Source organism: Actinokineospora sp. NPDC004072, assembly GCF_053604195.1.
The window spans coordinates 229,937-285,597 of the sequence record NZ_JBSGHB010000011.1 but is presented as its reverse complement, the minus strand read 5'-3'; the positions used below and the strand labels follow the sequence as shown (position 1 = coordinate 285,597).

61 protein-coding genes and 3 tRNA genes (2 of these 64 running past the window's edge) are annotated in these 55,661 nt (G+C 70.4%); 60 read left to right on the top strand and 4 right to left on the bottom strand.

Features of this window, described 5'->3' with window-relative positions:
* The 11 genes from ACWEPX_RS19470 to rplA form a co-directional block, all read left to right on the top strand.
* Positions 1–2,625 carry the 3' portion of a putative bifunctional diguanylate cyclase/phosphodiesterase gene (locus tag ACWEPX_RS19470; RefSeq protein ID WP_451898586.1) on the top strand. The gene continues 30 nt to the left of window position 1, outside the view, so 2,625 of the gene's 2,655 nt are visible here — the last part of the coding sequence; its start codon lies off the left edge, out of view; the stop codon is at positions 2,623–2,625.
* A 65-nt stretch (positions 2,626–2,690) separates the two neighbouring features.
* A tRNA-Thr gene (locus tag ACWEPX_RS19465) sits at positions 2,691–2,763 on the top strand.
* Positions 2,764–2,819: 56 nt separating this feature from the next.
* Positions 2,820–2,892 (top strand) — tRNA-Met (locus ACWEPX_RS19460).
* 144 nt (positions 2,893–3,036) lie between these two features.
* Positions 3,037–3,201 carry a 50S ribosomal protein L33 gene (gene rpmG, locus ACWEPX_RS19455; protein WP_189209457.1) on the top strand — a complete coding sequence of 55 codons (165 nt, stop codon included), beginning with the start codon at positions 3,037–3,039 and terminating at the stop codon, positions 3,199–3,201.
* A 70-nt stretch (positions 3,202–3,271) separates the two neighbouring features.
* Complete coding sequence (locus tag ACWEPX_RS19450; RefSeq protein WP_451898585.1) at positions 3,272–3,727, top strand: FAS1-like dehydratase domain-containing protein; 456 nt, start codon at positions 3,272–3,274, stop codon at positions 3,725–3,727.
* The gene (locus ACWEPX_RS19445) at positions 3,724–4,137 is read left to right on the top strand and encodes a MaoC/PaaZ C-terminal domain-containing protein (protein ID WP_451898584.1); all 414 of its coding nucleotides are present in this window, start codon (positions 3,724–3,726) and stop codon (positions 4,135–4,137) included. The genes ACWEPX_RS19450 and ACWEPX_RS19445 overlap by 4 nt, the downstream gene beginning before the upstream one ends.
* Positions 4,138–4,196: 59 nt before the next feature.
* Complete coding sequence (locus tag ACWEPX_RS19440) at positions 4,197–5,300, top strand: aminotransferase-like domain-containing protein (protein ID WP_451898583.1); 1,104 nt, start codon at positions 4,197–4,199, stop codon at positions 5,298–5,300.
* A 166-nt stretch (positions 5,301–5,466) separates the two neighbouring features.
* Positions 5,467–5,539: transfer RNA gene (locus ACWEPX_RS19435), tRNA-Trp, on the top strand.
* Between the two features lie 69 nt (positions 5,540–5,608).
* Positions 5,609–6,049 (top strand): preprotein translocase subunit SecE, encoded by a 441-nt coding sequence (gene secE / locus ACWEPX_RS19430; RefSeq protein WP_451898582.1) that lies wholly within the window; start codon positions 5,609–5,611, stop codon positions 6,047–6,049.
* Positions 6,050–6,083: 34 nt separating this feature from the next.
* Positions 6,084–6,848, top strand: a complete 765-nt coding sequence (gene nusG / locus ACWEPX_RS19425; RefSeq protein ID WP_451898581.1) for a transcription termination/antitermination protein NusG — start codon at positions 6,084–6,086, stop codon at positions 6,846–6,848.
* A 78-nt stretch (positions 6,849–6,926) separates the two neighbouring features.
* The gene (rplA, locus tag ACWEPX_RS19420) at positions 6,927–7,646 is read left to right on the top strand and encodes a 50S ribosomal protein L1 (RefSeq protein WP_451898580.1); all 720 of its coding nucleotides are present in this window, start codon (positions 6,927–6,929) and stop codon (positions 7,644–7,646) included.
* Between the two features lie 55 nt (positions 7,647–7,701).
* Here the strand turns inward: rplA and ACWEPX_RS19415 are convergent, their stop codons facing one another.
* Together ACWEPX_RS19415 and ACWEPX_RS19410 are read right to left on the bottom strand one after the other, a co-directional pair.
* Positions 7,702–7,911, bottom strand: a complete 210-nt coding sequence (locus ACWEPX_RS19415; protein WP_451898579.1) for a hypothetical protein — start codon at positions 7,909–7,911, stop codon at positions 7,702–7,704.
* Positions 7,912–7,970: 59 nt separating this feature from the next.
* Complete coding sequence (locus ACWEPX_RS19410) at positions 7,971–8,798, bottom strand: hypothetical protein (RefSeq protein WP_451898578.1); 828 nt, start codon at positions 8,796–8,798, stop codon at positions 7,971–7,973.
* A 229-nt stretch (positions 8,799–9,027) separates the two neighbouring features.
* Here ACWEPX_RS19410 and rplJ point away from each other — a divergent pair, with 229 nt between their 5' ends.
* From rplJ to ACWEPX_RS19315, 19 genes are all read left to right on the top strand, one after another.
* Entirely contained in the window at positions 9,028–9,573 is a 546-nt protein-coding gene (rplJ, locus tag ACWEPX_RS19405; protein WP_451898577.1) for a 50S ribosomal protein L10, read from the top strand.
* Between the two features lie 60 nt (positions 9,574–9,633).
* Positions 9,634–10,023: a 50S ribosomal protein L7/L12 gene (gene rplL / locus ACWEPX_RS19400; protein WP_451898576.1), complete on the top strand. Its 390-nt coding sequence runs from the start codon at positions 9,634–9,636 to the stop codon at positions 10,021–10,023.
* 584 nt (positions 10,024–10,607) lie between these two features.
* Positions 10,608–11,711: an ABC transporter ATP-binding protein gene (locus tag ACWEPX_RS19395; protein WP_451898575.1), complete on the top strand. Its 1,104-nt coding sequence runs from the start codon at positions 10,608–10,610 to the stop codon at positions 11,709–11,711.
* Positions 11,708–12,499, top strand: a complete 792-nt coding sequence (locus ACWEPX_RS19390) for an MlaE family ABC transporter permease (protein WP_451898574.1) — start codon at positions 11,708–11,710, stop codon at positions 12,497–12,499. Before ACWEPX_RS19395 ends, ACWEPX_RS19390 begins: the two co-directional genes overlap by 4 nt.
* A 1-nt stretch (position 12,500) precedes the next feature.
* Positions 12,501–13,337 (top strand): MlaE family ABC transporter permease, encoded by an 837-nt coding sequence (locus ACWEPX_RS19385; protein ID WP_451898573.1) that lies wholly within the window; start codon positions 12,501–12,503, stop codon positions 13,335–13,337.
* Entirely contained in the window at positions 13,334–14,677 is a 1,344-nt protein-coding gene (locus ACWEPX_RS19380) for an MCE family protein (RefSeq protein WP_451898572.1), read from the top strand. The genes ACWEPX_RS19385 and ACWEPX_RS19380 overlap by 4 nt, the downstream gene beginning before the upstream one ends.
* Entirely contained in the window at positions 14,674–15,708 is a 1,035-nt protein-coding gene (locus tag ACWEPX_RS19375) for an MCE family protein (protein ID WP_451898571.1), read from the top strand. The genes ACWEPX_RS19380 and ACWEPX_RS19375 overlap by 4 nt, the downstream gene beginning before the upstream one ends.
* Positions 15,705–16,697, top strand: a complete 993-nt coding sequence (locus ACWEPX_RS19370; protein ID WP_451898570.1) for an MCE family protein — start codon at positions 15,705–15,707, stop codon at positions 16,695–16,697. The genes ACWEPX_RS19375 and ACWEPX_RS19370 overlap by 4 nt, the downstream gene beginning before the upstream one ends.
* On the top strand, positions 16,694–17,887 hold the full coding sequence (locus ACWEPX_RS19365; RefSeq protein WP_451898569.1) for an MCE family protein: 1,194 nt from the start codon (positions 16,694–16,696) through the stop codon (positions 17,885–17,887). Before ACWEPX_RS19370 ends, ACWEPX_RS19365 begins: the two co-directional genes overlap by 4 nt.
* The gene (locus tag ACWEPX_RS19360; RefSeq protein WP_451898568.1) at positions 17,887–19,077 is read left to right on the top strand and encodes an MCE family protein; all 1,191 of its coding nucleotides are present in this window, start codon (positions 17,887–17,889) and stop codon (positions 19,075–19,077) included. Before ACWEPX_RS19365 ends, ACWEPX_RS19360 begins: the two co-directional genes overlap by 1 nt.
* Positions 19,077–20,342 carry an MCE family protein gene (locus ACWEPX_RS19355; RefSeq protein WP_451898567.1) on the top strand — a complete coding sequence of 422 codons (1,266 nt, stop codon included), beginning with the start codon at positions 19,077–19,079 and terminating at the stop codon, positions 20,340–20,342. Before ACWEPX_RS19360 ends, ACWEPX_RS19355 begins: the two co-directional genes overlap by 1 nt.
* A gap of 11 nt (positions 20,343–20,353) precedes the next feature.
* Entirely contained in the window at positions 20,354–20,911 is a 558-nt protein-coding gene (locus tag ACWEPX_RS19350) for a hypothetical protein (protein WP_451898566.1), read from the top strand.
* 11 nt (positions 20,912–20,922) lie between these two features.
* Positions 20,923–22,389 carry a hypothetical protein gene (locus ACWEPX_RS19345; protein WP_451898565.1) on the top strand — a complete coding sequence of 489 codons (1,467 nt, stop codon included), beginning with the start codon at positions 20,923–20,925 and terminating at the stop codon, positions 22,387–22,389.
* Positions 22,390–22,745: 356 nt separating this feature from the next.
* The gene (rpoB, locus tag ACWEPX_RS19340; protein ID WP_451898564.1) at positions 22,746–26,243 is read left to right on the top strand and encodes a DNA-directed RNA polymerase subunit beta; all 3,498 of its coding nucleotides are present in this window, start codon (positions 22,746–22,748) and stop codon (positions 26,241–26,243) included.
* An 83-nt stretch (positions 26,244–26,326) separates the two neighbouring features.
* A complete protein-coding gene (locus ACWEPX_RS19335; RefSeq protein WP_451898563.1) occupies positions 26,327–30,226 on the top strand; it encodes a DNA-directed RNA polymerase subunit beta' in 3,900 nt (1,299 codons plus the stop codon).
* Positions 30,227–30,436: 210 nt separating this feature from the next.
* The gene (locus ACWEPX_RS19330) at positions 30,437–31,174 is read left to right on the top strand and encodes a D-Ala-D-Ala carboxypeptidase family metallohydrolase (protein ID WP_451898562.1); all 738 of its coding nucleotides are present in this window, start codon (positions 30,437–30,439) and stop codon (positions 31,172–31,174) included.
* Between the two features lie 79 nt (positions 31,175–31,253).
* Positions 31,254–31,604: a hypothetical protein gene (locus ACWEPX_RS19325; protein WP_451898561.1), complete on the top strand. Its 351-nt coding sequence runs from the start codon at positions 31,254–31,256 to the stop codon at positions 31,602–31,604.
* A gap of 247 nt (positions 31,605–31,851) precedes the next feature.
* Positions 31,852–32,514 carry a WXG100 family type VII secretion target gene (locus tag ACWEPX_RS19320; protein ID WP_451898560.1) on the top strand — a complete coding sequence of 221 codons (663 nt, stop codon included), beginning with the start codon at positions 31,852–31,854 and terminating at the stop codon, positions 32,512–32,514.
* Positions 32,511–32,948 (top strand): hypothetical protein, encoded by a 438-nt coding sequence (locus ACWEPX_RS19315; RefSeq protein ID WP_451898559.1) that lies wholly within the window; start codon positions 32,511–32,513, stop codon positions 32,946–32,948. Before ACWEPX_RS19320 ends, ACWEPX_RS19315 begins: the two co-directional genes overlap by 4 nt.
* Before the next feature lie 115 nt (positions 32,949–33,063).
* On the opposite strand, the gene ACWEPX_RS19310 is transcribed toward ACWEPX_RS19315, so the two are convergent.
* Positions 33,064–33,600, bottom strand: coding sequence for a hypothetical protein (locus ACWEPX_RS19310; RefSeq protein ID WP_451898558.1), 537 nt, complete (start codon positions 33,598–33,600; stop codon positions 33,064–33,066).
* Between the two features lie 491 nt (positions 33,601–34,091).
* Between ACWEPX_RS19310 and rpsL the strand changes: the two genes are divergently transcribed.
* From rpsL to ACWEPX_RS19160, 30 genes are all read left to right on the top strand, one after another.
* Positions 34,092–34,466 carry a 30S ribosomal protein S12 gene (rpsL, locus tag ACWEPX_RS19305; RefSeq protein WP_030473471.1) on the top strand — a complete coding sequence of 125 codons (375 nt, stop codon included), beginning with the start codon at positions 34,092–34,094 and terminating at the stop codon, positions 34,464–34,466.
* Between the two features lies 1 nt (position 34,467).
* Positions 34,468–34,938, top strand: a complete 471-nt coding sequence (gene rpsG, locus ACWEPX_RS19300; protein WP_451898557.1) for a 30S ribosomal protein S7 — start codon at positions 34,468–34,470, stop codon at positions 34,936–34,938.
* A 39-nt stretch (positions 34,939–34,977) separates the two neighbouring features.
* Positions 34,978–37,077, top strand: coding sequence for an elongation factor G (fusA, locus tag ACWEPX_RS19295; RefSeq protein ID WP_451898556.1), 2,100 nt, complete (start codon positions 34,978–34,980; stop codon positions 37,075–37,077).
* Positions 37,078–37,223: 146 nt separating this feature from the next.
* A complete protein-coding gene (gene tuf, locus ACWEPX_RS19290; protein WP_451898555.1) occupies positions 37,224–38,417 on the top strand; it encodes an elongation factor Tu in 1,194 nt (397 codons plus the stop codon).
* Positions 38,418–38,767: 350 nt separating this feature from the next.
* Entirely contained in the window at positions 38,768–39,073 is a 306-nt protein-coding gene (gene rpsJ, locus ACWEPX_RS19285) for a 30S ribosomal protein S10 (protein ID WP_003938093.1), read from the top strand.
* A gap of 33 nt (positions 39,074–39,106) precedes the next feature.
* A complete protein-coding gene (rplC, locus tag ACWEPX_RS19280) occupies positions 39,107–39,757 on the top strand; it encodes a 50S ribosomal protein L3 (protein WP_451898554.1) in 651 nt (216 codons plus the stop codon).
* 1 nt (position 39,758) lies between these two features.
* Entirely contained in the window at positions 39,759–40,439 is a 681-nt protein-coding gene (gene rplD / locus ACWEPX_RS19275) for a 50S ribosomal protein L4 (RefSeq protein ID WP_451898553.1), read from the top strand.
* Positions 40,436–40,735 (top strand): 50S ribosomal protein L23, encoded by a 300-nt coding sequence (gene rplW, locus ACWEPX_RS19270; protein ID WP_189209496.1) that lies wholly within the window; start codon positions 40,436–40,438, stop codon positions 40,733–40,735. Before rplD ends, rplW begins: the two co-directional genes overlap by 4 nt.
* 14 nt (positions 40,736–40,749) lie before the next feature.
* Positions 40,750–41,583 carry a 50S ribosomal protein L2 gene (gene rplB, locus ACWEPX_RS19265; RefSeq protein ID WP_189209497.1) on the top strand — a complete coding sequence of 278 codons (834 nt, stop codon included), beginning with the start codon at positions 40,750–40,752 and terminating at the stop codon, positions 41,581–41,583.
* Positions 41,584–41,601: 18 nt separating this feature from the next.
* The gene (gene rpsS / locus ACWEPX_RS19260; RefSeq protein ID WP_189209498.1) at positions 41,602–41,883 is read left to right on the top strand and encodes a 30S ribosomal protein S19; all 282 of its coding nucleotides are present in this window, start codon (positions 41,602–41,604) and stop codon (positions 41,881–41,883) included.
* Positions 41,884–41,911: 28 nt separating this feature from the next.
* A complete protein-coding gene (gene rplV, locus ACWEPX_RS19255) occupies positions 41,912–42,328 on the top strand; it encodes a 50S ribosomal protein L22 (protein WP_451898552.1) in 417 nt (138 codons plus the stop codon).
* The gene (gene rpsC, locus ACWEPX_RS19250) at positions 42,328–43,143 is read left to right on the top strand and encodes a 30S ribosomal protein S3 (protein WP_451898551.1); all 816 of its coding nucleotides are present in this window, start codon (positions 42,328–42,330) and stop codon (positions 43,141–43,143) included. The genes rplV and rpsC overlap by 1 nt, the downstream gene beginning before the upstream one ends.
* A gap of 3 nt (positions 43,144–43,146) precedes the next feature.
* Entirely contained in the window at positions 43,147–43,566 is a 420-nt protein-coding gene (rplP, locus tag ACWEPX_RS19245; protein WP_451898550.1) for a 50S ribosomal protein L16, read from the top strand.
* Complete coding sequence (rpmC, locus tag ACWEPX_RS19240; protein ID WP_451898549.1) at positions 43,566–43,811, top strand: 50S ribosomal protein L29; 246 nt, start codon at positions 43,566–43,568, stop codon at positions 43,809–43,811. Before rplP ends, rpmC begins: the two co-directional genes overlap by 1 nt.
* Positions 43,808–44,104 (top strand): 30S ribosomal protein S17, encoded by a 297-nt coding sequence (gene rpsQ / locus ACWEPX_RS19235; protein ID WP_451898548.1) that lies wholly within the window; start codon positions 43,808–43,810, stop codon positions 44,102–44,104. The genes rpmC and rpsQ overlap by 4 nt, the downstream gene beginning before the upstream one ends.
* A 64-nt stretch (positions 44,105–44,168) precedes the next feature.
* Positions 44,169–44,537 carry a 50S ribosomal protein L14 gene (rplN, locus tag ACWEPX_RS19230; protein WP_451898547.1) on the top strand — a complete coding sequence of 123 codons (369 nt, stop codon included), beginning with the start codon at positions 44,169–44,171 and terminating at the stop codon, positions 44,535–44,537.
* 1 nt (position 44,538) lies between these two features.
* Entirely contained in the window at positions 44,539–44,856 is a 318-nt protein-coding gene (gene rplX / locus ACWEPX_RS19225) for a 50S ribosomal protein L24 (RefSeq protein WP_189209504.1), read from the top strand.
* A 2-nt stretch (positions 44,857–44,858) separates the two neighbouring features.
* Positions 44,859–45,422 carry a 50S ribosomal protein L5 gene (gene rplE / locus ACWEPX_RS19220; RefSeq protein ID WP_451898546.1) on the top strand — a complete coding sequence of 188 codons (564 nt, stop codon included), beginning with the start codon at positions 44,859–44,861 and terminating at the stop codon, positions 45,420–45,422.
* A 1-nt stretch (position 45,423) separates the two neighbouring features.
* A complete protein-coding gene (locus ACWEPX_RS19215; RefSeq protein WP_189209506.1) occupies positions 45,424–45,609 on the top strand; it encodes a type Z 30S ribosomal protein S14 in 186 nt (61 codons plus the stop codon).
* A gap of 77 nt (positions 45,610–45,686) precedes the next feature.
* Positions 45,687–46,085, top strand: a complete 399-nt coding sequence (rpsH, locus tag ACWEPX_RS19210) for a 30S ribosomal protein S8 (RefSeq protein ID WP_189209507.1) — start codon at positions 45,687–45,689, stop codon at positions 46,083–46,085.
* A 12-nt stretch (positions 46,086–46,097) separates the two neighbouring features.
* Positions 46,098–46,637 carry a 50S ribosomal protein L6 gene (gene rplF, locus ACWEPX_RS19205; RefSeq protein WP_451898545.1) on the top strand — a complete coding sequence of 180 codons (540 nt, stop codon included), beginning with the start codon at positions 46,098–46,100 and terminating at the stop codon, positions 46,635–46,637.
* A 1-nt stretch (position 46,638) separates the two neighbouring features.
* Positions 46,639–47,037: a 50S ribosomal protein L18 gene (gene rplR, locus ACWEPX_RS19200; RefSeq protein ID WP_451898544.1), complete on the top strand. Its 399-nt coding sequence runs from the start codon at positions 46,639–46,641 to the stop codon at positions 47,035–47,037.
* Positions 47,038–47,071: 34 nt separating this feature from the next.
* Positions 47,072–47,722: a 30S ribosomal protein S5 gene (rpsE, locus tag ACWEPX_RS19195; RefSeq protein ID WP_451898543.1), complete on the top strand. Its 651-nt coding sequence runs from the start codon at positions 47,072–47,074 to the stop codon at positions 47,720–47,722.
* A gap of 1 nt (position 47,723) precedes the next feature.
* Positions 47,724–47,906 (top strand): 50S ribosomal protein L30, encoded by a 183-nt coding sequence (gene rpmD, locus ACWEPX_RS19190; protein WP_451898542.1) that lies wholly within the window; start codon positions 47,724–47,726, stop codon positions 47,904–47,906.
* Complete coding sequence (rplO, locus tag ACWEPX_RS19185; RefSeq protein WP_451898541.1) at positions 47,906–48,349, top strand: 50S ribosomal protein L15; 444 nt, start codon at positions 47,906–47,908, stop codon at positions 48,347–48,349. The genes rpmD and rplO overlap by 1 nt, the downstream gene beginning before the upstream one ends.
* 474 nt (positions 48,350–48,823) lie before the next feature.
* Positions 48,824–50,137: a preprotein translocase subunit SecY gene (secY, locus tag ACWEPX_RS19180; RefSeq protein ID WP_451898540.1), complete on the top strand. Its 1,314-nt coding sequence runs from the start codon at positions 48,824–48,826 to the stop codon at positions 50,135–50,137.
* Positions 50,134–50,688: an adenylate kinase gene (locus ACWEPX_RS19175; RefSeq protein WP_451898539.1), complete on the top strand. Its 555-nt coding sequence runs from the start codon at positions 50,134–50,136 to the stop codon at positions 50,686–50,688. Before secY ends, ACWEPX_RS19175 begins: the two co-directional genes overlap by 4 nt.
* A 44-nt stretch (positions 50,689–50,732) precedes the next feature.
* Entirely contained in the window at positions 50,733–51,503 is a 771-nt protein-coding gene (gene map, locus ACWEPX_RS19170) for a type I methionyl aminopeptidase (RefSeq protein WP_451898596.1), read from the top strand.
* Between the two features lie 109 nt (positions 51,504–51,612).
* Positions 51,613–52,191, top strand: a complete 579-nt coding sequence (locus tag ACWEPX_RS19165) for an ABC transporter ATP-binding protein (RefSeq protein ID WP_451898538.1) — start codon at positions 51,613–51,615, stop codon at positions 52,189–52,191.
* 82 nt (positions 52,192–52,273) lie between these two features.
* Positions 52,274–54,736 (top strand): hypothetical protein, encoded by a 2,463-nt coding sequence (locus ACWEPX_RS19160; RefSeq protein ID WP_451898537.1) that lies wholly within the window; start codon positions 52,274–52,276, stop codon positions 54,734–54,736.
* Here the strand turns inward: ACWEPX_RS19160 and ACWEPX_RS19155 are convergent.
* Positions 54,733–55,661 carry the 3' portion of an aldo/keto reductase gene (locus tag ACWEPX_RS19155; protein ID WP_451898536.1) on the bottom strand. It continues 49 nt past the right edge of the window, so 929 of the gene's 978 nt are visible here — the last part of the coding sequence; its start codon lies off the right edge, out of view — the gene reads right to left on this strand; its stop codon occupies positions 54,733–54,735. The genes ACWEPX_RS19160 and ACWEPX_RS19155 overlap by 4 nt on opposite strands.

Here is a 55,661-nt window from a genome sequence, read left to right as displayed (position 1 = left end):
GAACCGCAGGCCGAGGCCCAGAACTGGCCCACCGACGACGTGCCGAACCGGTCCTTCCTCGCCTTCTCCGTGCTGGTCCTGGTCTCCGCGCTCGTCACCGCGGGCTTGCTCTCCTGGTGGCTGCCGCAGCCGCCGCAGAACCAGACGGTGCTGGTCGGCCTGCTGCTGGCGCTGGGCTTCCTGCTCGCCGAGCAGCTGGCGATCAACGTCGACGTGCGCAGCGGCGTGTCGTGGTCGATCACGTTCTGTGAGATCCCGCTGGTCATCGGGCTATTCGTTGCTCCATTCGAGGTCGTGCTCGCCGCCCACCTGCTCGCGGGCGTGGGCACGCTGCTCATCCGCCGCGTGCAGGACCGCATCCTCTACAACGCGGGCGCGATGATCTTCGAGATCTGCGCCGCGTTCGCGGTGGCCACCTGGCTCAACAACGTGCTCGACGGCATCGCCCCACCGTGGACCGGCGTGGTCGCCGGTGCGCTGGCCGCGCCGCTGTCGTCCACCGCGCTCGCCCTGGTCTGCGTGCGCATCCTCGGCCGCAGGATGCGGGTCGGCGCCGCCGCCCGGCTGTTCCTGCGCACCACAGTCCTGGGCCTGGTCAACGCCTCCGTCGGCGTCGTGGGCTACCAGGTCGCCGTGCACGCCGAGTGGGGCTGGCCGCTGCTGGTCCTGGCGCTGGCCGGGCTCAGCGCGCTCTACATCGCCTACTCCGGCCTGCTGCGCGAGCAGCGCGACCTGGAGGCCCTGTCCGAGGTCAGCCTGATGGTCGCCCGCTCCGGCCACCAGGCGGCCGCCCGCCCGTCGCTGGGCGTCGCCGACCCGACCGAGGGCGCCGACGTCACCGACGCCGACGAGTGGCAGGTCATCGCCGACCGGGTCAAGGACCAGCTCGGCGCGGCCAGGGTGGTGCTGCGGCTGCGGTTCGAGCCGCAGGCCCCGATCCACGTCGTCGTCTCCGGCGACGAGCTGCCGCCGGACACCGTCGACCTCGACGCCACCGGCCCGCGCGCCGACGCCCTGCTGCGCCTGCCCGGCTCGCACGTGCGCCACTTCCGCCGCGCCGACGCGGTGCCCGAGATCCGCCAGGGCCTGCTGCGCCGCGGCGTCGACGAGGCCCTGGTCGCCCCGCTGCGCAGCGCCAACCACCTGCTCGGCGTGGTCGAGGCGCACGACAAGCTCTCCCGCTGGCGCGGCTTCGGCCAGGCCGACGTGCGGATGATCGGCACGATGGCCAGCCACCTGGCCACCGCGCTGGACAACCGGCGGCTGCTGGCCACCCTGCGCCACGACGCCTACCACGACCCGCTGACCGGCCTGCTCAACCGGCCGGGCTTCCGCCGCACCGCGGGCGACCTGCTGCGCGCCAAGGGCGAGGCCGCCGACGACTGCGTGGTCCTGCGCATCGACCTCGACGTGCTGCCCGCCGTCAGCGACGCCCTCGGCTACGCCTGGAGCGACCGGATGATCGTCGCCGCGGGCCGCCGCCTGCGCGACGCGCTGGGCCCCGAGGTCCCGCTGGCCCGGCTGGAGGGCGGCGCGTTCGCCATCCTGCTCGCCGACGTCGACCTCGACCAGGCCCAGGAGGCCGCCGAGCGGCTGCGCCGCGACCTCACCGCGCCGTACCCGGTGGACCGGCTCACCGTCGAGGCGGGTTCGGTCGTGGGCTACGCCAGCCCGCACACCGCCGACGCCGAGGGCTCCGAGCTCGACGTCGACGCCCTGCTCCAGCGCGCCGACGTGGCCCTGCGCGCGGCCCGCTCCTCCGGCGAGGCCGTGCGCGAGTACCTGCCCACGATGGGCCAGATCTTCCTGCGCCGCTTCCAGCTGGTGACCCAGTTCCGCCAGGCGCTGGAGACCGGCCAGGTCAAGGTGCACTACCAGCCCAAGGTCGCCCTGCCCAGCCGCCAGGTGCTCGGCGTGGAGGCGCTGGTCCGCTGGCGGCACCCGGAGTTCGGCAAGCTCGACCCGGACGAGTTCGTCCCGGCCGTCGAGGCGGCGGGCCTGGTCGACGCGCTGACCGGGTTCGTGATGGACCAGGCGCTGTGCCGGGTGCGCAAGTGGCTCGACCGCGGCCTGCGGATCTCCGCGGCGGTCAACCTCTCGGTGCGCAGCCTGGACGACGCCACCTTCCCCGACCGCGTCGCCGAGGCCCTGGCCCGCCACGACGTGCCGCCGGAGCTGCTGACCCTGGAGCTGACCGAGTCCGGCGTCATGGCCGACCCGCAGCGCGCCCTGCCGGTGCTGCGGGCCCTGCACGCGCTGGGCGTCGTGCTGGCCGTGGACGACTTCGGCACCGGCTACTCCTCGCTGGCCTACCTGCGCCAGCTCCCGGTGGACGAGGTGAAGATCGACAAGAGCTTCGTCCTGGGCATGGGCACCGACCTGGGCGACCACGCGGTGGTCCGCTCGATCGTCGAGCTCGGCCACTCGCTGGGCCTGACGGTGGTCGCCGAGGGCGTCGAGGACGACCTCGCCCGCGATCAGCTGACCGCGATGGGCTGCGACGTCGCCCAGGGCTACCTGATCTCCCGGCCGCTGTCGGAGAGCAGGCTGGAGGCGTGGCTGCAGGCCCGGACGACGCAGGCCAAGGGCCTGCGCGACGAGATGGTGCTCACTCTCCTGACCTAGGGGACCCCCCGGTTTTGGCGCTGGGCACCCACCTGTGTAAAGTATCGCTCGTCCCCAGGGACAAGGCCCCTTTAGCTCAGTCGGCAGAGCGTCTCCATGGTAAGGAGAAGGTCTACGGTTCGATTCCGTAAAGGGGCTCGTGGGATCAGGCCGCGATACTGGCAAGCGCGTATCGTGGCCTAGTTCCGTGCCAAGGCGGTGTAGCTCAGTTGGTAGAGCAAGCGGCTCATAATCGCTGTGTCGTCGGTTCAAGTCCGGCCACCGCTACGCGACGGCGGAAGCCCGTCGGCAAATGCGCCGGCGAATCGGTCCGCCACCACTTCCGGGGGACAGGTCCCCGGACCCCAGCCGGGGGCTAGCCCCCGGATCCGGCGGAAGCCGGGGAACCCGGGACGTTAGAAAGGTTTGGCCGTGGCTGCAACTGACGTGCGACCGAAGATCACGCTGGCGTGCGAGGTCTGCAAGCACCGCAACTACATCACCAAGAAGAACCGGCGCAACGACCCGGACCGCCTGGAGATGAAGAAGTTCTGCCCGAACTGCGGCAAGCACCAGGCCCACAAGGAAACGCGCTAGGCGAGGCTCTCCCGCGAAGGCCGTCCCACCACCGGTGGGGCGGCCTTCGCGCGTCCCGTAGCCTTCCGCCGTGGCTTTGGATCCAGCGTTCGTCGGCCGTGAGTACCCGCGCTGCGCGGTGTACGAGGTGAGCCGGGAGAAGATCAGGGAGTTTGCCGCCGCGATCGGCGAGACCGACCCCGTGCACACCGACCGGGAGGCCGCGAAGGCGGCCGGGCACCCGGACGTCGTGGCGCCCCCGACCTTCACCACGATCGTCAACCTCACCGCGATCAACACGATCGTCAGCGACCCGGCGCTCGGCCTCGACTACGCGCGGATGGTGCACGGCGACCAGTCCTTCACCTACCACCGGCCGGTCATCGCGGGCGACGAGCTGGTCGTGAGCACCACCATCGAGTCGATCTCCCGCCGGGCGGGCAACGACTTCATCACCCTGCGGGCGGACATCGCCGACGCGGCCGGGAAGCCCGTCGTCACCGCCCGCGCCCAGCTGGTCGTGCGGGACGCGGAGGAGGCGGCATGAGCGTCGAGGTCGGGGACGAGCTGCCCGCCATCGAGGTCCGGATCACCCGGGCCGACCTGGTCCGGTACGCGGGGGCGTCGCTGGACTTCAACCCCATCCACCTCAGCGAGCGCTTCGCCACCTCCGTCGGGCTGCCCGGGGTCATCGCCCACGGCATGCTGACGATGGCGCTGGCCGGGCGCGTGGTGACCGGGTGGGGCAAGGGCGAGCTGCTCGACTACAGCGCCCGCTTCACCCGCCCGGTGGTCGTCCCCGACGACGACGAAGGCGCAGCCCTGACGCTGGCTGGCAAGGTGACCGCCATCGAGGTCGAGGACGGCGCGCGGATCGCCAAGGTGGCCCTGTCCGCGCACTTCGACGGCCGCGCCGTGCTGGGCAAGCCCATCGCCCGGGTGCGACTGCGGGACTGACCCCGCCGCCGAGCGCCCCGACCGGGGCGCCCGGCCCCGGCAGTCGTACATTCAGCGCCGTGACCTCCGACCTCATCTCCTTCGCCCGCGGCGCCCCGTCCCTCGACATCGTGGACATCGAGGGGCTCAAGGCCGCCGCGGTCGCCGCCCTGACCGCCGACCCCGGTGGCGCGACCGGCTACGGGACCGCCATCGGCTACCCCCCGCTGCGCAAGCTCCTGGCGGAGAAGCACGGCGTCGCCGAGGAGCAGGTGCTGGTCACCAACGGCTCCATGCAGGCCGACGCCTTCCTGTTCGACGAGCTGGTCGAGCCCGGCCGCCCGGTGGTCGTCGAGCGCCCCACCTACGACCGCACCCTGCTCGGCCTGCGCCAGCGCGGCGCGGACGTGCGCCCGGTGACCCTGGCCACCGACGGCATCGACACCGACGAGCTGGCCGAGCTGCTGGCCTCCGGCGTGCGGCCGACCTTCGCCCACGTCATCCCCAACTTCCAGAACCCGGCCGGCTACACGCTCAGCGCCGCCAAGCGCGCCCGGCTGCTGGAGCTGGCGGGCGAGCACGGCTTCATCGTCTTCGAGGACGACCCGTATGTGCAGATCCGCTTCGCAGGCGAGCCGCTGCCCACGATGCTGGAGCTCGACGGCGGCCGCGGCCGGGTCGTCTACGCCAGCTCGTTCTCCAAGACCGTCGCCCCCGGTGTGCGGGTGGGCTACCTGGTCGGCCCGGCCGACCTGATCGCCCGCATCCGCGTGCGCGCGACCAACACCTACATCTCGCCGAACATGCTCGCCCAGGCGATCGTGCACCGGTTCTGCGTCGACGGCGGCCTGGAGCGCTCGGTCGCCACCGTCAACGCCGCCCTGCGCGAGCGCGCCGACGTGCTGTGCGACGCGCTGGCCAAGCACATCCCCGACGCGACCTTCACCAAGCCCGACGGCGGCTACTTCATGTGGGTCGAGCTGCCCGAGGGGGTCAACGTCGGCGAGCTGCTGACCGCGGCCGAGCAGCGCGGGGTCACCTTCGTCAAGGGCACCGACTTCCTGCTCGACGGCGGCGAGTCGACCCTGCGGATGGCCTACTCCGGCGTGCGGACCGACCAGATCGAGGAGGGCGTCAGCCGCATCGCCGACGCCCTGCGGTCACTGCGGGTCAGCGCCAGCTGACCCAGCGGCCACCGCGCGGGCCGGGTCCGGTTTCCGGCCCCGCGGTGGTGTGCCGTAGAGTGGCCGGAGCGACTCGACGAGCCGCGACTGGCCGCCGCGCTTGCGATGCGGCTAGGGTAGGCACGTCGAACCAGGCGCGGTTCGCCAGCCAGCTGGCGGTTCGCGAAGGGGTGTAGCTCAATTGGCAGAGCAGCGGTCTCCAAAACCGCAGGTTGCAGGTTCAAGTCCTGTCGCCCCTGCGTTTGACGTCCGGTGCGGCTGATCGTCGCATCGGGCGCGAGGTCAGCACACCGAGCGGAGGAACTGGCGTGGCCGACGAAGTGGAGCGGGAAGAGGGCGCCGAGCGCCCAGCTCGTCCCGCAGGCGCCGCGTCCCGGCGGGAACGCCGCGGAGCCGCCCGCCCGGCGGGCCGCTCGGCAGGCGACAAGGCCGCCGACAAGCCCACCGCGAAGGCGTCCGCCAAGCCGGTGAGCAAGGCCAGGGCGGGCAAGGCCGACGCCGACGCCGCCGACCGCAAGGGCAGGGCCACCCCGGCCCGGGACCGCAAGGACACCCGGGTGGGCTTCTTCGGCCGCATCGGGCGGTTCCTGCGCGAGGTCGTCGCCGAGCTGAAGAAGGTCATCTGGCCGACGCGCAAGCAGATGATCACCTACACCGCCGTGGTGCTGGTGTTCGTGGCGTTCATGATCGCGGTGATCTCCGGCCTGGACCTGGCGCTCGGCAAGGGCGTGTTCTGGCTCTTCGGCTAGACCGCGGGATGGACGAAAGGAAGCGGGACCAACAGTGACCTCCGAGAACGGCGCCGTCGGCGGCGAGCTGACCAGCCCGCCCGACGACGACCAGGGGTACGCCGACGAGCAGGCCGCGGACACCGAGCCGGAGCAGGCCCAGGAGGCCACGGACGAGACCGCCGAGGCCGCCGACGCGACCGACGAGGAGGTCGACCCGGCCGCCCAGATGCGCGACGCGCTGCGCCGCGCGCCGGGCGAGTGGTACGTCGTGCACTCCTACGCGGGCTACGAGAACAAGGTCAAGACCAACCTCGAGACCCGGATCCAGACCCTGGACATGGAGGAGTACATCTTCCAGGTCGAGGTGCCGACCGAAGAGGTCACCGAGATCAAGAACGGCCAGCGCAAGCAGGTGCAGCGCAAGGTGCTGCCCGGCTACATCCTGGTCCGGATGGACCTCAACGACGGCTCCTGGTCCGCGGTGCGCAACACCCCGGGCGTGACCGGGTTCGTCGGCGCGACCAACAAGCCCTCGCCGCTGACCATCGACGAGGTGCTGAAGTTCCTGCTGCCGCAGGTCGAGCGCGAGAAGCCCGCCGCGGCGGGCAAGGCGGCCGCGGCCACCGCGGCCCGGCCCACCGTCGAGGTCGACTTCGAGGTCGGCGAGTCGGTCACCGTCATGGACGGCCCGTTCGCCACGCTGCCCGCGACGATCTCCGAGGTCAACGCCGACCAGCAGAAGCTCAAGGTCCTGGTGTCGATCTTCGGCCGGGAGACGCCGGTCGAGCTGTCGTTCAACCAGGTCTCCAAGATCTGACGCCCCGCCGGGGCGCCATCCGTGGGAGGGCCAATGCGCGGCCCGCACCACAACTGATCCGCTAGGTAAGGAACAGCAATGGCAAAGCGCAGCAAGGCATACGCCGAGGCGGCCAAGCTCATCGACAAGGCCAAGCTCTACTCGCCGCTGGAGGCGGCGAAGCTGGCCAAGGAGACCTCCAAGGTCAAGCTGGACGCCACCGTCGAGGTCGCGATGCGCCTCGGCGTCGACCCCCGCAAGGCCGACCAGATGGTCCGCGGCACCGTCAACCTGCCGCACGGCACCGGCAAGACCGCCCGCGTCATCGTCTTCGCCGTCGGCGACAAGGCCGCCGAGGCCGAGGCCGCCGGGGCCGACGCCGTGGGCGCCGAGGACCTGATCGAGCGCATCCAGGGCGGCTGGCTGGACTTCGACGCCGCGATCGCCACCCCGGACCAGATGGCCAAGGTCGGCCGCATCGCCCGCATCCTCGGCCCCCGCGGCCTGATGCCGAACCCGAAGACCGGCACCGTCACCCCGGACGTGACCAAGGCCGTCAACGACATCAAGGGCGGCAAGATCAACTTCCGGGTGGACAAGCAGGCCAACCTGCACCTGGTGATCGGCAAGACCTCCTTCGACCACGCGAAGCTGGTCGAGAACTACGCCGCCGCCCTCGACGAGATCCTGCGGGCCAAGCCGTCGGCGGCCAAGGGCCGCTACGTCAAGAAGGTGACCTTCACCACCACCATGGGCCCCGGCATCCCGGTCGACCCGACCCGCACCCGCAACCTGCTCGACGAAGACGCCCAGGGCTGATCCCAGCCCCGACGCGCGGGCCCCGCCGGTTCTCCCGGCGGGGCCCGCGCGTTTCTCACTTCCGGTTCTCCAGCAGCTCCAGCAGCGCGACGGCCACCACGATCACGGCGATCGAGGCGATCCACCAGTAGGGCTCGGGCAGCAGCAGCGGCAGCGCGAGCACCGGCTCCCAGTCGAAGACCCGCGACACCAGCGGCACAACACCCTCATACAGCCCGACGACGAACACCACGGCCTGTAACCCCACGATCCCCCTGCGGTCCATAGCACGAACCTAGCGCCGACCCCGCACGCCCGGACCACTAGTGCGCAAGGATGCCCCGGTTAACGGCAATCGGACGACTCTTTGCGGTGTCCTGAGATAATCCATTGGTCGCCGATGGAACCCGGAATGACCCGCAAGGTGAACTCGCCGAGCCGCGGACCCGACTTGATCTGCAGCTCGCAGGAGGAGATGACGACGGTCCCGTCCGGGCCGGGCGTGAGGGTGACGGCCGCCGGGAAGACGGGCCGGGCGTAGGCGCTGGCGTTGGTGACCTCCTCGTGCAGGCGGCGGATGGCCGTCGGGCAGTCGGGGGCGCCGAAGTGGTCGGCGAAGCGCTCGGCCAGCTCCTCGGTCTCGAAGCGCGTGCAGGCGTCGGGGAGGGTGGCCTGGGCGACGTTGTTGTAGATCATCCGGATCGCCTCGCGCGGGCTCCCGGCGAAGAGCACGGTGCGGGAGGTCTTGCCGCCGCCGGTCTCGGAGGCGGGCAGGTCCTCGTCCGGGTTGCCGAAGTAGTGGTCGACCGCCCAGCTGGCCGCGAGCAGCAGGACGAGCAGCAGCGCCAGGCGGCGCACCCACCGGTTGAAGACGAGCCTGCGCCACAGCGGCTTGCCCGCGCGGCGCTTCCCCGGCTGCTCGCCCTGGGCCTCCTCGAAGCGCTTGAACTCCTGGAATTCCTGGAAGCGGCGCCACTGCTCGGCGTCGAAGGAGTCGCCGGGGACGGTGGGGGGGTGGGGCTGGTGGGCGGGCGGTGGGGTCGCAGACGGGGGTGGAGCAGCGGAGGGGGGTGGGCCGGGGGCGGGGCGGGGGGCCGGGAGGTGCTCCGGGGGCGCGGGCGGGCCCGGCTGGTCGCGGTGGGGCTGCTCGTCGTCGGCCACGGGGATCATCATGCCCTGTCGGTGGGGGTGGTTTGGAGGGCGTGGTGGGGGGCGCGTACGCTACGTGAGGTTTCACCGAAGACCGCTGGTCCCCTCCTTCCGGAGGGGGTAACTGCCCGGAGCGGGCGGCCCGCGCAGGGGGAACGGGTTGGTTCTTGCGACGCCCCGTGCCGCCGTGCGCCGGGGCGTCTGCCGTCTCCAGGGTCGTTCGGCGGTCAGCCCAACGAGAGGAGGCGACACCATGGCGAAGCCCGACAAGGTGGCCGCTGTCGACGAGATCGCGGACCGGTTCCGCAGCAGCTCGGCGGCCGTCGTCACCGAGTACAGCGGCCTCACCGTGTCGCAGCTGACCACGCTGCGTCGCGCTCTCGGCACCGGCGCGTCCTACCGCGTCGCGAAGAACACCCTGGTCAAGCGCGCTGCCGCCGAGGCGGGCGTGGATGGCCTGGACGCCCTGTTCGTCGGTCCCACCGCCATCACCTTCATCGAGGGCGAGCCGGTGGACGCGGCCAAGGCGCTGCGCGATTTCGCCAAGGACAACAAGGGCCTGGTCATCAAGGGCGGCTACATGGACGGCCGCCCGCTCACCGTCGACGAGGTCACGCGCATCGCCGACCTCGACAGCCGTGAGGTGCTGCTCGCCAAGCTGGCGGGCGCGATGAAGGGCAACCTGAGCAAGGCCGCAGGCCTGTTCGCCGCCCCGGCGTCGCGGTTCGCCCGCCTCGCCGCAGCCCTGCGCGACAAGAAGGCCGACGGCGCCCCCGCCGACGAGCCCGCCGAGAGCTGAACCACCACCCGGAATCCCCGCGCCCGGACTGCCGGGTGTGCACGTGAAAGGAACGCCACAATGGCGAAGCTGAGCCACGACGAGCTGCTCGACGTCTTCAAGGAGATGACCCTCCTGGAGCTGTCGGACTTCCTGAAGAAGTTCGAGGAGGCGTTCGACGTCACCGCCGCCGCCCCGGTCGCCGTCGCCGCCGCCCCCGCCGCGGGTGGCGCCGCCGCCCCGGCCGAGGAGGAGAAGGACTCCTTCGACGTCGTCCTGGAGAGCGCTGGCGACAAGAAGATCCAGGTCATCAAGGTCGTGCGCGAGGTCGTGACCGGGCTGGGCCTGAAGGAGGCCAAGGAGCTGGTCGAGGCCGCGCCGAAGCCGATCCTCGAGGGCGTCAAGAAGGACGTCGCCGACGCGGCCAAGGAGAAGCTGGAGGCGGCTGGCGCGAAGATCACCCTCAAGTGATCTTGCGGTAGTTGTTGGCTGGGAGCCCGGTGCCTGTGGTGCCGGGCTTTCGGCGTGTCTGGGGTGGTTGATGTTCGGCTCGCCGCTGCGCGGCGTTGCGTTTGGGTAGAGCGCCCTCGCCGGGCGGGCAGGTCTCCGGGATGGTGGCCGGGCTTGCCTGCCATCCCGTCGACCTCCCGGAGGGTTACCACAGCCAGGGCGGGGGCGCGGAGCTTGCGTTTTCGCGGTCAGGGTCCTTGGGGGACCCTGACCTGCAAGCTGCGGTTTGGTGGTGGGCCGCGCCCCCGCCCTGGCTGTGGTAAGGCTGCGCCAGGTCGACGGGATGGCAGGCAAGCCCTGCTTTGGGGGTGGCCGGTGGGGTGACGGTGGGGCGTCGGTGGTTGGGGTCGCGGTGGGTGGGGTGCTGGTGGGTTGGGGTGGTGGTACTGGGTGGGTGTGGTCCATGTCATAGGGGGGTTGAAGGTGGGTTGGGACTGGCGGGTACGGTTCTGAACTCGGCAGTAGCTTTGGCAGTAACCGGGGTCTCTCGGCGTCGTTGACCTGGTGACGGCGTCGTGTGGGCGGCGGTGGGAGTGGAGGGTGCGATGGGCGCCGAGGTGGTCATCGAGGGGCTGACGAAGTCCTTCGGGAAGCAGGCCATCTGGCGGGACGTCACGCTGACGCTTCCTCCCGGTGAGGTGTCGGTGATGCTGGGGCCGTCGGGGACGGGGAAGTCGGTCTTCCTGAAGTCGATGATCGGGCTGCTCAAGCCCGATCGCGGGTCGTGTCGGATCAATGGGGTCGACATCGTCACCTGTTCGGAGAAGCAGCTCTACGAGACGCGGAAGCTGTTCGGGGTGCTGTTCCAGGACGGGGCGTTGTTCGGGTCGATGAACCTGTTCGACAACGTCGCCTTCCCGCTGCGGGAGCACACGCGCAAGTCCGAGGCCGAGATCAAGCGGATCGTGCTCGAGAAGCTTGAGATGACCGGGTTGCAGGGGGCGGAGAAGAAGCTGCCCGGGGAGATCTCCGGGGGGATGCGCAAGCGGGCGGGGCTGGCGCGGGCGCTGGTGCTCGACCCCGAGATCATCCTGTGCGACGAGCCGGACTCCGGGCTCGACCCGGTGCGCACCGCCTACCTCAGCCAGCTCCTCATCGACCTCAACGCCCAGATCGACGCCACCATCCTCATCGTCACCCACAACATCAACCTCGCCCGGACGGTGCCGGACAACCTGGGCATGCTCTTCCGCAAGGAGCTGGTCATGTTCGGGCCGCGGGAGGTGCTGCTGACCAGCGACGAGCCCGTGGTCGAGCAGTTCCTCAACGGGCGGCGGCTCGGGCCGATCGGGATGTCGGAGGAGAAGGACGCCGCGACGATGGCCGCCGAGCAGGCGCACGCGGCGGCCGGGCACTCCGACGGGTCGCCCGAGGAGGACCTGCGGGGGATCGTGCCGCAGATCGAGCCGACGCCGGGGCTGCCCGAGCGGCAGGCGGTGCGCAGGCGCAAGGACCGGGTGATGCGGATCCTGCACGAGCTGCCGCCCGCGGCGCAGGAGGGGATCATCGCCTCGCTGACCCCCGAGGAGCGCCGCCGCTACGGGGTCCACCCGCAGCACCTGGCGCCCAGCCCGGCGCCGCGGTTCCGCGGCACGCTGACCGAGACCGACATCGCCCAGCTCCCGCGCACCGACTGGGGGGCGCGGTGACGGCCGGGGCGACCCGCCCGCTGCCGGGGGCGGGGGCGCTGCGGGAGACCGGCAGGCTCTTCGCCCTCGGCCTCGACGTCGCGGTCAACATCTTCCGGCGGCCGTTCCAGTTCCGCGAGTTCATCCAGCAGTGCTGGTTCATCGCCAGCGTCACGATCCTGCCCACCGCGCTGGTGGCCATCCCGTTCGGCGCGATCGTCGCGCTGCAGCTCGGGACGCTGATCGTGCAGCTGGGCGCGCAGAGCTTCACCGGCGCGGCGAGCGTGCTGGCGATCATCCAGCAGGCCGCGCCGCTGGTCACCGCGCTGCTCGTGGCGGGCGCGGGCGGCTCGGCGATCTGCGCCGACATCGGCTCGCGCACCATCCGCGAGGAGATCGACGCGATGGAGGTGCTGGGCGTCTCGCCGATCCAGCGCCTGATCGTGCCCAGGGTGCTGGCCGCCATGCTGGTCGCCGTCCTGCTCAACGGGCTGGTCAGCGTGGTCGGCGTGATGGGCGGCTACTTCTTCAACGTCGTGCTGCAAGGTGGCACGCCCGGGGCGTACCTGGCCAGCTTCTCGGCCCTCGCGCAACTGCCCGACCTGTGGATCAGCGAGCTGAAGGCGCTGATCTTCGGGTTCATCGCGGGCGTGGTCGCCGCCTACCGGGGGCTGAACCCGAAGGGCGGGCCGAAGGGCGTGGGGGACGCGGTCAACCAGTCCGTCGTCATCACCTTCCTGCTGCTGTTCTTCGTCAACTTCGTGCTGACCGCGGTGTACCTGCAGGTCGTCCCGGCGAAGGGGAGTTGAGATGCCCCGCATGGACACCGCCCGCAAGATCGCGGGCAAGCCGCTGGGCGCCCTCGACGAGCTCGGCGACCAGCTGTCCTTCTACGTCCGCGCGCTGGCCTGGATCCCCCGGGCGCTGCGCCGGTACCTGCGCGAGACCATGCGCCTGCTCGCCGAGGTCAGCTTCGGCTCCGGGGCGCTGGCCGTCATCGGCGGCACCGTCGGGGTGATGGTCGGGCTGACGGTGTTCACCGGCGTCGTCGTCGGCATGCAGGGCTACGCCGCGCTCGACCAGATCGGCACCGCCGCCTTCTCCGGGTTCGCCTCGGCCTACATCAACACCCGCGAGGTCGCGCCGCTGGTCGCGGGGCTGGCGCTCTCGGCGACCGTCGGCGCGGGCTTCACCGCCCAGCTCGGGGCCATGCGCATCTCCGAGGAGATCGACGCGCTGGAGGTCATGGCCGTCCCCAGCCTGCCGTTCCTGGTGACGACGCGGATCATCGCGGGCTTCATCGCGGTGATCCCGCTCTACATCATCGGCCTGCTGACGTCCTATTTGGCCTCGCGGACGATCGTCGTGCACTTCTACCAGCAGTCGGCGGGCACCTACGACCACTACTTCAACCTGTTCCTACCGCCGGAGGACGTGTTCTGGTCCTTCGGGAAGGTGCTGGTCTTCGCGGTCATCATCATCCTGTCGCACTGCTACTACGGCTACACCGCCAGCGGCGGCCCCGCGGGCGTCGGCGTGGCCGTGGGCCGGGCGGTGCGCATGACGATCGTGACCGTCGCGCTGGTCAACTTCTTCATCGGCTTCGCCATCTGGGGCACCACGACCACGGTGAGGATCGCGGGATGAGCAGCTTCGCCACGACGCTCAAGCGCAGGCTGTGGGGCCTGGCGTTCATCGCCGTCATCGCCGGGCTGATCAGCCTGAGCATTGCGATGTACAACAAGGCGTTCACCCCGGTCGCCGTGGTCACGCTGACCACGGACAAGGTCGGCAACCAGCTCGCCGTGCACTCCGATGTCAAGGTGCGCGGGCTCATCGTCGGCGAGGTCCGCCGGATCACCCCGACGGCCACCGGCGCCGAGCTGGAGCTGGCCATCGACCCGGACAAGATCGAGGTCATCCCGGCCAACGTCGCCGCCCGGTTCCTGCCCAAGACCCTCTTCGGCGAGCGCTACGTCGCCCTGCAGATCCCCGACGCGCCCGCCCCCGCCCGGCTGGCCGCGGGCGACGTGATTGGCCAGGACACCTCGGTGGCGGCCGTCGAGCTGGAGCAGGCGTTCGAGAGCCTGCTGCCGGTGCTGCAGGCGGTCCAGCCGCAGAAGCTCTCCAGCACGCTCACGGCCATCGCCACCGCGCTCGACGGCCGCGGCGAGCAGCTCGGCGAGACGCTCTCGGAGCTGGGGGAGCTGGTCGGCGAGCTGAACCCGCACCTGCCGCAGCTGCGGGAGGACCTGGCCAAGCTGGCGGCGGTCAGCGACACCTACAGCACCGCGGCGCCCGACCTCATCCAGGCGCTGTCGGACCTCACGGTCACCTCGAACACCATTGCGGAGCAGCGCGGCAACCTCGACGCCGTGTTCGCCACCGTCACCACCGCGGGCCGCGACTTCGACGCCTTCCTGCGGGCCAACCGGTCGAACCTGATCATGCTCGCCGACACCGCGCGGCCGACGCTGGAGACGCTGGCCCGGTACTCCCCGGAGTACCCGTGCCTGCTGAAGCTGATGGCCGAGAACGTCGACGCGCTCGACATCGCCTTCGGCAAGGGCACCAACAAGCCCGGCCTGCACGCCACCATCGAGGTCACCGTCAACCGCGGCCCCTACCGCCCGGGCGTCGACGAGCCGCGCTACGCGGAGGACCGCGGCCCGCGCTGCTACGAGTTCGAGGACTTCCCCACGCCGTTCCCGCAGGCCCCGCCGGACGGCCCGCTCAACGACGGCTCGTCGTTCCCGCCGCCCGCGCGGCCCGCGGCCGACGGGCTGATCCCGCCGCAGAACACCGAGAAGACGGTGCCCAGCGCGGCCGGGGGCGGCGGGCTCGGCCTGCCGAACTCGCCGGAGGAGGTCGCCTTCGTGAACCAGCTGCTGGCCCCGGGCATGGGGGTGGAGGCCAACCAGGTGCCGACGTGGAGCACGCTGCTGCTCGGGCCGGTGCTGCGCGGGGCGGAGGTGAGCTTCCGATGAGGGGCCTGGCCGCGCCGCTGGTCAAGCTGGCCCTGTTCATGGCGGTCACCGTCGCGGCCACCGCCGTGCTGGCCATCAGCATCGCCAACGTCGACCTCAGCCGCACCACCACCTACAAGGCCCGGTTCACCGACGCCACGCTGCTGCTGCCCGGCGACGACGTGCGGATCGCGGGCGTGCGGGTGGGGCAGGTCGAAGAGGTGTCCATCGTGGACCGCGACCAGGCGCTGGTGGAGTTCTCGGTGGCCGCCGAGCGCAAGCTGCCCGCCGCCGTCGGCGCGCAGATCAAGTTCCGCAACCTCGTCGGCCAGCGCTACGTCGCGCTGACCCAGGGCGCGGGCGGCGACATCAACGCGGTGCTGGAGCCCGGCGCGGAGATCCCGCTGGAGCGCACCCGGCCCGCGCTGGACCTCACCGAGCTGTTCAACGGGTTCAAGCCGCTGTTCCGGGCGCTCTCGCCCGAGCAGGTCAACCAGCTCAGCTACGAGATCATCCAGGTGCTCCAGGGCGAGGGCGGCACGGTCGAGTCGCTGCTGACCCACACCGCGTCGCTGACCAGCGCCATCGCCGAGAAGGACGAGATCATCGGCCAGGTCATCGCCAACCTCAACGGCGTGCTGGACACGGTCAACGCCCGCGGCGAGCAGCTCTCGGACCTGCTGGTGACCGTGCAGCAGCTGGTGAGCGGGCTGGCCGAGGACCGCGAGCCGATCGGCGAGGCGATCGAGGCCATCGGCGGCCTGGCCGACACCACCGCGGGCCTGCTCACCGAGGCCCGCGCGCCGCTCAAGCAGGACATCGCCCACCTGGGCGCCCTGGTGGACACGCTCAACGAGAACGAGCCGGTCGTCGAGCACTTCATCCAGTTCCTGCCGGAGAAGACCGCGGCGCTGACCCGCACCGCCAGCTACGGCTCCTGGTTCAACTTCTACCTCTGCGAAGCCTCCGGCGACATCGGCGTGCCCGGGCTCATCGAGCAGCCCATCAACCTGCCGCTGCTGCCCGCGAACCAGGCGAGGTGCACCGAATGAGGTCCTTCCGCTCCCGCAACCCCGTCCCCATCGGCGTCGTCAGCCTCCTGGTGATCGGCCTGGTGCTGACGGCGGCGATCTACTCCGACGACCTGCCGGTCATCGGCGGCGGCACCACCTACAGCGCCGAGTTCCGCGAGGCGGCCGGGCTCCAGCCCGACGACGAGGTGCGCATCGCGGGCATCAAGGTCGGCTCGGTGTCCGACGTCGAGCTCGACGGCGACCGGGTGGTGGTCTCGTTCAAGGTCAAGGACGCCTGGGTGGGCGACCGCAGCCGGGCCGACATCAAGATCAAGACCTTGCTCGGCCAGAAGTTCCTCGCCCTGCAGCCCGACGGCGACGCCGTGCTGGACCCGGGCACCCGCATCCCGCTGGAGCGCACGACCGCCCCCTACGACGTGCTGGAGGCCTTCCGCGGGCTGGCCGAGACCGTCAACGAGGTCGACACCGCCCAGCTGGCCAAGAGCTTCGAGGTCATCGCCGAGACCTTCGCCGACACCCCGGACGAGGTGGGCGCCGCGCTCTCGGGCCTGCGGGCGCTGTCGGAGACGATCAGCTCCCGCGACCGCGAGCTGGCCAAGCTGCTGGCCAACACCCGCCAGGTCAGCCAGACCCTCGCCGACCGCGACGCCGAGCTGGTCAAGCTGCTCACCGACGGCAACCTGCTGCTGACCGAGATCAACAACCGGCGCAACGCGATCTCGACCCTGCTCACCGGCACCCGCACCCTCGCCAAGGAGCTGCAGGGCCTGGTCGCCGACAACCAGGAGCAGCTGGGCCCGGTGCTGGAGAGCCTCGACCAGCTCACCACCATGCTCGCCCGCAACCAGGAGGCGCTGGGCGAGGGCATCAAGAAGTTCGCCCCGTTCGTGCGGCAGTTCAACAACGCCGTGGGCAACGGGCGCTGGTTCGACAACTACATCTGCGGGCTGCTGCCGCCCGCGCTCGGCCCGTTCAACCAGCCCGGCTGCCTGGGGAGGCCGTCATGAGCAGGTTCGCCACCAAGGCGGGCCACGACCTGGCCAGGGCCGTCGCCATCGCCTGCGTGCTGGGCCTGGTGCTGGCCACCGCGCTCTGGTTCTTCCTGCGCGAGGCCAACGTGCGCGCCTACACCGCGGTCTTCACCGGCGCGGTCGGCCTCTACGAGGACAACGACGTGCGGGTGCTCGGCGTCAAGGTCGGCACGGTCGAGGAGATCACCCCGCGCGGGGACGTGGTCGAGGTGCGGATGAGCGTGGACCGCGCGGTCGACATCCCGGCCGACGCGAAGGCGGTCATCGTGGCCCCCTCGCTGGTCTCCGACCGCTACGTCCAGCTCACCCCGGCCTACACCGGCGGCGCGGTGCTGGCCGCGGGCACGGTCATCCCGCGCGAGCGCACCGCGACCCCGCTGGAGGTCGACGACCTCTACGCCAGCCTCTCCCGGGTCAGCGAGACCCTGGGCCCCAACGGCGCGAACGCCGACGGCGCGCTGTCGGACCTGCTGCGCGCGCTGGCGGCCAACCTGGAGGGCAACGGCCAGGCGCTCAACGACACGATCACCTCGCTCGGGCAGCTCTCCACGACCCTCTCGGGCAACTCCGACGACCTCTTCGCCACCGTGGCCAACCTGCAGGAGCTGACCACCACGCTCGCGGGCAGCGACCAAGCGGTCAACGACTTCAGCGTCCAGCTGGCCCACGCGGCGGACTTCCTGGCCGCCGAGCGCGGCAACCTCGCCGCCGCGGTCGAGCAGCTGGGGGTCGCCCTGGGCGTGGTGCAGAAGTTCATCGACGACAACCGGGGCGCGCTGAAGACCAACGTGGACAAGCTGGCGTCGATCACCGGCGTGCTGGTCGAGCAGCGCGCCGCGCTGGCCGAGACGCTCGACATCGCCCCGCTGGCGCTGAGCAACATCGTCAACTCCTACAACGCCTCCTCCGGCACCCTCGACGCGCGCTCCAACATCAACGAGCTGACCCAGCCGCCGATCGTCACGGTGTGCAAGCTGCTGCGGCAGACCCCGCCGCAGCAGCTGCCCAACCCGCTGGCCGAGGCCTGCGACCAGCTCGCGCCGATCCTGCAGGGCGCGGTGCCGCTGCCCTCGCCCGCGCAGGTCATCGAGGGCATGCGCAGCGGCAAGCTGCCCATGCTGCCGCTGCCGATGGCGGGCGACCCGCTCAGCTCGGGAGGCAACTGATGCGCCGCGCGCTGCTGGCCGTGCTCGGCTCGGCCGCCCTGGTCTCCGGGTGCGGGTTCACCGGCATCTACGACCTGCCCCTGCCCGGCGGCGCCGACCTCGGCGACCGGCCCTACTCGGTGCGGGTGCAGTTCCGCGACGTGCTCGACCTCGTGCCGCAGTCCGCGGTCAAGGTCAACGAGGTGTCCGTCGGGCGGGTGGACAGCGTCGGCCTGGCCGCCGACGGCTGGACCGCCGAGCTGACCCTGCTGGTCAACGGCGACGTCGACCTGCCTGCCAACGCCCTGGCCAAGATCCGCCAGTCCAGCCTGCTCGGGGAGAAGTACGTCGAGCTGAGCCCGCCTGCCGAGCCCGCGGGGCGGCTGGCCGACGGGGCGCTGATCCCGCTGGAGCGGACCAACCGCAACACCGAGGTCGAAGAGGTCCTGGGCGCGCTGTCGATGCTGCTCAACGGCGGCGGCGTTGAGCAGCTGCAGGACATCGCCAAGGAGATGAACGCCGCGCTGGCGGGCAACTCCGCCGACATCAAGGCGCTGCTGCGCAACCTCGACACCGCCGTGGCCACGCTGGACGCGGGCAAGGACGACATCACCCGTGCCCTCGACGGCATCAACCGGCTCGCCGCGTCGCTCAACGCCCAGCGCGACCAGATCGCGGGCGTCATCGAGGACATCGGGCCGGGCCTGGAGGTGCTGCACGACCAGCGCCGCCAGCTCGTCACGATGCTGCAGGCGCTGGAGTCGCTGGGGGCGGTCGCGGTCGACACGCTCAACCGCAGCCAGGCCGACCTGGTCGCCGACCTCAAGGCGCTGGCCCCGACCCTGCAGAAGCTCGGCGAGGCGGGCGCCGACCTGCCCAAGTCGCTGGAGCTGCTGCTGACCTTCCCGTTCACCGACCAGGCGGCCAAGGGCGTCAAGGGCGACTACTTCAACCTCTACGCCAAGATCGACCTCGACCTGTCCAACGTGCTGGACAACCTCGGCCGCAGCAGGCAGAACCCGCTGCAGGACCTGGTGCCCAACGTCGGCGGCCTGGTCGGCGGGCAGGACGGGGTGCCAGCGAACGCCCCCGACCCGCTGCCGCTGCCGCCGGTCACCCCGTCGACCCCGGCCGCCCCGCCCGCCGCCCAGGCCCCCGGCGGCACGCCCAGCGGCAGCATCTTCGACGTCCTGCTGGGAGGCGGCTCCTGATGTTGACCAAGACCGTCCGCCTGCAGCTCGTCGCGTTCTTCGTGATCGCCGTCGTCGCGGTCGTCTACGCGCTGTTCCGGTTCACCGACGTCGGCCGCGTCTTCGGCGCGAACGGCTACCGGGTGACCATGGAGCTGGCCGACTCCGGCGGGATCTTCACCAACGCCGAGGTGACCTACCGCGGCGTCAACGTGGGCCGGGTCGGCGACATCCGGCTGACCGCCGGGGGCATCGAGGTCGACCTGGACATCGAGCCCGCCGCCCCGCCGATCCCCGCCGACCTCGACGCCGTGGTCGCCAACCGCTCGGCCGTCGGCGAGCAGTACGTCGACCTGCGGCCCCGCCAGGGCGGCGGCGAGGTGCTGGCCGAGGGCGCCCGCATCCCGCAGGACCGCACCAGCGTCCCGGTCGGCACCGACAAGGTCATCCGCGACCTCGACGACCTGGCCTCCTCGGTCCCGGTGGAGGACCTGCGGGTCGTGGTGGACGAGCTGCACCAGGCGTTCACCGGCACCGGCGACGACCTGCGCGCCCTGCTCGACAGCACCGGGGAGTTCACCGCCGCGGCCCGCGCCGCGCTGCCGGAGACGGTCAAGCTGATCGAGGACGGCGCCATCGTGCTGGACACCCAGCTGGCGCAGGCGGGCAACATCAAGAGCTTCGCGGCGGACCTGCGGCTGCTCGGCGAGCAACTGCGCGGCTCGGACGCCGACATCCGCGCGCTGATCGCCGCCGCGCCGCCCGCCGCGGCCTCGGTGACCGGGCTGCTGCGCGAGACCGGGCCCGACCTCGGCGTGCTGCTGGCGAACCTGCTCACCACGTCCAACCTGATGGTGACCCGCCAGGACGGCCTCGAACTGGCGCTGGTGGCCTACCCGGTGGTGGCCGTCGGCCCGAAGACCGTCGTGCCCGGCGACGGCACCGCCCACCTCGGCCTGGCGCTGAACCTGTTCGACCCGCCGCCGTGCACCCGCGGCTACGAGGGCACCAAGCAGCGCGCGGGCGACCAGCTGGAGCCGGTGCCGGAGAACGCCCAGGCGTACTGCGCCGAGCCGGTGGGCAGCCCCATCAGCGTCCGCGGGTCGCAGAATGCCCCCTTCGGGGGCAAGCCGGTGCAGCCGACGCCCGACCAGCTCGCCGAGAACGCCGACCGACCCGCCGAGCAGCTGGCCGAGCTGGCAGGCGTGCCCGGGGTGGTCACCCAGCCGGGCATCGGCAGTCCCGTCGGTCTGGCTGGCCTGCTCGGCCTGGGCCGAACTACGTAGTCTGGAGCGCCATGACCGAATCCGTCGACCAGGCGGCCGCGCCCGCCAAGCCGGTGTCGCGCCACCCGCTGGTGCTGGCCGCGCTGGCCCTGCTGGTGCTGTGCGCCGGCGCCGCGGTGTGGTTCGGCGTCGCCTGGCTGCGGGCGGCGACCGACGACACCCTCGACGTCGCCCGCGCCCGCGACGACGCCGTGCGCGCGGGCGAGCAGGCGATCATCACCTTCCACACCATGGACTACCGCGACGTCGACGCCAACCTCGACCGCTGGGTCGCCGCGTCGACCGGCGACATGCTGGCCCAGCTCGAACGCGGCCGGGAGAGCGGCAAGGCGGTCATCGCGCAGAGCAAGCGGGTCTCCACGGCCAGCGTCTACAGCACCGCGGTGATCGACCTCAACGAGACCACCGGCACGGCCACGATCATCAGCGCGGTCCACCAGGAGGTCCGCAACGAGGGCGCGGACGCCCCCGTCGACAAGTACCTGCGCGTCCAGGCCGCCCTGCAGCGCGGGGAGGAGGGCTGGAAGCTCTCCGGCCTGACCTACATTCTGCCCACCCCGGCAGGCTGAGAGGAACGCCCGTGCCCACGCCCCCGCGCCGCCGCCCGTCCGCCGCCCCCACCACCCGCCGCCCCCGCGTGGCAGGCCTGCGCAAGCCGCCCCGCCCCGAGCCCGCGCCCGCGACCGAGCACGAGCAGGCACCGCCCCCCGAGACGAGCACTCCCACCTCCCGCCGCGCGCCGCAGACCCCGGACACCCCCGAGCAGACCCCACCCACCCGCACGGTCGAGCACGAGCAGGCTGAAGCGGTCGCCAGCGAGCAGGCGGCCGAGCCCCCGGCCCCCCGCGCGGTGGAGAGCGAGCAGACGGCCGCCTTCGACGCGGACGTCCCGGCGTCCCACCCCCGGGCCCAGAGCCCGGACACCACCGAGGAGACCCCGACCTCGCGCGCGGTCGAGGACGAGCAGGCTGGATCGGCCGTCGGGAAGCAGGCGGCCGCGCCCGGTGCGGGTGGTCCCCGGTCGCAGGCCGTGGGCGCCGCTGACGAGACCCCGACCGCCCGCGAGGGTGCGCAGGCTGGAGCGGCCGCCAGCGAGCAGGCAGCCGCCTCCGGTGCGCGTGTCCCCCGGTCGCAGGCTGCGGGTGCCACTGAGGAGGCCCCGACCGCCCGCCTGGTCGAGGACGAGCGGCTAGCAGCGATCGCCGGTGGGCGGGCGGACGCCGAGGTGAGCGGGCCCGCGTCCCGCCGCGAGCCGCAGGCGGTCCTTGCCGAGGAGACCGCCGGGGGTGACGACGACGCCACGACGGCCGTCGTCACCGACGGGATTGTCACCGCCACGCCCGCGGCAAACAGTGACGAGGATCACGAAGAATCCGTCGCCAGGCGGCCGTCGCCGACCGGCAAGCGGCGGGCCGGGGGGCGGGCGGCGCCTGCGGACCTCGCGGTCGCCGAGCGGTCGGCGGGCGGTCCGACCAGGGCGAAGACGTCGGTCGACCCCGGCAAGCGAGCCGTCAACACCGCCATCGCCGTGGCCGTGGTCGCCCTCCTGCTGGCCGCCGTCGGCCTCTACGCCAAGGGGCAGGCCGACCGGCTGAGCTCGGGGGCGGACCGGGCGAACGCCGCCTTCACCGACCCGGCGGCCACCGCCGAGGTCAAGACCCGGATCAGCACCGCGCTCGAGCGCGCCCTCTCCTACGACTACCGCGACCTCGACCGCACCGCCGCGGCCGTGCGCGAGGTGCTGGCGGGCCGGGCCGTGTGCGAGTACGAGGCCATGTTCGGCCAGCTCAAGGAGCTGGCCCCGGCCCAGAAGCTGGTGCACACCACGATCGTCCGCGAGCTGGGCGTGCGGTCGCTGTCGGCCGACCGGGCCGAGGCGCTGGTGTTCATCGACCAGACCTCCACCCGCGTGGATGAGGCCAAGACCACAGCCAGCGGGGCGCAGCTGGGGGTCACCGCGGAGCGCGTGGACGGGTCGTGGAAGATCACCTCGTTCGACACGTTCAACCAGCCGCTGCCCAACGGCCAGCCTCTCCCGCAGTGCTGACAGCCCGTCCGGGGCAGTGCCGGGCTTGATCCGGCTACCACGGGTGTTTGGGCAGGTCAAGACGTGATCGGCGAACGGCGGGACACTGCTGCAAAAGTGGTTTCGTTGGCGTGGCATCTTGACTGCCGGGGGTGCTGGGTTCAGGCTGTATCCGAGCAGCGACCTCGATCAGGAGGGCCGATTGAGCGCGGGCCTCGACAGTCGCCCTGTCAGTGGCTAGACTGCCCCTTTGCGCTGCCCATTTTCCGCACGCCCTTTGCCGAGAGCTAGGATGTTGGGCACCACGGCACCCTTGACAGTCGCGTGAGCTGTGCTAATGCGGCTGTCGACCGCTCATAGTCCTGGAAGGACGCATCTTGGCAGTCTCCCGCGCGACCAAGGCCACGCTTGCGACCAACTCCACCCAGTCCGAGATTCCGGGAGCCCCGAAGCGGGTCTCGTTCGCGAAGATCCGTGAGCCCCTGGGCACCCCCGACCTGCTGGACCTGCAGATCCAGTCGTTCGAGTGGTTCACCGGCGCCGAGGCGTGGTTCCAGCGCCGCGTCGACGCAGGCGAGGAGAACCCGATCGGTGGGCTGGAGGAGGTCCTCAACGAGATCTCCCCGATCGAGGACTTCTCCGGGTCGATGTCCCTCTCCTTCTCCGACCCGCGCTTCGACGAGGTCAAGGCCTCGGTCGAGGAGTGCAAGGACCGGGACATGACCTACGCGGCGCCGCTGTTCGTCACCGCGGAGTTCACCAACAACACCACCGGCGAGATCAAGAGCCAGACGGTGTTCATGGGCGACTTCCCGGTGATGACGGACAAGGGCACCTTCATCATCAACGGCACCGAGCGTGTCGTGGTCTCCCAGCTGGTCCGCTCGCCCGGCGTCTACTTCGACACCTCGATCGACAAGACGACGGACAAGGACGTCTTCAGCGTCAAGATCATCCCCAGCCGCGGCGCGTGGCTGGAGTTCGACGTCGACAAGCGCGACACCGTCGGCGTGCGCATCGACCGCAAGCGCCGCCAGCCGGTGACCGTGCTGCTCAAGGCCCTGGGCTGGACGACCGAGGCCATCCGCGAGCGCTTCTCCTTCTCCGAGACGCTGCTGGCCACGCTGGAGAAGGACCACACCGCGGGCACCGACGAGGCGCTGCTGGACATCTACCGCAAGCTGCGCCCGGGCGAGCCGCCGACGAAGGAGAGCGCCCAGACCCTCCTGGAGAACCTGTTCTTCAAGGACAAGCGCTACGACCTGGCCAAGGTCGGCCGCTACAAGGTCAACAAGAAGCTCGGCCTGAACGTGCCGATGAGCACCGGCGTGCTCACCGAGGACGACATCGTCACCACGATCGAGTACCTGGTGCGCCTGCACGCGGGCGAGACGACCATGACCTCCGGCAGCGGCGAGGACGCCGTCGAGGTGCCGGTCGAGATCGACGACATCGACCACTTCGGCAACCGCCGCCTGCGCACCGTCGGCGAGCTGATCCAGAACCAGATCCGGGTCGGCCTCTCCCGCATGGAGCGCGTCGTCCGCGAGCGGATGACCACCCAGGACGTCGAGGCGATCACCCCGCAGACCCTGATCAACATCCGGCCGGTCGTGGCCGCGATCAAGGAGTTCTTCGGCACCTCGCAGCTGTCCCAGTTCATGCAGCAGACCAACCCGGTCGACGGCCTGACCCACAAGCGCCGCCTCTCGGCGCTGGGCCCGGGCGGCCTGTCCCGGGAGCGCGCGGGCATGGAGGTCCGCGACGTCCACCACAGCCACTACGGCCGCATGTGCCCGATCGAGACCCCGGAAGGCCCGAACATCGGCCTGATCGGCTCGCTGTCGAGCTACGCGCGGGTCAACCCGTTCGGCTTCATCGAGACGCCCTACCGCAAGGTCGTCGAGGGCCAGGTCACCGACCAGATCGACTACCTGACCGCCGACGAGGAGGACCGGCACGTCATCGCCCAGGCGAACGCGCCGCTGGACGAGCACGGCCACTTCGTCGAGGACCGCGTCCTGGTCCGCAAGAAGGGCGGCGAGGTCGAGCTGATCGAGCCGTTCGACGTCGACTACATGGACGTCTCGCCGCGGCAGATGGTCTCCGTCGCCACCGCGATGATCCCGTTCCTGGAGCACGACGCCGCCAACCGCGCCCTGATGGGCGCCAACATGCAGCGCCAGGCGGTGCCGCTGCTGCGCAGCGAGTCCCCGCTGGTCGGCACCGGCATGGAGCTGCGCGCCGCGGTCGACGCCGGTGACCTGGTCACCGCGGAGAAGGCCGGTGTGGTCGAGGAGGTCTCCGCCGACTTCATCACGGTCATGGCCGACGACGGCACCCGCCGCACCTACGGCCTGCACAAGTTCCGCCGGTCCAACCAGGGCACCTGCATCAACCAGAAGCCCATCGTCAGCGAGGGCCAGCGGGTCGAGGTCGGCCAGGTCATCGCCGACGGGCCGTGCATCGAGAACGGCGAGATGGCCCTGGGCAAGAACCTGCTCGTGGCGATCATGCCGTGGGAGGGCCACAACTACGAGGACGCGATCATCGTCTCGCAGCGCCTGGTGCAGGACGACGTGCTCACCTCGATCCACATCGACGAGCACGAGATCGACGCCCGCGACACCAAGCTGGGCGCCGAGGAGATCACCCGGGACATCCCGAACGTCTCCGAGGAGGTGCTCGCCGACCTCGACGAGCGCGGCATCGTGCGCATCGGCGCCGAGGTCTCCGCTGGTGACATCCTGGTCGGCAAGGTCACCCCGAAGGGCGAGACCGAGCTGACCCCGGAGGAGCGGCTGCTGCGCGCGATCTTCGGCGAGAAGGCCCGCGAGGTGCGCGACACCTCGCTGAAGGTCCCGCACGGCGAGTCCGGCAAGGTCATCGGCATCCGGGTCTTCTCCCGCGAGGACGAGGACGAGCTGCCCCCGGGCGTCAACGAGCTGGTCCGGGTCTACGTCGCCCAGAAGCGCAAGATCCAGGACGGCGACAAGCTCGCGGGCCGCCACGGCAACAAGGGCGTCATCGGCAAGATCCTGCCCGCCGAGGACATGCCCTTCCTCGCCGACGGCACGCCGGTCGACATCATCCTGAACACCCACGGTGTGCCGCGACGGATGAACATCGGCCAGATCCTGGAGCTGCACCTGGGCTGGTGCGCCAAGCAGGGCTGGTCGATCGATCCGGACGCGGAGTGGGCCAAGCAGCTCCCCGAGGACCTCTACGAGGTCGAGCCGAACACCAACACCGCGACCCCGGTGTTCGACGGCGCCAAGGAGCACGAGCTGATGGGCCTGCTCGGGTCCACCCGCCCGAACCGCGACGGCGAGCGCATGGTGCAGCCCGACGGCAAGGCGCAGCTGTTCGACGGCCGCAGCGGGGAGCCGTTCCCGCACCCGGTCGCCGTGGGCTACATGTACATCCTGAAGCTGCTGCACCTGGTCGACGACAAGATCCACGCGCGCTCGACCGGCCCGTACTCGATGATCACCCAGCAGCCGCTGGGTGGTAAGGCGCAGTTCGGCGGCCAGCGCTTCGGCGAGATGGAGTGCTGGGCCATGCAGGCCTACGGCGCGGCCTACACGCTGCAGGAGCTGCTCACGATCAAGTCCGACGACGTGCTCGGCCGGGTCAAGGTCTACGAGGCGATCGTCAAGGGCGAGAACATCCCGGAGCCGGGCATCCCGGAGTCCTTCAAGGTGCTCCTCAAGGAGCTGCAGTCGCTCTGCCTGAACGTGGAGGTGCTGTCCAGCGACGGCGCCGCCATCGAGATGCGCGACAGCGACGACGAGGACCTCGAGCGCGCCGCGGCCAACCTGGGCATCAACCTCTCCCGCAACGAGTCGCCCTCGGTGGACGACGTCGTCAACTGACCCTCGCCGGTCGGGGGCCGCCACGGCCCCCGACCAGCGCCGATTCCCCAAGCCAGAACCCAAGTAGGGGAGAAGGAACCGCCTTGCTGGACGTCAACTTCTTCGACGAGCTCCGCATCGGCCTGGCCACTGCCGACGACATCCGCCAGTGGTCCTACGGCGAGGTGAAGAAGCCCGAGACCATCAACTACCGGACGCTGAAGCCGGAGAAGGATGGTCTGTTCTGCGAGAAGATCTTCGGTCCCACCCGGGACTGGGAGTGCTACTGCGGCAAGTACAAGCGCGTGCGCTTCAAGGGCATCATCTGCGAGCGCTGCGGCGTCGAGGTCACCCGAGCCAAGGTGCGCCGGGAGCGGATGGGCCACATCGAGCTGGCCGCCCCGGTCACCCACATCTGGTACTTCAAGGGTGTGCCGTCGCGGCTGGGCTACCTGCTCGACCTGGCCCCGAAGGACCTCGAGAAGATCATCTACTTCGCCGCGTACGTGATCACCGGGGTGAACACCGAGCTGCGGCACAACGACCTGCCCACGCTGGAGTCCGAGATGGGCGTCGAGCGCAAGCAGGTCGAGAACAAGCGCGACGCCGACATCGAGGCCCGGGCCCAGAAGCTGGAGGCCGACCTGGCCCAGCTGGAGGCCGAGGGCGCCAAGAGCGACGTGCGCCGCAAGGTCAAGGAGGGCGGCGAGCGCGAGATGCGCCAGCTCCGCGACCGGGCCCAGCGCGAGCTGGACCGGCTCGAGGAGATCTGGAGCACCTTCACCAAGCTGGAGCCCAAGCAGCTCATCGCCGACGAGCTGCTCTACCGCGAGCTGATCGACCGCTACGGCGACTACTTCACCGGCGCGATGGGCGCCGAGGCCATCCAGACGCTGCTGCGCGACTTCGACGTCGACGCCGAGGCGGACAGCCTGCGCGAGGTCATCCGCTCGGGCAAGGGCCAGAAGAAGCTGCGCGCGCTCAAGCGGCTCAAGGTCGTGGCCGCCTTCCAGGCGACCCGCAACTCGCCGATGGGCATGGTGCTGGACTGCGTCCCGGTCATCCCGCCGGACCTGCGCCCGATGGTGCAGCTCGACGGTGGCCGCTTCGCGACCTCCGACCTCAACGACCTGTACCGCCGGGTGATCAACCGCAACAACCGGTTGAAGCGGCTGATCGACCTCGGCGCGCCCGAGATCATCGTCAACAACGAGAAGCGGATGCTGCAGGAGGCCGTCGACGCGCTGTTCGACAACGGCCGCCGCGGCAGGCCGGTGACCGGCCCGGGCAACCGCCCGCTCAAGTCGCTGTCCGACCTGCTCAAGGGCAAGCAGGGCCGGTTCCGCCAGAACCTGCTCGGCAAGCGCGTCGACTACTCCGGCCGCTCGGTCATCATCGTCGGCCCGCAGCTGAAGCTGCACCAGTGCGGCCTGCCCAAGGCGATGGCGCTGGAGCTGTTCAAGCCGTTCGTGATGAAGCGGCTCGTCGACCTCAACCACGCGCAGAACATCAAGTCCGCCAAGCGGATGGTGGAGCGCGCCCGGCCCGCGGTGTGGGACGTGCTGGAAGAGGTCATCAACGAGCACCCGGTGCTGCTCAACCGCGCCCCGACCCTGCACCGCCTGGGCATCCAGGCGTTCGAGCCGCAGCTGGTCGAGGGCAAGGCCATCCAGCTGCACCCGCTGGTGTGCGAGGCGTTCAACGCCGACTTCGACGGTGACCAGATGGCGGTGCACCTGCCGCTGTCGGCCGAGGCGCAGGCCGAGGCCCGCATCCTCATGCTGTCCAGCCACAACATCCTGTCGCCGGGCTCGGGCCGCCCGCTGGCGATGCCGCGGCTGGACATGGTCACCGGCATCTACTACCTGACCCGGCTCAAGGAGGACGGCCCCGGCGCAGGCCTGGCCTTCTCCTCCCCGGCCGAGGCGATCATGGCCTACGACCGCGGCACGATCAGCCTGCAGTCGCCGGTCAAGATCCGCATCACCGACCGCACGCCCGGCCCGGGCATGGTCGGCGAGGACTGGACCCCCGGCACGCCGTGGCTGGCCGAGACCACGCTGGGCCGGGTGCTGTTCAACGACCTGCTCCCGGCGGACTACCCGTTCATCAACGAGCTGCTGCCCAAGAAGCGCCAGGCGGCGATCGTGAACGACCTCGCCGAGCGCTACCCGATGGTGGCGGTGGCGCAGACGCTGGACAAGCTCAAGGACGCGGGCTTCTACTACGCGACCCGCTCCGGCGTCACCATCTCGATCTCCGACGTGCTCGTCCCGGAGGCCAAGCAGGGCATCCTGGACGACTACGAGAACAAGGCGGACACGGTCGAGAAGCGCTACCAGCGCGGCCAGCTGTCCCTGGCCGAGCGCAACAGCGAGCTGGTGCAGGTCTGGGCCAAGGCCACCGACGAGGTCGCCCGGGTCATGGAGGAGAACTTCCCCGACGACAACCCGATCCCGATGATCGTCAAGTCGGGCGCGGCGGGCAACATGACCCAGATCCGCCAGCTCGCGGGCATGAACGGCCTGGTCACCAACCCGCGGGGTGAGTTCATCCCGCGGCCGATCAAGGCCAACTTCCGCGAGGGCCTGTCGGTGCTGGAGTACTTCATCGCCACGCACGGCGCCCGCAAGGGTCTGGCCGACACCGCGCTGCGCACCGCCGACTCGGGCTACCTGACCCGCCGTCTGGTGGACGTCTCGCAGGACGTCATCGTGCGCGAGGTCGACTGCGGCACCACCCGCGGCATCGTGATGCCGCTGGGCGTCGTGGGCGCCGACGGCCGGGTGGTGCGCCACCAGCACGTGGAGACCGGCGTGTACGCGCGCTGCGTCGCCGAGGACGTCACCGACGCCGACGGCAACGTGCTGATGAACCGCGCCGACGACCTCGGCGACCCGGCGATCGAGAAGCTGCTGTCGTCGAACGTGCTCAAGGTCAAGGTCCGCTCCGTGCTGACCTGCGAGGCCGCGGTCGGCGTCTGCGCGACCTGCTACGGCCGCTCGATGGCGACCGGCCAGCTGGTCGACATCGGCGAGGCCGTCGGCATCGTCGCCGCGCAGTCCATCGGCGAGCCCGGCACGCAGCTGACCATGCGCACCTTCCACCAGGGCGGTGTGGCCGGGGACGACATCACCACCGGTCTGCCCCGCGTCCAGGAGCTGTTCGAGGCCCGCGTCCCCAAGGGCAAGGCCCCGATCGCCGACACCGACGGCCGCGTGCGCATCGAGGACGGCGACCGCTACTGGAAGATCACGATCATCCCGGACGACGGCTCCGAGGAGATCGTGATGGACAAGCTGTCCAAGCGCCAGCGCCTGGCGCTGACCCCGGACGGCCCGCTCGCCGACGGCGACCACGTGGCGGTCGGCCAGCAGCTGCTGGAGGGCACGCCCGACCCGCACGAGGTGCTGCGCGTCATGGGTCCGCGCGAGGCCCAGCTGCACCTGGTGGACGAGGTCCAGAAGGTGTACCGCGCGCAGGGCGTGTCGATCCACGACAAGCACATCGAGGTCATCGTCCGCCAGATGCTGCGCCGGGTCACCATCCTGGACAGCGGCGCCACGGAGTTCCTGCCCGGCGCGCTGATCGAGCGTGCCGAGTTCGAGTCCGAGAACCGCCGCGTGGTGGCCGCGGGCGGCGAGCCCGCCTCCGGCCGCCCGGTCCTGATGGGCATCACGAAGGCGTCGCTGGCCACCGACTCGTGGCTGTCGGCCGCCTCATTCCAGGAGACGACCCGCGTGCTGACCGACGCGGCCATCAACGGCCGCAGCGACAAGCTCGTGGGCCTGAAGGAGAACGTGATCATCGGCAAGCTGATCCCGGCGGGCACGGGCATCAACAAGTACCGCAACATCCAGGTGCAGCCGACCGAGGAAGCCCGCGTGGCCGCCTACGCCATCCCGAGCTACGACGACGGGTACTACACCCCCGACGTCTTCGGCACGGGCACCGGCGCAGCCGTCCCGCTGGACGACTACGACTTCGGCCGCGACTACCGCTGAGCCCTGGTCGACGGACAGGCCCGCGAGCGCGTGCGCTCGCGGGCCTGTCCCGTTCCCGGCCCCGCCACTGGGGACGTCCGGTGTGGACGGGTCCGTTCGGCCCTGCAAAGTTCGGCCGAACCGGCGATACAGTCGGTGATTGATTGACGACGGCGCGTGCGATGGGACAACCTCTCTCCCGGTGTCATTGTCCCGATCGGGAGGTTTCGCATGACTCGCCGCATTGCCCGCCTCTTATCCGTGGTGCCGGTGGTCCTGGCCACCGTGTTCGCGACGATGGTCCTCACCCCGGCCACGGCCACCGCCGACGGCTGCTACACCTGGGGTCGCACCCTGTCCCAGGGCATGACGGGGGCTGACGTGCGCCAGCTCCAGATCCGCGTGGCCGGCTACCCGGGCTACGGCGGGGTGCTGGCCATCGACGGCTCCTACGGCCCTGCGACCAAGGCCGCCGTCACCCGCTTCCAGCAGGCCTACGGCCTGGCCGCCGACGGCGTGGCTGGCCCCAACACCTTCAACAAGATCTACGCCCTGCAGGACAACGACTGCACGCCGATCAACTTCTCCTACGCCGAGCTGAACACCTGCAACTCCACCTGGTCCGGCGGCGCGGTGTCGGCGGCGACGGCCAAGGCCAACGCGCTGGTGTCGATGTGGAAGCTGCAGGCGCTGCGGCACGCCCTCGGCGACGCGCCCATCCGGGTCACCAGCGGCTTCCGCAGCTACGCCTGCAACAGCGCCGTCGGCGGCTCGGCCAGCAGCAGGCACCTCTACGGCGACGCCGTGGACCTCGGGGTGAGCCCGCACTCGCTGTGCACGCTGGCCAGGCAGGCCCGCAACCACGGCTTCAACGGCATCCTCGGCCCCGGCTACCCCGACCACAACGACCACACCCACGTCGACCACCGGTCCAGCCGGTTCTGGTCGGCGCCCAGCTGCGGGATCTAGCCGAGGTGGCGGCCGCCGGGAACCGCCGCCCGGTGGCCGCCGTCTCACCCGCACGGTCGACAGGCGAAAGGTGGAAGCGGTGGGTCAGTTCAGAGTCGAACCGGACGAATTGCAGGGCTACAGCGAGCTGATGACGCGCAACGCCCAGCACTTCATGACCATCAAGCAGCACGCGGTCACCAAGGGGGGCGACACCGCGGGCTTCACCGGCCTGCTGACGCTGCTGCACCCGGTCGTCACCGGCATCGCCAACCTCTACGGCGAGACCCTGGACTTCGCCAACCGCGTCATGACCAAGGACGCAGGCAGCCTGGTGCAGGCCGCCGAGGGCTACCGCAGGGCCGACACCAGCAACGGCGAGCGGCTGAACCTCATCGAGCAGGGCCTCAACACCCTGCCCGGGGTGACCGTGGCCGGGGGTGGCCGATGACCGCCTACGCCGACGTCGAGGACCCGAGCGCGGCGCTGGCCGCGGCCGCCGAGGACCGCCCGGGCAGGCAGTCGACCAAGGAGCTGATCGAGAAGGCGGGCTGGAAGATCCAGGGCGTCAACTGGATCTACGAGAAGGTCACCGGCGAGAACCTGCTCGACGCGCTGATCAAGCCGCTGCTCGGCGACTTCGAGAAGATCGACGCCAACGCCCACGCCTGGAACCAGTCGGCAAGGCCCTGGACTCGGTGCGCCGCAACCTCGACGCGGGCGCCGACCAGCTCGGCCAGCACTGGGAGGGCGACGCCGCGGGCAGCTTCCGCCGCCGGATGGACACCATGTGGGCCATCGCGATCGAGGCCGACTCCCAGGTCGCGCGCATCATCGGCGACCGGTTCAAGTCGATGGCCAACACCTGCCGCACCGCGTGCGGCCTGGCGCTGACCCTGCTGGACAAGCTGGTCGGCAAGCTGATGGAAGCCATCATGACCGCGGCCATCCCGGTGGTCGGCTGGGGCCGCGCGGTGTGGATGGTCTACGACGCCATCGAGATCGCCGACAGCATCCGCAAGATCATCATCTCCATCCAGACGCTCATCGAGGGCGTCCAGGGCATGGTCGACGGCATCGTCGCCATGGGCACGGCCCTGATGAAGCTCAAGGACGTCCGCGACGTCAACGACCTGCTCGACGTGGTGGACGGCTACCAGGACGGCCAGGAGAAGTTCAACGACGGCAAGTCCGCGGCCAAGTCCGGCGCGATCGGCGTCGGCCTCGGGGCCTGGGGCCTGCGCGGCAACATCAAGGACGCGGGCGGCCGCTACTCGTCGCCGCCGCCGTCGGCCCCGCCGCCGCCCCCGCCTGCCCCGGCGCCCGCCCCGGTCCCGGCGCCGACCGGGGGCGGACGATGACCTTCCCCTACGACCAGGCCCGCCTCGACGCCCTCGTCGCCGAGGTCGACGCCCGCATCGCCGGTGTCGAGCGCACCGCGGCCGAGGCCAGCCGGGCGGGCAACCACGCGCCCGGCCTGTCCGAGAAGGACATCGCCGAGATCGAGCGCGCGGGCTCCCGCCCGGACGCCCCGAAAGCCATGCAGGACCTGGTGAAGCGCATCCGCGAGGGCGAGCTGTCCTGGTCGGACGTCCTCTCCGGCCGCGCGCTGGACGACGAGGGCGTCAAGGCCGCGATGGCGGCCAACCTCGAGGACCTGCGCCAGGCCCACGACGCGATCCGCGAGGGCCAGGACCCCCAGGACATCATCGACGCCCGCGGCACCATCGGCGCCCCCCGGGACGACGACGACCCCGACGGCGGTGGCGGCGGGATCATGCGCGAAGCCTGGTAAACCCGAGCGATGCGGTAGCCGGTGCGCGGCCGATTTGCCCAGCAGGGCAACGGAAGCCACCGGCTACCGCCATTTCGGGCTGGATGTCCTATTAGGTGCCGATGGTGCCACTGGGTCAGTCGGTGCCGGTGTTGGAGACCACGCCGTAGGCCAAGCCCGCGGCGATGGCCAGGGTGCGCACGGGGCCGGTGGTGTGCGGGTGGGGCCAGAGGGTGTCCCGGCGGACCTTGCGGCCGTCGCGGCGGTCCAGGTCGCCGTGGCGGAAGCCCGCGGCGTCGGCGAACGTGCCGAGCGGGTTGCCGTCCGGGTCGGCGAAGGTGATGGGGCGCATCAGCTTGCGGATCATCGTGCCCACCACGCGGCCGTCGGGCCCGGTGACGGTCACCCGGCCCGCCAGCAGGTGGAAGCCCTTGGCGATGCCCAGCACCTCCCGCCCGTCGGGCAGCGTCACCGCCAGGTCGAACGGGGTGCTGCCGGTCAGCTCGGTGACCCGCAGCAGCCCGAGGGGGCCGGGCCGCCTGCGCTCGCGCACCCTGGCCAGCAGGTTCCCCCGCTGGTCGTACACGTCCGCGGCGTAGGCGGTGTTCACCAGGGCCTTGCGGAACCCGCCCGCCTGCTCCACCAGGAGCACGGGCTCGGAGAACAGATCCACATCCGGCAGGCTACGGGAGGGCGGCCCGCGCGCGCGATTACAGCGTGTTACACTGGCGGCCGATCGCGCGTCCGGAAGGGGTGCGACCTGGGCTGAGCGGCGCGGGAATGGCGTGGTCTTCACCACTCCCACCGGCGGTGCGGCGGGGAATCGGTGGCGAAACCGGTTGTGACGGGCGGGGCCTGCGGCTGGTGGGTAGCCCGGTTGGCGGTACCCCCGTTTTGACCCCGTCGGAGCGGGGCGGGTATCTTTGCTACTCGTGCCCGACCTATGTCGGGTCGGTCCGTGTGCCTGTGCTGTGCGGTCCGTCTGGTGACGGCCCTCCTGCCAGTCGCCGGAGGTGCCTTCCGAACCCGCAGGGATCCGTTCTCCTGCCGGGTGCTCCGGGGAAGGTCGGCGACACGCCCGACCTCGGGGTACGGGCGGACATGCAGGAACCCGCTACGCAAACAGGCGCCCAGCCCGGGCGTCGACAGAAAGAAAGCCGGTCTATGCCCACGATCCAGCAGCTGGTCCGCAAGGGCCGCCAGGACAAGGTCGCCAAGCAGAAGACTGCGGCTCTCAAGGGGAGCCCGCAGCGGCGTGGTGTGTGCACTCGCGTCTACACCACGACCCCGAAGAAGCCGAACTCCGCGCTGCGCAAGGTCGCTCGTGTGAAGCTGACCAGCGGCATCGAGGTCACCGCGTACATCCCGGGCGAGGGCCACAACCTCCAGGAGCACTCGATGGTGCTCGTCCGCGGCGGTCGTGTGAAGGACCTGCCGGGCGTTCGCTACAAGATCATCCGTGGCTCGCTGGACACCCAGGGTGTGAAGAACCGCAAGCAGGCGCGCAGCCGCTACGGCGCGAAGAAGGAGAAGAGCTGACATGCCCCGCAAGGGACCGGCCCCGAAGCGGCCGCTCATCTCTGACCCGGTGTACAGCTCGCCGCTGGTCACCCAGCTGATCAACAAGGTCCTCATCGACGGCAAGCGGTCCGTCGCCGAGCGGATCGTCTACGGCGCCCTCGAGGGCGCGCGCGAGAAGACCGGCACCGACCCCGTGGTCACCCTCAAGCGCGCGCTGGACAACGTCCGGCCGACCATCGAGGTGAAGTCCCGCCGCGTCGGCGGCGCCACCTACCAGGTGCCGATCGAGGTCAAGCCGGGCCGCTCCACCACGCTGGCGCTGCGCTGGCTGGTGACCTTCTCCCGGGCGCGCCGCGAGAAGACGATGATCGAGCGCCTGATGAACGAGCTGCTCGACGCCTCCAACGGCCTCGGCGCCAGCGTCAAGCGCCGCGAGGACACGCACAAGATGGCCGAGTCGAACAAGGCCTTCGCTCACTACCGCTGGTAATCACCAGTAGCTGATCTCAGATAGGACAGGGGAACACCCGTGGCACTCGACGTGCTGACCGACCTGGCCAAGGTCCGCAACATCGGGATCATGGCCCACATCGACGCGGGCAAGACGACCACGACCGAGCGGATCCTGTTCTACACCGGGATCAGCTACAAGATGGGCGAGACCCACGACGGCGCCTCGGTCATGGACTGGATGGAGCAGGAGCAGGAGCGGGGGATCACCATCACCTCCGCGGCCACCACCTGCTTCTGGAAAGACCACCAGATCAACATCATCGACACGCCCGGCCACGTCGACTTCACCGTCGAGGTGGAGCGCTCGCTGCGCGTGCTCGACGGCGCCGTCGCGGTGTTCGACGGCAAGGAGGGCGTCGAGCCCCAGTCCGAGCAGGTCTGGCGCCAGGCCACCAAGTACGACGTCCCGCGCATCTGCTTCGTCAACAAGATGGACAAGCTCGGCGCGGACTTCTACTTCACGGTGAAGACCATCTCCGAGCGCCTGGGCGCCAAGCCGCTGCCCATCCAGATCCCGATCGGCTCCGAGTCCGACTTCATCGGCGTCGTCGACCTGGTGCAGATGCGCGCGCTGACCTGGCGCGGCGAGGTCCAGAAGGGCGAGGACTACGCGGTCGAGGAGATCCCGGCCGACCTCGTCGAGAAGGCCCAGGAGTACCGCGAGGCGCTGCTGGAGGCCGTCGCCGAGACCGACGACGAGCTGATGGAGCGCTACCTCGGCGGCGAGGAGCTGACCGTCGACGAGATCAAGGCGGGCATCCGCAAGATCGTCAACGAGGGTGCGGCCTACCCGGTGCTGTGCGGCTCGGCGTTCAAGAACAAGGGCGTGCAGCCCATGCTCGACGCCGTGGTCGACTACCTGCCGTCGCCGCTGGACGTCCCGCCGGTCGAGGGCACGCTGCAGGACGGGGAGACCCCCGCCACCCGCGCCGCCTCCGCCGACGAGCCGTTCTCCGGCCTGGCCTTCAAGATCGCGGTCCACCCCTTCTTCGGCAAGCTGACCTACGTCCGGGTGTACTCGGGCAAGGTCGACTCCGGCGCCCAGGTCATCAACTCGACCAAGGACCGCAAGGAGCGCATCGGGAAGATGTTCCAGATGCACGCCAACAAGGAGAACCCGGTCACCGAGGCGCGCGCGGGCCACATCTACGCGGTCATCGGCCTGAAGGACACGACCACCGGCGACACGCTCTGCGACCCGCAGAACCCGATCGTGCTGGAGTCGATGACCTTCCCCGACCCGGTCATCCAGGTCGCCATCGAGCCCAAGACCAAGGCCGACCAGGAGAAGCTGTCCCTGGCGATCCAGAAGCTGGCCGAGGAGGACCCCACCTTCAAGGTCAACCTCGACGAGGAGACCGGCCAGACGATCATCGCGGGCATGGGCGAGCTCCACCTGGACATCCTGGTGGACCGCATGCGCCGGGAGTTCAAGGTCGAGGCCAACATCGGCCGCCCGCAGGTCGCCTACCGCGAGACGATCCGCCGCACGGTGGAGAAGCTCGAGTACACCCACAAGAAGCAGACGGGTGGCTCGGGCCAGTTCGCCAAGGTGATCATCTCGCTGGAGCCGCTGAACACCCAGGACGGCGCGCTCTACGAGTTCGAGAACAAGGTCACCGGCGGTCGCGTCCCGCGCGAGTACATCCCGTCGGTCGACGCGGGCGCCCAGGACGCCATGCAGTACGGCGTGCTGGCGGGCTACCCGCTCGTCGGGCTCAAGCTGACCCTGCTGGACGGCGCCTACCACGAGGTCGACTCGTCCGAGATGGCCTTCAAGGTCGCGGGCTCGATGGCGCTGAAGGAAGCCGCCCGCAAGGCGGACCCGGCGCTGCTGGAGCCGATGATGGCGGTCGAGGTGACCACGCCCGACGAGTACATGGGCACCGTCACCGGCGACCTGAACTCCCGCCGCGGCCAGATCCAGGCCATGGAGGAGCGCGGCGGCGCCCGCATCGTGAAGGCCCTGGTTCCGCTGTCGGAGATGTTCGGCTACGTCGGCGACCTGCGGTCGAAGACCCAGGGCCGGGCGAACTACTCGATGGTGTTCGACTCCTACGCCGAGGTTCCCACGAACGTGGCGAAGGAGATCATCGCAAAGGCTACGGGGGAGTGACCCACCGGAGCTCCGCACAGTAGTGCGGGCTCTCCGGGGAGCTCCCCGGGGTCCGCACATCGACCCTGATGGACCGCTGGGGGGCGCAGGCGGATAGCGTCTGCGCCCACAGCGGACAAGCAAACCCAGTCCAGGAGGACAGTCCAGTGGCTAAGGCCAAGTTCGAGCGGACCAAGCCGCACGTCAACATCGGCACCATTGGTCACATCGACCATGGCAAGACCACGCTGACCGCGGCGATCTCCAAGGTCCTGCACGACAAGTACCCGGACCTCAACCCCTTCACGCCGTTCGACGAGATCGACAAGGCGCCGGAGGAGAAGCAGCGCGGCATCACCATCTCGATCGCCCACATCGAGTACCAGACCGAGAAGCGCCACTACGCGCACGTCGACTGCCCGGGTCACGCCGACTACGTCAAGAACATGATCACCGGTGCGGCCCAGATGGACGGCGCGATCCTCGTGGTCGCCGCCACCGACGGCCCGATGCCGCAGACCCGCGAGCACGTGCTGCTGGCCCGCCAGGTCGGCGTGCCCTACATCGTCGTCGCCCTGAACAAGGCCGACATGGTCGACGACGAGGAGATCCTGGAGCTCGTCGAGCTCGAGGTGCGCGAGCTGCTGTCCGCCCAGGACTTCCCGGGCGACGACCTGCCGGTCGTGCGCGTCTCCGCGCTCAAGGCCCTGGAGGGCGACGCCGAGTGGGGCGCCCGCCTGCTGGAGCTGATGGACGCGGTCGACGAGAACATCCCGCAGCCCGAGCGCGAGACCGACAAGCCCTTCCTCATGCCCGTCGAGGACGTCTTCACGATCACCGGCCGCGGCACCGTCGCAACCGGCCGCATCGAGCGCGGCGTCATCAACGTCAACGAGGAGGTGGAGATCGTCGGCATCAAGGACAAGGCGCAGAAGACCACCGTCACCGGTGTCGAGATGTTCCGCAAGCTCCTCGACCAGGGCCAGGCGGGCGACAACGTCGGCCTCCTGCTGCGCGGCATCAAGCGCGAGGACATCGAGCGCGGCCAGGTCATCGTGAAGCCGGGCACCACGACCCCGCACACCGAGTTCGAGGCCCAGGTCGTCATCCTGAGCAAGGACGAGGGCGGTCGCCACACCCCGTTCTTCAACAACTACCGCCCGCAGTTCTACTTCCGCACCACCGACGTGACCGGCGTCGTGACCCTCCCCGAGGGCACCGAGATGGTCATGCCGGGCGACAACACCGCGATGTCGGTCAAGCTGATCCAGCCCATCGCGATGGACGAGGGTCTGCGCTTCGCCATCCGCGAGGGTGGCCGGACCGTCGGCGCGGGCCGCGTCACCAAGATCGTCAAGTGACCTGAACCGGGGTGGCCGTCAACACGGCCACCCCGGTTTGGTCTGCCGCACCGCGGTGTGGCATCCTTTATGGGTTGCTCGTTGCGGGGCGGCCGGTAATGCAAGACCACCGGCCGCCCCGGTGCGAGAAGCCGGGGCCGCACGGCCCTTCGAGACCGAATACCCGTCCTGCGGTTCTGCCAAGGGACGCTTCTGTGGAGCCGCCGCGACACGCCCGACCGCGTGGACCGGGGTGAGCAGGGCAGACGGTCTCGGCACCATTGACTTGTGAACAGGGAAGCGGCGCGGCATCGGCCTGGAAGGTGCGGGCCCCCGCCGAGGATCGCAACGAAGAGGAACGGCAAGCCACCATGGCGGGACAAAAGATCCGCATCCGGCTCAAGGCGTACGACCACGAGGCCATCGACGCTTCCGCGCGAAAGATCGTGGAGACCGTGACGCGCACCGGCGCTCGGGTCGTCGGCCCCGTGCCGCTGCCCACCGAGAAGAACGTCTACTGCGTCATCCGCTCGCCGCACAAGTACAAGGACTCGCGCGAGCACTTCGAGATGCGCACGCACAAGCGGCTGATCGACATCCTCGACCCGACGCCCAAGACGGTGGACGCGCTCATGCGCATCGACCTGCCTGCCAGCGTCGACGTCAACATCCAGTAAGCGCGCGCGGCGAGGCGGAGAGTAACGAGAGCCATGTCTGACAGGCAGATGAAGGGAATCCTGGGCACCAAGCTCGGGATGACCCAGGTCTTCGACGAGAACAACCGGATCGTCCCGGTGACCGTCGTGAAGGCCGGACCCAACGTGGTCACCCAGGTCCGCAGCCAGGAGAAGGACGGCTACGCCGCGGTTCAGCTCGCGTTCGGCGCCATCGCGCCGCGCAAGGTGAACAAGCCCGAGCGGGGCCACTTCGACAAGGCCGGGGTCACCCCGCGCCGCTTCCTGGCCGAGCTGCGCACCGCCGACGCGGCCGAGTACACCATCGGCCAGGAGATCACCGCCGAGGTGTTCGAGGCGGGCGCCGTCATCGACGTCACCGGCACCACCAAGGGCAAGGGCACCGCGGGTGTCATGAAGCGCCACGGCTTCAAGGGCCTCGGCGCCTCGCACGGCACCCAGCGCAAGCACCGCTCGCCCGGCTCGATCGGCGGCTGCGCCACCCCGGGCCGCGTGTTCAAGGGCCTGCGCATGGCGGGCCGCATGGGCAACGCCCGGGTGACCACCCAGAACCTGACCGTGCACCAGGTCGACGCCGAGTCCGGCCTGATCCTGCTCAAGGGCGCCGTCCCCGGCCCCAAGGGCGGCCTGGTGTTCCTCAAGACCGCTGCGAAGGGCGGTGCCTGAGATGACCAGCGTCGACATCAAGACGCCGGAAGGCAAGACCGACGGCAGCGTGGAGCTGCCCGCTGAGATCTTCGACGTGACCGCGAACGTCGCGCTGATGCACCAGGTCGTCGTGGCCCAGCAGGCCGCGGCCCGCCAGGGCACCCACGCCACCAAGACCCGCGGCGAGGTCTCCGGCGGCGGCAAGAAGCCGTACCGCCAGAAGGGCACCGGCCGCGCCCGCCAGGGCTCGACCCGGGCGCCGCAGTTCGTCGGCGGTGGCGTCGTGCACGGCCCCCAGCCGCGCGACTACGCCCAGCGGACCCCGAAGAAGATGAAGGCCGCCGCGCTGCGCGGGGCCCTGTCCGACCGGGCCCGCGCAGGCCAGCTGCACATCGTCTCGGCCCTGGTCGACGGGGACACCCCGTCCACCAAGACCGCGCGCAAGCTGCTGGAGTCGGTGACCTCGGCGCGCCGCGTGCTGGTCGTGCTGACCCGCGACGAGGACGTCGCCTGGGTGTCGGTGCGCAACCTGCCGCACGTGCACGTCATCGCGCCCGACCAGCTGAACACCCTGGACGTCCTGGTGAACGACGACATCGTCTTCACCAAGACCGCCTATGACGCATTCCTCGCCGGTCCGGTCAAGGTCGCCAAGGCCAAGGCTTCCTCCGCTGAGGTGAAGTCGGAGGAGGACAAGTGATCCCCGACCCCCGCGACATCGTGCTCGCGCCGGTGATCTCCGAGAAGTCGTACGGTCTCCTGGAGGAGAACAAGTACACCTTCCTGGTGAGCCCGGGCGCCAACAAGACCGAGATCAAGATCGCGATCGAGAAGATCTTCGCGGTCAAGGTGCTGAGCGTGAACACGCTCAACCGCAACGGCAAGCGCAAGCGCACCCGGACCGGTTACGGCAAGCGCAAGGACACCAAGCGCGCGATCGTCACCCTGTCCCCGGAGAGCAAGCCGATCGAGATCTTCGGCGGCCCGGCCGCGTAAGGACTGAGTAGACAATGGGTATTCGCAAGTACAAGCCGACGACCCCGGGTCGTCGCGGCGCGAGCGTCTCGGACTTCGCCGAGATCACCCGCTCCACCCCGGAGAAGTCGCTGCTCCGCCCGCTGCACGGCCGCGGCGGCCGCAACGCGCACGGCAAGATCACCACCCGGCACAAGGGCGGTGGCCACAAGCGCGCGTACCGGCTGATCGACTTCCGCCGCCACGACAAGGACGGCGTGCCCGCCAAGGTCGCGCACATCGAGTACGACCCGAACCGCACGGCCCGGATCGCGCTGCTGCACTACGCCGACGGCGAGAAGCGCTACATCATCGCGCCGAGCAAGCTGCGCCAGGGCGACCCGATCGAGTCCGGCCCGCGCGCCGACATCAAGCCGGGCAACAACCTGCCGCTGCGCAACATCCCCGTCGGCACCGTGGTGCACGCCATCGAGCTGCGCCCGGGCGGCGGCGCCAAGATCGCCCGCTCGGCCGGTTCCAGCGTGCAGCTCGTCGCCAAGGACGGCCCCTACGCCCAGCTGCGGATGCCCTCGGGCGAGATCCGCAACGTGGACGTCCGCTGCCGCGCCACCGTCGGCGAGGTCGGCAACTCCGAGCACTCCAACATCAACTGGGGCAAGGCGGGCCGCATGCGGTGGAAGGGCAAGCGCCCGACCGTCCGCGGTGTCGCCATGAACCCGGTCGACCACCCGCACGGTGGTGGTGAGGGCAAGACCTCCGGTGGTCGCCACCCGGTCAACCCGGCTGGCAAGCCCGAGGGCCGCACCCGCCGCCGCAAGCCGAGCGACAAGCTGATCGTCCGCCGCCGCCGCACCGGCAAGAAGCGCTGAGCAGGGAGGTAGAAGCACATGCCACGCAGCCTGAAGAAGGGCCCGTTCGTGGACGACCACCTGCTCAAGAAGGTGGACGCGCTGAACGAGACGGGCAAGAAGACCGTCATCAAGACCTGGTCCCGCCGGTCGACGATCATCCCGGACATGCTGGGCCACACCATCGCGGTGCACGACGGCCGCAAGCACGTCCCGGTGTTCATCTCCGAGGCGATGGTGGGTCACAAGCTGGGCGAGTTCGCCCCGACCCGCACGTTCAAGGGCCACATCAAGGACGACCGCAAGTCGCGGCGCCGCTAGGCACGAGTGAAGAGCAAGGGGAACAGCGATGAACGCCCGTAACGACGCCGTGGCGACGGAAGAGCTTCCGCGCGCCGTGGCTCGGGCTCGCTACGTGCGGATGACGCCCATGAAGGTGCGCCGCGTCGTCGAGCTCATCAGGGGTCGCAGCGCCGGTGACGCCCTGGCCGTGCTGAGGTTCGCGCCGCAGGCCGCTTCCGAGCCGGTCGCCAAGGTCCTGGCCAGCGCGGTCGCCAACGCCGAGAACAACCTCGGCCTCGACCCGGACACCCTGTGGGTGTCCACCGTGTACGTGGACGAGGGCCCGACGCTGAAGCGGTTCCGGCCGCGTGCGCAGGGTCGTGCGTACCGCATCCGCAAGCGGACCAGCCACATCACCATCGAGGTCGAGTCGCGTCCGGCGGTTGCCAAGCCCGCCAAGGGCAAGAAGGGCGGTGCCCGCTAATGGGGCAGAAGATCAACCCGCACGGCTTCCGGCTGGGGATCACCACCGACTGGCGGTCCCGCTGGTACGCCGACAAGCAGTACGCGGAGTACGTCTCCGAGGACGTGAAGATCCGCCGCCTGCTGTCCAAGGGCATGGAGCGCGCGGGCATCTCGCGCGTGGAGATCGAGCGCACCCGCGACCGGGTCCGCGTCGACATCCACACCGCCCGGCCGGGCATCGTCATCGGCCGCCGCGGCGCCGAGGCCGACCGCATCCGCGGTGAGCTGGAGAAGCTGACCGGCAAGCAGGTGCAGCTGAACATCCTCGAGGTCAAGAACCCCGAGTCGGACGCCCAGCTGGTCGCCCAGGTGACCGCCGAGCAGCTGTCCAACCGCGTGTCCTTCCGGCGCGCGATGCGCAAGGCCATCCAGTCGGCCATGCGCTCGCCGCAGGTCAAGGGCATCCGCGTGCAGTGCTCGGGCCGCCTCGGCGGCGCGGAGATGTCCCGCTCGGAGCACTACCGCGAGGGCCGGGTGCCGCTGCACACGCTGCGCGCCGACATCGACTACGGCTTCTTCGAGGCCCGCACCACCTTCGGCCGCATCGGCGTCAAGGTGTGGATCTACAAGGGCGAGGTCGTCGGCGGCCGCCGCGAGGCGGACGCCCGGCAGGCGCAGGACACCCGGCGCGAGCCGCGCCGCGAGCGGCCCAGCCGCCCGCGCCGCTCCGGCTCCGCGGGCACCACGCCCACCAGCACCGAGGCGGGTCGCGCCGCCGCGTCCGACACCCCCGCGGCTCCGGCCGCCGAGGGCACTGGCAACGGGGAGGGCTGAGCAGTGCTCATCCCACGCAAGGTCAAGCACCGCAAGCAGCACCGGCCGGACCGGTCCGGCGCGGCCAAGGGCGGCACCCGCGTCGTCTTCGGCGAGTACGGGATCCAGGCCCTGGAGCCCGCCTACGTGACGAACCGGCAGATCGAGTCCGCGCGTATCGCCATCAACCGGCACATCCGCCGCGGTGGCAAGGTGTGGATCAACATCTTCCCGGACCGCCCGCTGACCAAGAAGCCCGCCGAGACCCGCATGGGCTCCGGCAAGGGCTCGCCCGAGCACTGGGTGGCCAACGTCAAGCCCGGCCGCGTGCTGTTCGAGATGACCTTCCCCAACGAGACGGTGGCGCGTGAGGCACTGCGCCGCGCGATCCACAAGCTGCCGATGAAGTGCCGCATCGTGACCCGTGAGGGTGGTGACTTCTAATGGCCGCCGGGACCACCGCGACGGACCTGCGCGAGCTGACCGACGACGAGCTGGTGCTGCGCCTGCGGGAGGCGAAGGAGGAGCTGTTCAACCTCCGCTTCCAGATGGCCACCGGCCAGCTGGACAACAACCGGCGGCTGCGCCTGGTCAAGCAGGACATCGCCCGGATCTACACCGTGATGCGCGAGCGCGAGCTCGGGCTGTCGGTGTCGCCCGACGAGACCACCGGTGAAGGTGCCGCATGAGCGAGAACGTCGAGAGCACTGAGAACGTGAACCAGCAGAAGCGCACCAGCACCCGCAAGGTCCGCGAGGGCCTGGTCGTGTCCGACAAGATGGACAAGACCATCGTCGTGGCGCTGGAGGACCGCAAGAAGCACGCGCGGTACGCGAAGGTCATGCGCTCCACCACCAAGGTGAAGGCGCACGACGAGGAGAACACCGCCGGTGTCGGCGACCGCGTGCTGCTGATGGAGACCCGGCCGCTGTCGGCCACCAAGCGGTGGCGGCTGGTCGAGGTCGTCGAGCGCGCCAAGTAGGAGCAGCTAGGCCGAGCCTGCCAGGTCGGAAATCTGGCAGGCCAGGAATGGTCAAGGAGTTGACGTGATCCAGCAGGAGTCGCGACTGCGCGTCGCCGACAACACCGGGGCGAAGGAGATCCTTTGCATCCGGGTTCTCGGCGGCTCCGGTCGGCGCTACGCGGGCATCGGCGACATCATCGTCGCCACCGTGAAGGACGCCATCCCGGGCGCGGGCGTGAAGAAGGGCGATGTCGTCAAGGCGGTCATCGTGCGCACCGCCAAGGAGCGCCGCCGCCCGGACGGCAGCTACATCCGGTTCGACGAGAACGCCGCCGTGCTCATCAAGAACGAGGGCGAGCCCCGCGGCACGCGCATCTTCGGCCCCGTGGGCCGCGAGCTGCGCGACAAGAAGTTCATGAAGATCATCTCGTTGGCGCCGGAGGTGCTCTGACATGAAGATCAAGAAGGGCGACACGGTCGTCGTGATCTCCGGCAAGGACAAGGGCGCCAAGGGCAAGGTCATCCAGGCCTACCCGGCGACCAACAAGGTCCTGGTGGAGGGCGTCAACCGCATCAAGAAGCACACCCGCGTGACGCAGAACCAGCGCGGCGCGCAGTCCGGGGGCATCGTGACCCAGGAAGCGCCGATCCACGTCAGCAACGTGATGCTGGTGGCCGACGGCAAGGCCGTGCGCGTGGGCTACAAGATCGCCGAGGACGGCCGCAAGGTCCGGATCGCCCGCGGCAAGGGCAACGGGAAGGAGATCTGATCATGACTACTGCCGAGAAGATCACCCCCCGGCTCAAGACCCGCTACCGCTCGGAGATCGCCCCGGCGATGAAGCAGGAGTTCGAGTACTCGAACCCCATGCTGGTCCCCGGCGTGGTGAAGGTCGTCGTGAACATGGGCGTCGGCGACGCCGCCCGCGACGGCAAGCTGATCGAGGGCGCGGTCCGCGACCTGGCCACCATCACCGGCCAGAAGCCCGAGGTGCGCAAGGCCCGCAAGTCCATCGCGCAGTTCAAGCTGCGCGAGGGCATGCCGATCGGCGCCCGGGTCACCCTGCGCGGCGACCGGATGTGGGAGTTCCTCGACCGGCTGCTGACCATCGCGCTGCCCCGGATCCGCGACTTCCGCGGCCTGTCGGGCAAGCAGTTCGACGGCAACGGCAACTACACCTTCGGTCTCAACGAGCAGTCGATGTTCCACGAGATCGACCCTGACTCCATCGACCGCCAGCGCGGGATGGACATCACCGTGGTCACCACGGCGAGGACCGACGAGGAGGGCCGGGCGCTGCTCAAGCACCTGGGCTTCCCCTTCAAGGAGAACTGAGATGGCCAAGAAGGCGCTGGTTCACAAGGCCGCCAAGAAGCCGAAGTTCAAGGTCCGGGCGTACACCCGCTGCAACCGGTGCGGGCGCCCGCACTCGGTGTTCCGCAAGTTCGGCCTCTGCCGGATCTGCCTGCGGGAGATGGCGCACCGGGGCGAGCTGCCCGGCGTGAGCAAGTCCAGCTGGTAGGACGCGAGTCCCCCCAGACCTCTAGATCGCCGAAGGCCCGGTCCGGGAACCACGGCGAGAAAGGTTGACAGGTCACCATGACGATGACCGACCCGATCGCAGACTTCTTGACCCGTCTGCGCAATGCCAACTCGGCATACCACGACGAGGTCGTGCTGCCGCACTCCAAGCTCAAGGCGAGCATCGCCGAGATCCTCAAGCGCGAGGGCTACATCTCCGGCTACCGCGACCAGGACGGCGAGAAGGGCAAGGACCTCGTCGTCGAGCTGAAGTACGGCCCGAACCGCGAGCGCAGCATCGCCGGTCTGCGCCGGGTGTCCAAGCCCGGTCTGCGGGTCTACGCGAAGTCGACCAACCTGCCGAAGGTGCTCGGCGGCCTGGGCGTGGCGATCATCTCCACCTCCGGCGGCCTGATGACCGACCGGCAGGCGACCAAGCAGGGTGTGGGCGGGGAAGTCCTCGCCTACGTCTGGTAAGGGGACTGACACATGTCTCGCATCGGAAGGCTTCCGATCCCCGTCCCGTCCGGCGTGGACGTGACCATCAACGGCCGCGACGTCAGCGTCAAGGGCCCCAAGGGCACCCTGGCGCTCACCGTCAGCGAGCCGATCAGCGTCGAGCGCGCCGAGGACGGCACGCTGACGGTGACCCGGCCCAACGACGAGCGGCAGAACCGCGCGCTGCACGGCCTGACCCGCTCGCTGGTCAACAACATGGTCGTCGGCGTCACCGAGGGCTACGAGAAGAAGCTCGAGATCCACGGCGTCGGCTACCGCGTGCTGGCCAAGGGCTCGGACCTGGAGTTCGCGCTCGGCTACAGCCACCCGGTCAAGGTCTCCCCGCCGGAGGGCATCACCTTCAAGGTGGAGAGCGCCACCAAGTTCTCCGTCTCGGGCATCGACAAGCAGCAGGTGGGCGAGGTCGCCGCGAACATCCGCAAGCTGCGCAAGCCCGACCCGTACAAGGGCAAGGGCGTCCGGTACGCGGGCGAGAAGATCCGCCGCAAGGTCGGAAAGACGGGTAAGTGATATGACCACAACCGCTACCAAGCGCAAGCCGGTCGGCACCGACATCTCGACCCGCCGCCGCATCGCCAAGACCCGCAGGCACTTCCGCCTCCGCAAGAAGATCAGCGGCACCGCGGAGCGCCCCCGCCTGGTCGTGACCCGCTCGTCGCGCCACATGTTCGCCCAGATCATCGACGACCTGAAGGGCCACACGCTGGTCTCGGCGTCGACGATGGAGGCCGACGTGCGCGCCGTCGACGGCGACAAGAAGGCCCGCTCGGCCAAGGTCGGCGAGCTGCTCGCCGCCCGGGCCAAGGACGCCGGGATCGCCAAGGTCGTCTTCGACCGCGGCGGCAACAAGTACACCGGCCGTATCGCCGCGCTGGCCGACTCGGCCCGCGAGGCGGGGCTGGAGTTCTGATCATGAAGTGCACTATCAAGGGAAGGAACGCCTGATGCCGGGACGTACGCGGCAGTTCGGCGGCGGCCAGGGCGGTCAGGGCGGCGAGCGTGGCGAGCGCCGGGACCGCCGGGACCGCCGCGACGGCGGCGGCCGTGGCGGGGCGGCCCAGGAGAAGACCCCGCACCTCGAGCGCGTGGTGGCCATCAACCGCGTCGCCAAGGTCGTGAAGGGCGGTCGGCGCTTCAGCTTCACCGCGCTGGTCGTCGTCGGCGACGGCGACGGCATGGTGGGCGTGGGCTACGGCAAGGCCAAGGAGGTCCCGGCCGCGATCGCCAAGGGCGTCGAGGAGGCGAAGAAGAACTTCTTCCGCGTCCCGCGCATCGGCGGCACCATCCCGCACCCGGTGCAGGGTGAGAAGGCCGCGGGCGTCGTGCTGCTGCGCCCGGCCAGCGCCGGTACCGGTGTCATCGCCGGTGGCCCGGTCCGCGCCGTGCTGGAGTGCGCGGGCGTCCACGACGTGCTGTCGAAGTCGCTGGGCTCCGACAACGCCATCAACATCGTGCACGCCACCGTGCAGGCGCTGAAGAACCTGCAGCGGCCGGAAGAGGTCGCGGCCCGCCGCGGCCTGCCGCTGGAGGACGTGGCGCCCGCGGGCATGCTCCGCGCCCGCGCGGCGGCGGCCACCGCTGGGACGGGGGTCTGATATGGCCAAGCTCAAGGTGACCCAGGTGCGCAGCACCATCGGCACCAAGCGCAACCACCGTGAGTCCCTGCGCACCCTGGGCCTGCGCAAGATCCGGCAGTCCACCGTGCGCGAGGACAGCCCCGAGGTGCGCGGCCTCATCCACACCGTCCGCCACCTCGTGACCGTCGAGGAGGTCGACTGATGGCCATCAAGCTGCACCACCTGCGCCCGGCCCCCGGCGCCAAGACCGAGAAGACCCGCGTGGGTCGCGGTGAGGGCTCCAAGGGCAAGACCGCCGGTCGAGGCACCAAGGGCACCAAGGCCCGCAAGAACGTCTCGCCCGCCTTCGAGGGCGGCCAGATGCCGATCCACATGCGGCTGCCGAAGCTCAAGGGCTTCAAGAACCGCTTCCGGGTCGAGTACCAGGTCGTCAACGTCGGCGACATCGCGGTGCGCTTCCCCGAGGGCGGGGAGGTCGACAAGGCGGCCCTGGTCGACGCAGGCATGGTCCGCAAGAACGAGCTGGTGAAGGTCCTGGGCAACGGCGACGTCAACGGCGTCAAGCTCCAGGTCACCGCCGACAAGTTCTCCGCGAGCGCGGTCGAGAAGCTCCAGTCCGCCGGTGGCAGCGCCACCACGCTCTGAGGCTCTCGCGGTTCGCTTTCCGATGGGCCCGCACCCCTGCCCGGGGTGCGGGCCCATCGGCGTTCCAGGCCGGGAGGGAATGCCGCGATGGCCCAGATAATCGTCCAGATGGGCGAATTCGGTGTGAGCCGAAATGTGGGCCCTCACCAGTCCTTTACGCGCGCCTTCCCGAGGGCCCGGCGCCACCGGGCTCGAACGGCGTATGCGCAGGTCAGCGACCCTGTGGGGTCGTGCGGCCTGCTCCGGACGCGCACGGGCGGTGATCGCTCTCACACGGTTCGCCCAATGCGGGTGTGGTCTGGTGGAGTCCTCCTGTTAGAGTCGCGGTGACGTCTTGGCGGCAGCCGTCGGCAAGACCGTCCTGCCCTGCTGTGAACCCGGCGGGCAGACCACCCTGTTCCCTGCCGGCCAACCGCGCCGGTGACCGCAGTATCGCCTGCAGCGAAGTGCAGGCGACGCCGAGGAGGTTCCTGCGTGCTCAGCGCCTTCCGCTCGGCTCTCGCGACGCCAGACTTGCGCAAGAAGATCCTCTTCACCCTGGGGATCGTCGCGGTCTATCGTGTCGGAGCCGCCCTCCCGTCGCCTGGCGTCTCGTATCCGAACGTGCAGGAATGCATCGAGCTGAGCAAGGACGACAACCAGGGCGTCTTCCAGCTGCTCAACCTGTTCAGCGGCGGTGCGCTGCTGCAGCTGTCGGTGTTCGCGCTGGGCATCATGCCCTACATCACCGCGAGCATCATCATCCAGCTGCTGACGGTGGTCATCCCGCGCTTCGAGCAGTTGAAGAAGGAAGGCCAGGCGGGCCAGGGCAAGCTGACCCAGTACACCCGCTACCTGACGATCGCCCTCGCGGTGCTGCAGTCCACCGGCATCGTGGCGATGGCCGACCGCGGCGGCCTGCTGGGCAACTGCCCGAACCCGATCATCCCGAACAGCAACATCTTCACCCTGACGGTCATCGTCATCACGATGACGGCAGGCACCGCGGTGATCATGTGGCTGGGCGAGCTGGTGACCGAGCGGGGCATCGGCAACGGCATGTCCCTGCTGATCTTCGTCAACATCGCCGCCCGCATCCCGATCGAGGGCAAGGCGATCTACGACAACCCCGACGGCGGCCCGCTGGTCTTCACCATCGTCTGCGCCTTCGGCCTGCTCATCATCGCCTCGGTCGTGTTCATCGAGCAGGGCCAGCGCCGCATCCCGGTGCAGTACGCCAAGCGCATGATCGGCCGCCGGATGTACGGCGGGACCTCGACCTACCTGCCGCTGAAGGTCAACCAGGCGGGCGTCATCCCGATCATCTTCGCCTCGTCGCTGCTGTACCTGCCGGACCTGATCGTCAACCTGATCGGCACCGACGACTCCTGGTTCCAGCGCTTCGTGCAGACCTACCTGACCGACCAGTCCAGCTGGGTGCACATCTCGGTCTACTTCGCGCTGATCATCTTCTTCACGTACTTCTACATCACCATCACGTTCAACGTGACCGAGCGCGCTGACGAGATGAAGAAGTACGGCGGGTTCATCCCGGGCATCCGCCCCGGCCGCCCGACGGCCGAGTACCTGAACTTCGTGTTGAGCCGCATCACGTTGCCGGGCTCCATCTACCTTGGCATCGTGGCGGTGTTGCCGAACTTCTTCCTGGACCTGACCGGTGAGGGCCAGAACCAGAACTTCCCGTTCGGCGGCACCGCGGTGCTGATCATGGTCGGCGTCGGTCTGGACACCGTGAAGCAGATCGAGAGCCAGCTCATGCAGCGCAACTACGAAGGGTTCCTCAAGTGACGCGAGTTGTTCTCGTCGGTCCGCCCGGAGCGGGCAAGGGCACCCAGGCCGCTGCGCTGAGCCAGGAGCTCGGCGTGCCGCACATCTCCACGGGTGACCTGTTCCGGGCGCACATCGCGGACAACACCGAGCTGGGCCAGGACGTCAAGCGCTACCTCGACGCAGGCCAGCTGGTGCCGGACGCGGTGACCAACGAGATGGTCCGCGAGCGCCTGGCCCAGCCGGACGCCGAGCACGGTTTCCTGCTCGACGGCTTCCCCCGCAACGTCGGCCAGGCCGAGGTGCTCGGCAAGCTGCTGGCCGACGCGGACACCCGGCTGGACGCGGTCGTGGAGTTCCGGGTCGACGAGGACGTCGTGGTGCGGCGGCTGCTCGCCCGCGGCCGGGCGGACGACACCGAGGAGGTCATCCGCCACCGCCAGCAGGTCTACCGGGACGAGACCGCCCCGCTGCTGGAGTACTACGCCAACGTGCTGATCACCGTGGACGCGGTGGGCGAGGTCGAGGAGATCACCGGCCGCGTCCTGGCCGCCCTGCGCTCCCGGACGTGAGCGGTGGCGGGCTGTTCAGCGGCTTGGCGAAGTGGCGCGGCCGGATGATCGAGATCAAGTCGCCTGCCGAGCTGCAGGCGATGCGGGCGGCGGGTCTGGTGGTCAACCGGACCCTCACCGCGCTGGCCGCCGCCGCCAAGCCCGGCGTCAGCACCCAGGAGCTCGACGAGCTGGCCGAGCAGACCATCCGCGACGCCGGGGCCATCCCCAGCTTCAAGGGCTACCACGGCTTCCCGGCCAGCATCTGCGCCTCGGTCAACGACCAGATCGTGCACGGCATCCCCAGCCGCACCCAGGTCCTGGCCGAGGGCGACCTCATCTCCATCGACTGCGGAGCCATCCTCGACGGCTGGCACGGCGACTCGGCGGTCACCCTGTTCATCGGCGACCCGTCGCCCGAGGACGAGCAGCTCTCCGCGGCGACCAGGGACGCCATGCTGGCGGGCATCGCCGCGGTCGCCCCCGGCGCCCGGCTGACCGACATCTCCCACGCCATCGAGCAGTCGGCCATCGCCTCCGGCGAGGCCCACGGGCGCACCTACGGCATCGTCCGCGAGTACGGCGGCCACGGCATCGGCAGCGCCATGCACATGGACCCGTTCCTGCCCAACCACGGCAAACCCGGCAAGGGCCCCCGCCTGCGCACCGGCATGGCCATCGCCATCGAGCCCATGCTGACCCTGGGCACCGAGGAGACCGTCGAGCTGGAGGACGGCTGGACCGTCATCACCGCCGACGGCTCCCGAGCCGCCCACTGGGAGCACTCCGTCGCCATCACCGACGACGGCCCCTGGGTCCTCACCGCCGCCGAGTGACCCGACTTCCTTGATCAACTTGCGGTCCGCCGCTACCGTGCGGGTCGTCACTGATCGCGCGCTGGGGGGCCGGTGACCCGCCTCCGCTAGCGGTGGAGGTGCTGGCTAGGTGATCTGCGTGCGGGCGGCGGTCAAGCGCTACCAGGTCGGGGTCGAGACCGTCACCGCGGTCGACGGGGTGGACCTCGACGTGCAGGAGGGCGCGTTCGCCTGCCTCTACGGCGCGAGCGGGTCGGGCAAGTCCACCCTGCTCAACCTGGTCGCCGGTCTGGACACCCCCGATTCCGGCCAGGTCACCGTCGCGGGCCTGGACGTGGCCCACGCCGCCGAGCGCCACCGCGCCCAGATCCGGCTGACGACCGTCGGCGTCGTGTTCCAAGACCACAACCTCGTCGCCGAGTTCACCGCGGGGGAGAACGTCTACCTGTCGCTGCTGGCCCGCGGGATGGCGAAGACCGCGGCGGTCGCGGCGGCGGAGGAGGCCCTCGCCCGCGTCGGCATCGCCGAGCTGTTCGGGCGCAGGCCCCTGGAGATGTCCGGCGGGCAGCGCCAGCGGGTGGGATCGCCCGCGCGCTCGTCGGGGGCAGGCGGGTGCTCCTCGCGGATGAGCCGACCGGCGCCCTCGATTCCGCGAACTCGAAAGCGCTGTTCGAGACGATCTCGCGGCTGTGCGCCGATCTGGGCGTGACGGCGCTCGTGGCGACCCACGATCCCCTCGCCGCGGACTACGCGGACGACGTGCACACGATCGTCGACGGGCGGATCGGCGCGTGACCCTGCGCTACGTCGCCACCCTGCTGCGGCTGGCGCTGCGCAGCAGGCGGCAGCTGGCCAGCGCGGCCGCGGTGCTGGTCGCCTTGGCGTTGACGACCTGCACCTTCGTCGTCGTCAACGCCATCGCCCTCTCCGGGGACCAACTGGCCGATCGGAATCTCGGCGTCCACGACCAGGCGTTGACCGTCGGCGTCCCGTTCGGCGACGACCTCGCCGACGAGCACGTGGCCGATCTGGTCCACGCGGTGCGCCGCGCGGGTGGGCAGGACCCGTGGCCGAGCATCCGGAGCTTCAGCGTGGTGCCCGACGACCTCGCCGCCCAGCACAGCGCCGGGCGGACGAAGACGGTTTCCTATGTCGAAGGGGATGCGGTCGAGGCGCGCTTTCCCGGGAGCTACCCACTTGAGGCCGGTCGATGGCCTGCGGAGCCGGGTGAGGTGGTCCTCTCGACCGCGCTGGCGGGCGAGATCGGTCGGCCTGCCAGCGTTCCCGTGTTCGCCGGACACGTGGAGCTGCGGGTCGTCGGTTCGGTGACGCCGGTGTTCGGTGAGGAGTCGTGGTGGATCATCGCGGCGCCCGGGACCTGGCGGACGTTTCCCGCGGAGTTGATCGCGCCCGGCTTCGCGCAGGCGGCAGGCCAGGCGCGGGTGTTCTGGTCCGGCGACGCCGACCCCGGTGCCGTGGCCGCCGCCCTGGCCGCGGTGGGCGCGTCGGAGGACGTCGCCGAGAGCATCCTGACCTCGCACGAGTCCCGGGTCCAGTTCTCCGCCCAAGCGCCGCTCACCGAGCGCCTGCCGCTGCTGCACACCTACCCGGCCATCCTCCTGGCGGCACTGGCATCGCTGTTCGTCGTCAGCATCAACGGGTCGCGGCAGGCGGGGATCCTCGCGCGGCTCTCCGGGGTCGGCCTGGCGCGGGGGACCGTGCGGGCGGCGCTGGTCGGGGCGTTGGCGCTGGTGGCCGCGGCGGCAGTGGGCCTGGGCCCGCTGGCGGGGCTGGTGCTGGGCCTGATCGGCAGGCTGGCGGTGGTCCCCGCCCTGTCGGACCACCCGCTGTCGCCGATGCCCTCCCCGGTGCCGAGCAGCCTGCTCGCCGGGGTGGTCGCGGTGGCGGTGTGCGTCGCGGGCGCCTGGCTGCGCCTGCGCGACGCCCGGGGCTGGGGCGCGCGGGTGCGGCGGGTCGCCGCGGCGGTGCCGTGGGCCTGGCTGCGCCGGGTGCTGGCCGCCCTGCTCGTCGCCCGGGGGTGCTTCGCCGCGTCCGGCGTCCCCACCCTGGACCGGATGAGCGCGGCGGCCATCCAGTTCCTCGCGGGGCTCCTGCTGCTCACCCCGGACCTGCTCGCCCTGGCGACCCGGCTGTTGTCGACGGCCAAGAGCACCACGCTGACCGCCAGGCGGCTGATCGAGGGCGACCGCGCCCGCCACGCGCTGGCGGCCACCGCGCTGGCCTGCTGCATCGCCGTGCCGACGGCCGTGGCCACCCTGCAGGCCACCCAGCAGCGGACGGACGAGTCGCGCAACCACGCCCGGGTCGCGCCGGGGCAGATCTGGGTGAGCTCCGGCAACAGCTCCCCCGAGACCGCGGCCCGGGTCGCCGAGTTGGTCGGCGCCGCGGCGGGGGTCGGGGCGCCCGCGGTCCTCGGCGGCGTGGACGGCCGGTTCAGCACGCCGCGCAAGGGCGGCGGCTCGTTCGGGATCCTCGTCCTCGCCTCGGTGGACGATCTCAAGGTGTTCACCGACCATCCGACGGCGGAGGCGGCCGAGGTGCTGCGGAACGGCGGGGTGGTCGACTGGACGGACGCGGGGGTCCAGCAGAGCATCGGCAACCACGTCGCGGGGCAGTGGACCAGCACCCCGCAGTTGCCGACGACCTCGCTGCAAGTCGACCCGGCCTACCAGGCCGCCTTCGCGGGCGTGATCCTCCAGTCCACCGCCGAGCGGCTCGGCCTGCGGACCGACCCGGCCCGGCAGTACGTCTTCGACGGCCTGGACGACGCGGCGATCCAGCGCGCCGTCGACCGGGTGGCGGCCGAGGGGATCAACCCGAAGTACGTCGAGCACCACGTCGTCCCGCTGCCCACCGAGCTGCCCGGCGAGTGGTACCTCGGGACCGCGGGGCTGGCGCTCACCGGCTTCGGCCTGCTCTGGGCCGTGCAGCGCGGCCAGGCCCGGCTCCTGCGCGACTACGCGGCCCGCTTCCTGGCGATCGGGCTGCCGCGGCGCTGGTCGTTGCGGGTCCTGCTCACCCAGGCGCTGCACGCGCTGGTGGTGGCGCTGCTCGTCGCGGTCCCCGGCGGGGCGATCCCGCTCCTCCTCATCACCGTCAACGCGCCGGTCGGGCTCGTGCTGGACATCCCGACCGGGTTCATCCTGGCCACGGTCGCCCTCAGCGCCGCCGCTGCCGTCGCGGCGGCCGGGCTGTCGCTGCGCGCGCTGCGGCCGGCCCAGGTCGAGGGCTAGCTGTAGCCCGCGATGGGGTGGGGGACGTACGGCGCGGCCAGGCGGTCGAGTTCGTCCTGGGTGAGGGTGACGTCCAAGGCCGCTACCGCGTCGGTGAGGTGGTGGGGTTTGGTCGCGCCGATGATGGGGGCGGTGACGCCCGGCTGGTGCAGGAGCCAGGCGAGGGCGATCTGGGCCCGGGGCAGGCCGCGTTCGGCGGCGATGTCGGCGACGACCTGGGCGACCTCGCGGTCGGCCTGGTCGGTGGCGGCGTAGAGCCCGGCCTGGATGGGGTCGCCGTCGGTGCGGGGGGAGGTCTCGTCCCAGTCGCGGGTGAGCTTGCCCCTGGCCAGGGGGCTCCACGGGGTCACGCCGATGCCCTCGGCGCGGCAGTACGGCAGCATCTCCCGCTCTTCCTCGCGGTTGATGAGGTTGTAGTGGTTCTGCATGCTGACGAACCGCGTCCACCCGTGCAGGTCGGCGGTGTACTGCGCGGTGACGAACTGCCAGGTGTGCATCGACGAGGCGCCGAGGTAGCGGACCTTGCCCGCCCGCACGACGTCGTGCAGGGCCTGCATCGTCTCCTCGATCGGGGTCTCGTAGTCCCACCGGTGGACGATGTAGAGGTCGACGTAGTCCGTGCCGAGCCGGGCCAGCGAGCGGTCCAGCTCGCGCAGGATCGCCTTGCGGGACAGGCCGCCGGTCAGCGGGTCACCCATCGGGAAGTACACCTTCGTGGCGAGCACCACCTCGTCGCGCACGCCCAGCCTGCGGATGGCCGAGCCGACGATCTCCTCGCTCGACCCCAGCGAGTACATGTTCGCCGTGTCCAGGAAGTTGATGCCCAGGTCCAGCGCCTGGGTGAGGAAGGGCAGCGCCTCGGCCTCCGGCAGCGTCCACGGGTGGGTCCCGCGCCCCGGCTCGCCGTAGCTCATGCAGCCGAGCG

What these genes read in the sequence shown, in the direction of transcription:
- ACWEPX_RS19445 (WP_451898584.1), top strand. Translation starts at nt 3,724, where the DNA reads ATGAGCGTCGAGGTCGGGGACGAGCTGCCCGCCATCGAGGTCCGGATC.
- rplA (WP_451898580.1), top strand. Translation starts at nt 6,927, where the DNA reads ATGGCAAAGCGCAGCAAGGCATACGCCGAGGCGGCCAAGCTCATCGAC.
- ACWEPX_RS19415 (WP_451898579.1), bottom strand. Translation starts at nt 7,911, where the DNA reads ATGGACCGCAGGGGGATCGTGGGGTTACAGGCCGTGGTGTTCGTCGTC.
- ACWEPX_RS19410 (WP_451898578.1), bottom strand. Translation starts at nt 8,798, where the DNA reads ATGATGATCCCCGTGGCCGACGACGAGCAGCCCCACCGCGACCAGCCG.
- rplJ (WP_451898577.1), top strand. Translation starts at nt 9,028, where the DNA reads ATGGCGAAGCCCGACAAGGTGGCCGCTGTCGACGAGATCGCGGACCGG.
- rplL (WP_451898576.1), top strand. Translation starts at nt 9,634, where the DNA reads ATGGCGAAGCTGAGCCACGACGAGCTGCTCGACGTCTTCAAGGAGATG.
- ACWEPX_RS19395 (WP_451898575.1), top strand. Translation starts at nt 10,608, where the DNA reads ATGGGCGCCGAGGTGGTCATCGAGGGGCTGACGAAGTCCTTCGGGAAG.
- ACWEPX_RS19385 (WP_451898573.1), top strand. Translation starts at nt 12,501, where the DNA reads ATGCCCCGCATGGACACCGCCCGCAAGATCGCGGGCAAGCCGCTGGGC.
- ACWEPX_RS19380 (WP_451898572.1), top strand. Translation starts at nt 13,334, where the DNA reads ATGAGCAGCTTCGCCACGACGCTCAAGCGCAGGCTGTGGGGCCTGGCG.
- ACWEPX_RS19375 (WP_451898571.1), top strand. Translation starts at nt 14,674, where the DNA reads ATGAGGGGCCTGGCCGCGCCGCTGGTCAAGCTGGCCCTGTTCATGGCG.
- ACWEPX_RS19370 (WP_451898570.1), top strand. Translation starts at nt 15,705, where the DNA reads ATGAGGTCCTTCCGCTCCCGCAACCCCGTCCCCATCGGCGTCGTCAGC.
- ACWEPX_RS19365 (WP_451898569.1), top strand. Translation starts at nt 16,694, where the DNA reads ATGAGCAGGTTCGCCACCAAGGCGGGCCACGACCTGGCCAGGGCCGTC.
- ACWEPX_RS19360 (WP_451898568.1), top strand. Translation starts at nt 17,887, where the DNA reads ATGCGCCGCGCGCTGCTGGCCGTGCTCGGCTCGGCCGCCCTGGTCTCC.
- ACWEPX_RS19355 (WP_451898567.1), top strand. Translation starts at nt 19,077, where the DNA reads ATGTTGACCAAGACCGTCCGCCTGCAGCTCGTCGCGTTCTTCGTGATC.
- ACWEPX_RS19350 (WP_451898566.1), top strand. Translation starts at nt 20,354, where the DNA reads ATGACCGAATCCGTCGACCAGGCGGCCGCGCCCGCCAAGCCGGTGTCG.
- ACWEPX_RS19330 (WP_451898562.1), top strand. Translation starts at nt 30,437, where the DNA reads ATGACTCGCCGCATTGCCCGCCTCTTATCCGTGGTGCCGGTGGTCCTG.
- ACWEPX_RS19315 (WP_451898559.1), top strand. Translation starts at nt 32,511, where the DNA reads ATGACCTTCCCCTACGACCAGGCCCGCCTCGACGCCCTCGTCGCCGAG.
- rpsL (WP_030473471.1), top strand. Translation starts at nt 34,092, where the DNA reads ATGCCCACGATCCAGCAGCTGGTCCGCAAGGGCCGCCAGGACAAGGTC.
- rpsG (WP_451898557.1), top strand. Translation starts at nt 34,468, where the DNA reads ATGCCCCGCAAGGGACCGGCCCCGAAGCGGCCGCTCATCTCTGACCCG.
- rpsJ (WP_003938093.1), top strand. Translation starts at nt 38,768, where the DNA reads ATGGCGGGACAAAAGATCCGCATCCGGCTCAAGGCGTACGACCACGAG.
- rplC (WP_451898554.1), top strand. Translation starts at nt 39,107, where the DNA reads ATGTCTGACAGGCAGATGAAGGGAATCCTGGGCACCAAGCTCGGGATG.
- rplD (WP_451898553.1), top strand. Translation starts at nt 39,759, where the DNA reads ATGACCAGCGTCGACATCAAGACGCCGGAAGGCAAGACCGACGGCAGC.
- rplB (WP_189209497.1), top strand. Translation starts at nt 40,750, where the DNA reads ATGGGTATTCGCAAGTACAAGCCGACGACCCCGGGTCGTCGCGGCGCG.
- rpsS (WP_189209498.1), top strand. Translation starts at nt 41,602, where the DNA reads ATGCCACGCAGCCTGAAGAAGGGCCCGTTCGTGGACGACCACCTGCTC.
- rplV (WP_451898552.1), top strand. Translation starts at nt 41,912, where the DNA reads ATGAACGCCCGTAACGACGCCGTGGCGACGGAAGAGCTTCCGCGCGCC.
- rpsC (WP_451898551.1), top strand. Translation starts at nt 42,328, where the DNA reads ATGGGGCAGAAGATCAACCCGCACGGCTTCCGGCTGGGGATCACCACC.
- rpmC (WP_451898549.1), top strand. Translation starts at nt 43,566, where the DNA reads ATGGCCGCCGGGACCACCGCGACGGACCTGCGCGAGCTGACCGACGAC.
- rpsQ (WP_451898548.1), top strand. Translation starts at nt 43,808, where the DNA reads ATGAGCGAGAACGTCGAGAGCACTGAGAACGTGAACCAGCAGAAGCGC.
- rplX (WP_189209504.1), top strand. Translation starts at nt 44,539, where the DNA reads ATGAAGATCAAGAAGGGCGACACGGTCGTCGTGATCTCCGGCAAGGAC.
- rplE (WP_451898546.1), top strand. Translation starts at nt 44,859, where the DNA reads ATGACTACTGCCGAGAAGATCACCCCCCGGCTCAAGACCCGCTACCGC.
- ACWEPX_RS19215 (WP_189209506.1), top strand. Translation starts at nt 45,424, where the DNA reads ATGGCCAAGAAGGCGCTGGTTCACAAGGCCGCCAAGAAGCCGAAGTTC.
- rpsH (WP_189209507.1), top strand. Translation starts at nt 45,687, where the DNA reads ATGACGATGACCGACCCGATCGCAGACTTCTTGACCCGTCTGCGCAAT.
- rplF (WP_451898545.1), top strand. Translation starts at nt 46,098, where the DNA reads ATGTCTCGCATCGGAAGGCTTCCGATCCCCGTCCCGTCCGGCGTGGAC.
- rplR (WP_451898544.1), top strand. Translation starts at nt 46,639, where the DNA reads ATGACCACAACCGCTACCAAGCGCAAGCCGGTCGGCACCGACATCTCG.
- rpsE (WP_451898543.1), top strand. Translation starts at nt 47,072, where the DNA reads ATGCCGGGACGTACGCGGCAGTTCGGCGGCGGCCAGGGCGGTCAGGGC.
- rpmD (WP_451898542.1), top strand. Translation starts at nt 47,724, where the DNA reads ATGGCCAAGCTCAAGGTGACCCAGGTGCGCAGCACCATCGGCACCAAG.
- rplO (WP_451898541.1), top strand. Translation starts at nt 47,906, where the DNA reads ATGGCCATCAAGCTGCACCACCTGCGCCCGGCCCCCGGCGCCAAGACC.
- map (WP_451898596.1), top strand. Translation starts at nt 50,733, where the DNA reads ATGATCGAGATCAAGTCGCCTGCCGAGCTGCAGGCGATGCGGGCGGCG.